Origin of the sequence: Arthrobacter sp. UCD-GKA, assembly GCF_001863355.1 — a bacterium.
In the GTDB taxonomy this organism is placed as follows: Bacteria; Actinomycetota; Actinomycetes; order Actinomycetales; family Micrococcaceae; genus Paeniglutamicibacter.
In genome coordinates, this window is record NZ_MOLR01000001.1 from 539,074 (window position 1) to 596,744 (window position 57,671).

Consider the following 57,671-nt stretch of genomic DNA (forward strand, 5'->3'; position numbering starts at 1 on the left):
CCTGTTGTTGCTGGTTCATGGTCAGCAGGCTCTGTGCGATGGACAGTGTGGACAACGCCTGCACGGACTCCCAGGAGCCGGGCTTGAGCTTGGTCGCCACCTGGAGAGCTTGTTCGGCAAGCATTGCCGCAAGCTGGGCACGCGAATCAATCTCGGTCATGGTGATCCATCCTGAAAAGACTGAACCCCAAGTCGCCTCGGGGAATCGAGACAACTTGGGGTTCAGTGTAGCGGCAGATCCAGTGGGTGGACATGGCGTTCACCCGACCGCCGACCAGATGCAGCTTGCGCGCAGGTGCTCAGTCTTCAAACATGCTCAGGACCGTGGCCTTCGGGATGCGCTTGGTCATCACGGCAATCGACTGCGGGTTCTCGTCCACGCAGACAAACCGGCGGCCCAGCGCCTGGGATACGGCCCCGGTGGTGCCGGAGCCGGCGAAGAAGTCAAGGACCCAGTCGCCCTCTCGCGAGCTGGCGTTGATGATCCGGCGCAGGATGCCCTCGGGCTTCTGCGTCGGGTACCCGGTCTTTTCCTTGCCCGTGGGCGAGACGATGGTGTGCCACCAGACATCGGTGGGCAATTTACCGCGCTCACGCTTTTCCGCGGTGACCAAACCGGGGGCCATGTACGGCTCGCGGTCCACCTCGGCATTGTCGAAGTGGTAGGTCTTCGCGTTCTTCACGTACACCAGGATGTTGTCGTGCTTGGCCGGCCAGCGGGACTTGGCGCGCGCCCCGTAGTCGTAGGCCCAGATGATCTCGTTCAGGAACGACTCTCGGCCGAAGATCGCATCGAGCATCACCTTGGCATAGTGCACCTCGCGGTAGTCGAGGTGCACGTACAAGGTGCCGTCGTCGGCCAACAGCCGCCAGGCCTCCCGCAGGCGCGGTTCCAGGAATGACCAGTAGTCGTCGAAGGCGTCGTCGTAGCTGTGCAGGTCCCCGCGCAGGGTGGAGTAGCTCCGGCCCTGGAATCCGACCCGGTCGCCCTTGCCGGCGGCCGCACGGACCGCGGTGGTGACCTGGCGCTTTTGCGTCCGCCCGGTGTTGAACGGGGGGTCGACGTAGATCAGGGTGAATGTTTCGTCCGGAAGCGTCGGCAGGAACGCCGCATTTTCCGCATGGACGATCAGGTTGGGCCCGGTGGGGTCCCACGTGCGGGCCGCCATGGCCTCGGCGGGCCCATCGGTTTCCGGCAAGGGATCGGCGATGGGCCCGTCAGGAATGCTGGTCAACGTCATCTAGTGGCTGGGCGTCAATCTACTCGGCGTCGTTGTTGGTCACGACTTCGCCGTCGCGGCGGCGGGTGCGGCTGCGGGTGCGGTTGCGGGCCGGGCGATCGGCGGCGGCAGCGGACTGCTCACCGGCATCGGCGGCATCGGCGGCGACGGCCGTTTCGCGGTGGCGTTCGCCCTCGCGTGCCGGACGGTCCGAACGGCCGCGCGAATGGCCGTGGCGTCCGCCGCGCTCACCGCTGTTGCTGCGTTCCGAACGGTCAGAGCGCTCCGTGCGTTCGCCGCGTCGCCCGCCCTCGGAGGAACGGCCGCCGGAACGCGGGGCGTTCTTCTTGCCGGTCTCGCCCAGGTCCTCGAGCTTCTCTCCGGCTAGGCCCTCGAGCTTGCGCGCGTGGCGCGGCAGGCGGCCCTTGGTGCCGGCGGGGATGTTCAGGTCCGCATAGAGGTGCGGGGAGGAGGAGTAGGTTTCCACCGGGTCGGTGACGTTCAGGCCCAGGGCCTTGTTGATCAAACCCCAGCGCGGAACGTCTTCCCAGTCCACGAAGGTCACGGCGGTGCCCTTGTTGCCGGCGCGGCCGGTGCGGCCCACGCGGTGCAAGTAGGTCTTCTCGTCTTCAGGGCACTGCAGGTTGATCACGTGGGTGACGTCGTCAACGTCGATGCCGCGGGCAGCGACGTCGGTGGCGACCAACACGTCGACCTTGTTGTTGCGGAAGGCGCGCAAGGCCTGCTCGCGGGCGCCCTGGCCCAGGTCGCCGTGCATGGCGCCGGCGGCGAAACCGCGATCGATCAGCTCGTCGGTCAGCTTGGCTGCCGAGCGCTTGGTCTTGGTGAAGATGATGGTCCGGCCGCGGCCTTCGGCCTGCAGGATGCGGGCGACGACCTCGTCCTTGTCCAGCTGGTGGGCGCGGTAGACGACCTGGCGGATGTCCTTCTTGGTGATGGAGTCGTCGTCCGGGTCCGCGGCGCGGATGTGCGTCGGCTTGGTCATGTAGCGGCGGGCCATCGCGATGACCGGGCCGGGCATGGTGGCCGAGAAGAGCATGGTCTGGCGGATCGCGGGGGTCGCGGCCAGCAGGGTCTCGACGTCGGGCAGGAAGCCCAGGTCAAGCATCTCGTCGGCCTCGTCGAGGATCACGATGCGCACGTTCTTGAGGTTCAGGTGGCGCTGGCGGTGCAGGTCGATCAGGCGCCCGGGGGTGCCGACCACGATCTCGACGCCGTTGTTCAGCTGCTCGATCTGCGGTTCGTAGGCACGTCCGCCGTAGATCGTGGCGATGCGGGCGTTGCGCTTGGTGGCTGCCTTGGCGATGTCGGTGGCGACCTGGACCGCGAGTTCGCGGGTCGGGGCGACGATCAGGGCCTGCGGGGCGCCGGGGACCGGGAGCTTGTCGTAGCCCTCGTCGTCCGGGCCGATCACGCGCTGCAGCGCGGGGATGCCGAAGCCGAAGGTCTTGCCGGTGCCGGTCTTGGCCTGGCCGATGATGTCGTGCCCGCCCAGCGCGACCGGGAGGGTCATCGACTGGATCGGGAAGGGGTGGATGATCCCGGCGTCCGTCAGGGACTCGACGATGTCGGCGCGCACGCCGAAGTCGGCGAAGGTCAGCTGCGGGATTTCGTGCGGGGTTTCATCGGTGGACAGGGTTTCTTCGATGTCCACTGCCTCAGACGCCGAATCGGCGGTGAGCTGGTGTTCTGTATTCAACACAGGGGGTCTCATTCGTTTAGGCACCTTGGGAAAGGGGTGCTCGACGACCGTTCCCGTGACTTCCGGGAAGGAGGGGTCGGAGGTCCACCACAATCGAGGTGCTTCCAGCGGAGCCGATCGCAGGCTTAGCTAGCGGTCAAGTGGATCTGACCACGTGGGGCGCGGAAGTCGCTGGGTAATCCCGCATGAATTCTTTTCAAGGTACGCGACCGGGCATCCTTGTATACCGTTCAAGCATATCGTGCACCGGGTCAAATCGCGGTATTTACCGACCGGGCCTCGCTGCCGGGCCCGGAGGAGACGCTAGGCGCCCACGATGCGGAAGAGCACCTTGCGGCTGGCCGGGTCCGCATGCACCAGTTCCACCTCGACCTGCACCCCGGCCTGCGAAGTGCCCTCGAACGGAGCCATGACGGCGGGGGAATCCAGCTGGAGGGTCCCCAGCGAGCGGTGGTTGCCGTTGGGGGATTCCCCGGAAGCGGTCAGGGTCACCGCACGGAAGCGTTCGCCCACGCGGTGGGCCAGCGAGGCGGCCTCCACGGTGTCGATGGCCGCGCGTTCGATCTTGTTCACGACGCGGTTGGAGTCGTTCATCAATTCCGGCAGCGTCGGCAGCACCTCGCGCAGTCCCCGGGGAACTTCCTGGCCGGTGACCGCGTAGGAGCAGACCAGCAGCGCGAAGCGGTCCACCAGTCGGCGCAACGGGGCCGTGGTGTGTGCGTAGGGCGCGGCGATGGCGGCCTGGAAGGTGTCCCGGGGCAGTTCTCCGTCGATCGCGGTGTAGGTGGCGCCGCGAAACAGGCTGGTGGCCTGGTGCATCAGGGCAAGCTGCCGCGGGTCGGCCAGGTCCAGCGAGCGCAGGAACTCGCCATAGGGCTGGGTCGGCTCCCACACGGCGCCCAGCGCCTTGGCCTGGAGCCGGAAGATGTCGATGTCCTTCTGGGCCGGGGCGGGCATGGTGCGCAGCAGCCCGACCCTCGCCTCGAGCATGATGCGGGCCGCCTCCATCCCGGTCATGAGGGAGACCTGCGCGTTCCAGTCCTCCACCGGCAGCGGGGCGTCGGAGACGATCTTGTAGGTGCCGTCGATGCATTCGACCTCCTGGGAGGGGATGCGCAGCGAGGCCCCGCCGCGGGCCCGTTCCAGTTCGATGCGCTTGAGCCCGACCTCGCGCAGCAATTGCAGCATTTCGCTGGCCGTGCCCGCGTCGAGGGACTCCTGGACGCCGACGTAGCTGAGCTTCTCCCGGCTGCGGACGATGGCCCGCTGCAGGCCGGTGCCGGTGACCGCGCCTTGGCCATCGAGGGTGAAGGTCCACAGGTAGGCGCTGCGGTCCCGGTTCGGCAACAGCGAACCGGCGTCCTCGCTGATGGATTCGGGGTGCAGCGAGATCCGCCGGTGCGGCAGGTACACGGTCTGCCCGCGCAGCCTGGTCTCCGCGTCGAGGGTGCCGCCGAGGGCCACGAAGCCGGGCACGTCGGCGATCGCATAGTGCACCAGGTAGCCGTCGTCGCTGCGCGACAGGTGCAGGGCCTGGTCCAGGTCGGTGGAGCTGGCCGGGTCGATGGTGACCAGCTCGATGTCTCGCTTGTCGATGGCCGGCAGCTCGAAGTCCGCGATCGCGCGCTTGGCCTCCTCCAGCACCTCGGCCGGGAACTCGGAACGAACCTCGAACTCCGTTTCCAGGGCCTTGAGGGCCTGGGCCAGTGCGGTGCTCCGGGCCTCGGGGGTCAATGCGATGTATTGGTGGCTCACAACGCCAGCATAACCACCCGGCCGCCGCCGTGGCATCGACGTGCCGAGCGTGTTGGGCCCCGAGTACGCTGAACCCATGACCAAAACACCCTTGACCTATGGCTCGGCGGCCGCAGCCGACGACGCGGAGCTGGCCCTGATGGGGCTGATCGCCTACCAGGAACTGACGGCCTTCGAGCACCTGTCCTCCGACGCGCGGCTGTCGCCGACCCTGGTGGACCGCGAAACCCTGGGCCGCTTCGCCGTGAAGGAGTTCGGGCACTTCGAGATGGTGCGCGAGCGCATTGCCGAGCGAGGACTGGACCCGCAGGAGGTCATCGAGCCGTTCATGGCCTCGCTGGACGAGATGCATCGGCGGACCAAGCCGGGGGACTGGTACGAGTCGCTGACCAAGGCGTATGTGATCGACGGGGTCGCCGCCGACTTCTACGCGCTGATTGCCTCCGGGCTGGAAGCGGAAGTGCGCACCCTGGTGCACCAGGTCAAGACGTCCGAGGCGAACACCGAGTGGTTGCGCGAGCGGCTGCAACTGGCCATCACCGACCATCCTGAGCGGGCCTCGCGCCTGGCGCTCTGGGGCCGGCGGCTGCTGGGCGAGGCGCTGACCCAGGCCAGGGAGATCGGCGAGAAGTACGACTACTGGGGTGCCCTGCAGCTTCAGGGCCCCGATGGCCGCGGCCAGGAAATGACGCGGCTCTTTGCCCGGCTGGTGGAGAACCACTCGCGGCGCATGCGCCAGCTGGGGATGACCGCCTGAGCCTGCCCGCTTGGGCCTGCCCAGTGCCGCCCGCCCGAGCCGGGGCACACACCGACCAATGACAGCACCACAAGAAACGAGAACCACCACCATGGGCCTTGACAAGGACTCACCCACCCGCGCCCTGACCGACTACGAGATCGCCAGGGCGCTGAAGGAACTGCCGTCGTGGAGGAAGCGGGAAGGAGCGCTGGTCTGCGCCTGGGCGTTCCCGGACACCCGGGAAGCCGTCGACTTCCTCGCACTGGTGGCGGAGGCCGCCGAGCACCAGGGCCACCACCCGGATGTCGACTGGCGGTCGACCACCATCTTCCTTCGCACCACCTCCCACGACGTGGGCGACGAAGTCACCCTGCGCGACGTGGCCCTGGCGTCGCTGCTTGAATTCGCCGCCTCCGACTCGGGGGCCGTCGCGGTGCCCGACCGCCACCAGGACGTCGCCCTGGGCATCGAGACGCAGGATCCGGCCAGGTTGGAGGACTTCTGGACCGGTGCCATGGGCTACCGCAAGGGACGCGACGGGTTCCTGGTGGATCCCGAGGGCCGCAACCCGCGGATCCGCTTCGAGGACACCGCAACGCCACGTGCCAACCGCATCCACGTCGAGAAGTTCATTTCCCATTCCGGGTTGGAAGCGCTCCAGGAAGCACTTCAGCCGCACGCAGGCGCCGGGGACCGGACCCACGCGCCGGCCCTGAGCATCTACACGGACGCCGACGGCAACCGCGTGGGCCTGAACACCGAGCTGAGCGACGAACCGCCGGCTTTCCAGTAGCCCCGGCGGAGGCTTAAACAGGTGGGGAGGAACGGTTTCCCGTTCCTCCCCACCTGCCTGGCGCCCCGGTGCCTAGTGGGCGAAGCCCACGCGGCGTGCTTCCTCGACACCGATTTCGACATACGCGATGCCCGCGACGGGCACCAGCATGAGGCGGCCCTTGGAGTCGGTGAGGCGGAGTTCCCCGCCTGCTGCCAGCGCGTCGGAAACGCGCTTGGCCAACTCCTCGGCGTCCTCGGCGGACTCGATCACGATCTCGCGGGCAACATTCTGAATTCCAATGCGAACGTCCATGGTGGCCTTCCTGGTTTGTTGCATGTGCCGGAGCCCGGTGGCGCCGACCAACATCTAGTGTCGAATTTACGTCAGGATTCCTTGGGGAAACGACCGATTCCGCGCCAAGCTAAACGCGAGACCAGATCGCTGGCCTCTTCCATGGGCACCTCGTCGGCCATATCCACCCAGTAGCGGGCCGAGACCTGGGCCATCCCGGCCATGGCCCGGCCCATTAGCAGGGCCTGGGCCGGGGGAAGCCTGGTGTCCTCGGCAACCACGTCGGCGATGCGCCCGGCGAACTTCGCGTTGAACGCCTCGATGCGCCCGCCGATCAACTCGTCGTTGAGCAGGTCGGATTCGAAGATCAGCCGAAACGCCTGCGAATCCCGCGAGATGTACTCGTAGTAGGCGCGAATCGTGGCGCCCACCCGCAACTTGTTGTCGGTGGTGGAATTGATGGCCTGCTGCAGCAGCGCGCTGAACTCGTCCATGTGCGCATCGAGCAGCGCCACATACAGCTCCCGCTTGCCCGGGAAGTGCTGGTACAGCACCGGCTTGGACACCTCGGCAACCTCGGCGATCTCATCCATCGAGGCCCCGTGGTACCCGTGGGCCACAAAGACCTGGTGGGCCGCGTTGAGCAGCTGGCGGCGACGGGCCTCGCGCGGCATCCGTTGGGTCCGTCCGCCGCGGCTTGGGGGAGTGGTCACATCGGCCCTTTCGCGAAAGCTCGCCGCCCGCATCGAATACGGGCGACATTCCGCACAAGTCTACTCTTGGGTAACGACGGATGCCGGACCGGCGCCAACGCGCCGCGCAAGCATTATGGTGAATACATGAACCATCGCAACGACCCCACCACCCGGTTCGAGAACGCCACCGCCGGCCGGCTCCCGGCCCTCGTGCCGCCCGGGGACGAACTGCTGCCGGAGGAATTGCTGCGCTACTCGCGCCAGATCATCATCCCGGAGATCGGGATGACGGGGCAGCGCCGGCTGAAGAATGCCCGGGTGCTGGTCATCGGCGCCGGCGGGCTCGGCGCCCCCGCGCTGCTCTATCTGGCCGCGGCCGGGGTGGGAACCCTGGGCATCATCGACGACGACGAGGTGGACCTGGGCAACCTGCAGCGCCAGGTCATCCACTCCACCCTCACCGTGGGGATGCCGAAGACCGAATCCGCCGCCGCGCGCATCAAGGAACTGAACCCGCTGGTCACCGTGCGGGTGCACAACCACCGGCTGGATGCCTCCAACGCCGTGGAGCTCTTCGGCCACTACGACCTGGTCCTGGACGGCACCGACAACTTCGCCACCCGCTACCTGGTCAACGATGCGGCCGCGCTCGCCGGCATCCCGTACGTCTGGGGCTCGATCCTGCGCTTCGACGGCCAGGTGTCGGTGTTCTGGGACGCCCACGGCCCGAACTACCGCGACCTGTATCCGACCCCGCCGCCGGCGGGCACGGTTCCCTCCTGCGCCGAGGGCGGGGTCTTCGGGGTGCTGTGCTCGCAGATCGGCTCGGTGATGGTGGCCGAGGCCATCAAGCTGGTCACCGGGGTCGGCCGCTCGCTGTTGGGGCGCCTGTTGATCCTGGACTCGCTGGACATGACCTGGCGGGAGGTGTCGCTGCTGCCCGATCCCGATGTCCCGCCGATCACCGGCCTGCTGGAAAGCTACGACGACTTCTGCTCGGCCCCCGTGCTGGATGCCCAGGGGCTGGCGCAGATGGCCGCGCACAGCATCGACGCCAGGGAGCTGGCGCGCCTGCTCGAGCTGCGCACCGAGGGGAAGAAAGACTTCCTGCTGGTCGATGTCAGGGAGCCGGGCGAGGCCGAAATCGCCTCGATCCCCGGGGCGATCCTCGCCCCGCGCGGGGCGATCCTGGGCGGGGAAATCGAGCTGCCCCGGGACCGGGAGATCATCCTGCACTGCAAGTCGGGGGGCCGTTCCGGGGAGGTGCTGCGCTACCTGCTGGAACGGGACTATGCGCAGGTGCGTCATGTCGCGGGCGGAATCCTGGACTGGATCAGCGATGTGGATCCGCGCATGCCCGCCTACTGACGCCTGGGACCAGCTTGTCAGCGGTGGATTCTCCGGTTTCCGGGGCGATGCGGCCGTGGCGCGGCGGCCCCGGTGCGCCCGGGGGTTCCACTACCCTGTGAGTGTTCACACTGAAGTGTTGCTCGCTGGGGAGGGCACTGATGTTTAAGGCACCGCATGAAAGCATTCCTGTTTGCGCTCGTTGGCGCACTGGCCCTCACCCAGGGCCTGCTGTCCGCACCGTCGGCAGGCGAGGGGCCGGGTTCGGCCGCCATCCTCGCGATGCCCCTGGCGGATCCTGCCGCCGCTTTGTCGAAGGCGCCGGCGATGCAGGCCGAATCATCCGCCCGGCCGATCGTGTTGGCCGGGTCCGGCACCGTCGGCGCGTCAAGGCCGCACTACGTCGCCACCGCCACCATCAAGCCGCGCAGCGGCAAGGGCGCAGGGGCCCGGTTGGGGTCGGCCAGCAAGGGATACACGGTGTGGGGCACCGGCAAGACCTCGAAGGGCTACACCCAGATCACGTTCCTGGGCCGCACCGGCTGGGTCAGGTCCAACCAGCTCAAGCGCCTGGTCGTGACCAAGTACACCGCCAGACAGTCGACCGTCCTGCGTTCGAAGGCCAACGGTGGCAAGAAGCTGTCGACCATCGGGCGGGACTACACCCTCGGCACCGTGGACAACGCCCGGAACAAGCCGCGTTCCTGGGTCCGGGTCCAGTACAAGGGAAAGACCGGCTGGGTTGCGCTGAAGCACGTGAAGAAGGTTTCACTGGGCACGGCCGTGGGCCCGGGCGCCCGGACGTACTCGGACGCGGCATGGGGCGCTGCGGTGTCCAAGCACATCGCCAGGCACTGCCCGCGGATCACCGTGCGGGTGAGCCACCGCAAGGACGAGTACTACGCGCAGTCCAGTCCACTGCGCATCACGCTGAGCCGGGTGGGCCACCCGGACCCGGGCGCGGCACCGCTCAAGGCCGTAGCCCTGCACGAATGCGCGCACATCATGCAGTTCAAGGCGTATCCCCGGGGTTTCTCGACGCTGGTGCGCCATGCGGAGAAGATCAATCCGCGCCGCGACGGATACGGGATCGAGCACCTGGCCGATTGCATGTCCGATTCCATGGGCGCCAAGCGCAGCGGACGCCTGGCCGACGGGAGCACCTACTACACCGGGTACCACGGCAAGTGCAGCAGCGAGCAGAAGCGGGCGGCTGCCCAGCTGGTCGCCGGCAAGCGTCCGGCCTGACCGACACCGGCACGCCGTGGACGCCAGGCCGTGGACGGCAAGGGGCACCGCGGGAAGAAGTTTCCCGCGGTGCCCTTTGCGTGGTGGCTCGTGCCCGGCCCGACCGGTGTGGCGGGCATGGTGGGGGAGGTGGCTATCCGGCCTGCTGGACGGGGGCGGACTCGGCGAGGTTCCCGGCGTCGGAGCCCTGGACGCCGGTCACCGGGCAGGTGCCCGGTTTCTTCATCGAGGGCGCCATGGGCACCTCGACCTCAAGCCCGTACAGCGTCTCCAGGGCGTCGATGTAGTCCCCGGCGCGCCCTGCTGCGGCCAGCTCGCGGGCACGGACCGTGGGCACGTGCAGCAGCTGGCGCATCATCCGGCGCATCGCGAATTCGACTTCCTCGGCCGCGGCGGTGCAGCCGTGCTGGGCGCGGACCTTTTCGACCTCGGCCTCCAGGACCTTTTGGGTGTGCCGGCGCAGGGCCACGATGGCGGCATCGGCGGCACGTTCGCGCTGTTCGGCGGCAAAGGCCTCGGCCGCGTCGACCACGATCCCGCGGGCCTGGCGCAGCGACTGCGCCTGCTCCTCGGGGGCGGCCATGCGCACCGATTCCAGGTTGATCAGCTCCACGTTTTCCAGCGAGCCGAGCTCCGGGTCGAAGTCGTGGGTCAGGGCCAGGTCGATGGCGATCAGCGGGCGCGAGCCGCGGTCGAGGGTCGCGATGTCGGAGGCCATCAGGCGGTGGTCGGAACCGCTGCACCCGATGATGACATCGGCGGCCTCGAGGGCGGCCTCGAGCGTGGACTCGTCCAGCGCGGTGCCGCCGCGGGTGGCGACGAACGCCTCGGACCGTCCCGAGGCGGAGAACACCGACACGTTGTGGGCGGCGCGCTCGCGCAAAAGCGACATGGTGGCCCCGGCGTAGGCGCCGGTGCCGAAGATGACGATGTTCTTGGAGCCCCAGTCGGGCTCGCGGCTCAGGTCGGTGGCCAAATCCAGCGCCACGGAGACGACCGAGAGGCCGCGCGATCCCAGCGAGGTCCGCGAACCGACGTCCTTGGCGGTGCGCGAGGCTGCCTGGAAGAGCCGGACCAGGGAACCGGTGGCGGTTCCGGCGGCCTGCGCCTCGTTCAGGGCGCGGCGCACCTGGCCGGCGATCTCGCGCTCCCCGATGACGGCGGAATCCAGTCCGGCGCCGACGGAAAAGAGGTGCTCGATGACTTCGGTCTCGGTCTTGGAGACCAGCGCGGTGGAGATGGTGGCCTCGGAAAGCCCGGTGCTGGCGGCGATCTGGGTGATCACCTCCGAGCGCGCGGCAGGTACGTCCTCGGATTGCGGCACTTCGCAATAGATTTCGTAGCGGTTGCAGGTGGCCAGGGTGATGGCGCCGGCAACAGGGCTGGCCGAAGCGAGCACGACGGAAGCGACCTGGGAGGCGTCGGCACTGATCTTTGCCACGGTCTCGAGGTCGATGTCTGAATGAGAGGCAACGAGAGATAGTAAAACCACAGTGCCTCCCATGATAGCGCTTCTACTGGTTGTAGAGCATCGGGTGTGACCAGGTCGCCAAATACCAGGCAGCGTACGTTCGCTGGGGGCGTGTGGATTACGGTTCGGGCGGATATGTTGGCAGAATCAATAACATGACGTTGAGCCAGAACCACCCGCTGATGGACGGTCGTACCGCCAATTCCCCGTTGATTACCGCTTACCGCGGCCAGAAGCCAAGCCGCAGACCCGTGTGGTTCATGCGCCAGGCAGGCCGTTCGCTGCCCGAATACCGCAAGCTGCGCGAGGGCACCGAGATGCTCGAATCCTGCCTGCGCCCGGAGATGGCCTCGGAAATCACCTTGCAGCCGGTGCGCCGGCACGACGTGGATGCCGGGATCTTCTTCTCCGACATCGTGATCCCGCTGAAGCTCGCGGGCATCGAGGTCGACATCGTCCCGGGCGTCGGCCCGGTGCTGGGCACCCCGGTGCGCACCGCCGCCGACGTGCGGGCGCTGCCGAAGATGACCGACGCCTCGCTGGACCCGATCCGCGAGGCGGTCGCGATGACCGTCGAGCAGCTGGGCAACACCCCGCTGATCGGATTCGCCGGTGCCCCGTTCACCGTCGCCGCCTACATGGTCGAGGGGCGCCCGTCCCGCGACCACATGGGCCCGCGCACCATGATGCATGCCGAGCCGGGTGTCTGGGAGGAACTGGCCAACTGGGCCGCCGACGCCTCCGGTGCGTTCCTGCGCGCCCAGATCGAGGCCGGCGCCTCCGCCGGACAGCTCTTCGACTCCTGGGCCGGATCGCTGTCGCTGGCCGACTACACCAACCATGTCGCCCCGGCCTCGGCCCGCGCCCTGGATGTCGTGCGCGACACCGGCGTCCCGCTGGTCCACTTCGGCACCGGCACCGGCGAACTGCTCGGCGCCATGCGCAATGTCGGCGTCGATGTCATGGGCGTGGACTACCGCCTGCCGCTGGACGAGGCCAACCGCCGCCTCGGCGGGGACATCCCGTTGCAGGGCAACATCGACCCGGCGCTGCTGTCGGCCCCGTGGGAGGTCCTCGAGGCCCACGTGCGCGAGGTGCTTGCCGCGGGCGACACCGCCGTCTCGCACGTGGCGAACCTGGGCCACGGCGTGCCGCCGGAAACCAACCCGGAAACCCTCACGCGTGTGGTCGAACTCATTCACTCGATCCCCGTGGCCGGGCGTTAAGCTAGAAGAAGCAACACCGGGTGCAGGACACGGTGCGCCGGCCGCACGGCCCAGCGCCGCGCGGCCGCCGCGCATCGTGTCCGGCGCCTTCGAAGATACACATTCGTTTCCCTGAAAAGAGTTGATGGTGCCAAACGTCGAAGAGCAGCCACGCCGCGGCTCGGCCAATGAAGCCGGAACGGCCCGGCGCGCTGCGGGCGCCGCGGCGGACCTCGACGACGGGACATCGGCCGGCGCACCGGGCACCGGGAACGCGCCGGTGGCCGACACGCCCCCGGCCGCCGACGCCGACGGCACCGCGGAGGCGGCAACGCCCGGCACGGCAACACCGGCCGCAGCTGTCGCCGCTGCCGCAGAAAAGGCTCCGGCCAAGGCCCGGCGCACCCCGGTCGCCTCCAACGCCGCGGCCCACGCCATGCGCCTGCTGGCCCGGGCCCGCGGCACCGAGGCCGCGACGCCTGCCCCGGCGGTGCCCGAGGGCCCGCTTGCGGTGGTCATCGGCGGCGGCATCTCCGGGCTCGTGGCCGCCCGCGAGCTGGCCACCAGCGGACACCGCGTCCAGGTCCACGAGGCCTCCGCGGCCTTCGGCGGCTGCGTGGGCGTCCACGAGGTTGCCGGGCTCCGGCTGGATGCCGGCGCAGAATCCTTCGCCACCCGCTCCACCGCCGTCGCCGACCTCCTGGGGGAGCTGGGCCTGGGCGATGACATCGTCACCCCGGAACCCGGGGGAGCCTGGCTGTACCTGAAGCGCGGCAGCGAGAACACCGCGCAGCCACTGCCGGCCACCGGCATCCTGGGCATCCCCGGTGACCCGTGGGCCGAAGAGGTGCGCAGCGCCGTGGGGCGAGCCGGTGCCCTGCGCGCCGCGGCCGACCTGATCACCCCGGTGTCGAAGAAGATCACCGAGGGGACGATGTCCCTCGGCGCGCTGGTCCGTTCCCGGATGGGCTCGGCCGTGCTGGAAAACCTGGTGACCCCCGTGGTCTCGGGCGTGCACTCGGCCGATCCCGACACCCTCGACGTCGACGCCATCGCCCCCGGGCTGCGCGCCGCGGTGCTCAAGCACGGCTCGCTGGCCCGCGCCGTGGCGGCCATGCGCGCCGCGGCCCCGGCCGGATCCGCGGTCGCCTCGGTGGTCGGGGGCATGAACCGGCTCACCGCCGCCCTGCTGGAAGACCTGAAATCCGCGGGCGTCGAATTGCATGCCAACAGCCGGGTCGAGGCGCTCACGGCAACGGGGGATCCCGCCGGATTCCGCGTGCTGCTGGCCGCCCCGGCAGTAGCCGACGCCGCAGCGCCCGCCCGCCCCGGCAAGGCCGAGAAGCACGAAAAGCAGGAGAAGCACGAGAAGGCGGCCAAGGTCGAGACCCCGGCAGCGCCCCGCGAGGTGTTGGCCGAGCGCGTCGTGGTTGCCACCGGCGGGCCGGTCGCCGTCGACCTGCTGGCCGGCGTCGATACGGCCTTCGCCGTCCACCGCCCCGCACCCGGTGCCGGTATTTCCCTGGTCACCCTGGTCATCGACAAGCCGGAGCTCGACGACGCCCCGCGCGGTACCGGCCTGCTGGTCGCCCCCACCGCGGACAACGTCGGGGCCAAGGCACTGACCCACGCGACGGCCAAGTGGCAGTGGCTGGGCGACGAATCGGGCCCCGGGTCGCACGTGCTGCGCCTGTCCTACGGCCGGCTCAACGACGTGGCTTCCGCGCTGGTGAACGCCGACGACGCCTCGCTGCGCAACGCCGCGCTGGCCGACGCCTCGGTGCTGCTGGGCATGGAAATCACCGCCGGGGACGTGCTGGGCTTCGACGTCGTGCGCTATTCCGGCGCGCTGCCCTTCGCCACCACCGGGCACGCGGCGCGCGTGGCGGCGATCCGCGAGATCGCCTCCGCGCACCCGGGCCTCGAGCTGGTCGGCGCCTGGCTGGCGGGCACCGGGCTGGCCTCCGTCGTCAACGACACCCGCAAGCGGCTGCGCATCACCGCCAGCTGACCCCCGGCCTTCCCGCCCGGCGCCGCCCCGGCGTGCCGGACGGGTGCGGCACCACAGACTTTCGCAACACGTACGAGAACCACTTCGCCGGAAGGCGAAGTACCGCAAAGAAAGCAGGAGAACCAACCCATGAGTGCAGTGGAATCCAATTCACCCGTCGTCCGCGACCGCGAAGCGGCGGGTGCCGACGCGACCATGTACTACACCCTGTGGACCGTCTTCAAGCGCGACTCGGACCTGGACCGGTCCGAGGGCGTCGAGGCGTTCGACGCACTGGTTGCCGAGCTGGCCGCCGAGGGCGTGACCCTGCGCGGCACCTACGACGTCTCCGCCATGCGCGAGGACGCCGACGTGATGACCTGGGTGCACGGCCCGACCGCCGAGTCCCTGCAGGCCGCGGTGCGCAAGATCCGCCGCTCCTACCTCTTCGCCGAGACCTCCATCGTCTACTCGACCATGGCCGTGCACCGCGAGGCCGAGTTCTCCAAGGACCACTCGCCGGCCTTCGCCCGCGGTGTGGCCCCCGAGGCCTGGATGACCGTCTACCCGTTTGTCCGCTCCACCGACTGGTACCTGCTGGATCCGAAGGAACGCGGCAAGATGCTGCGCGACCACGGCATCCTGGGCCGGGACTTCCCGTCCGTGTTGGCCAACACCGTGGCGGCCTTCGCCTTCGGGGACTACGAATGGCAGATCTGCCTCGAGGCCCCGGACATGATCGATTTGGTCGACATGATGCGCCACCTGCGCTACACCGAGGCCCGCAACCACGTGCGCGAGGAAATCCCGTTCTACACCGGCCGCCGCATCTCCACCGCCGAGGTCGCCGAGGTCCTGCGATGAGCCAGGAATTCGACCCGCGCACCGGGTACGACGAAAACGGGGTCATGGCGCCCAAGGCGTACGACGCGATCCTGCTGGCCTCCTTCGGCGGACCGGAGGGACAGGACGACGTGATCCCGTTCCTGCGCAACGTCACGAAGGGTCGCGGCATCCCCGACGAGCGCCTCGAGGAGGTCGCCACCCACTACCGCGCCAACGGCGGGGTGTCCCCGATCAACGCACAGAACCGCGCGCTGAAGGCGGCCCTCGAGGCCGAGCTGGCCGCCCGCGACATCAACGTGCCGGTCTACTGGGGCAACCGCAACTGGGCCCCGTACGTCGCCGAAACGATTGAACAGATCCACGCCGAGGGCCACCGCAGGGTGCTGATGCTCTCCACCAGCGCCTATTCCGGCTACTCCTCCTGCCGGCAATACCGCGAGGACCTGGGCGTCGCGCTGCGCGAAACCGGCCTGGAGGGCAAGCTCGAGGTTGACAAGGTGCGCCAGTACTTTGACACCCCCGGGTTCGTCACTCCGTTCATGGGCGGGCTGCGCGATTCGCTGGCCGAGGTCCGGGCGCAGCTGGCCACGGCCGGAAACCCGGAGGGCGAGATCAAGATCGTCTTCGTGACGCACTCGATCCCGACCTCCGACGCGCAGGCCGCCGGCCCGCGCGACCTCGTGGCCACGCTGGACACCGACCTGTACTCGGCCCAGCACCTGGCCGTCGCCGACGCGATCCTGGCCGGGGTGCCCGAGGCCGCCGGGCTGGAGCACTCCCTGGTCTTCCAGTCCCGCTCCGGCGCCCCGCACGTGCCGTGGCTGGAACCGGACATCAACGACGCGCTCACCGAGTACCAGGCAGCCGGCGTCGCCGGGGTCGTGGTGATGCCCATCGGCTTCGTCTCGGACCACATGGAGGTCCTCTGGGACCTGGACACCGAGGCGAGGGAAACCTGCGCCGAACTCGGCCTTGCCTTCCACCGCGCCCCGACACCCGGCACCCATGCGGACTTCGTCTCCGGCATGGTCGACCTGGTGGCCGAGCGCCTGGCCGGGTCCGACGGTGCCGCGCTGAAGCCTGGCCGCGCCTCGGTCGCCGAGCTCGGTCCCTGGTTCGATGTCTGCCGCCCCAACTGCTGCGCCAAGGTGATGCGCGACGGCACCACCAAGCCGACCATCGCCGCGGTCGACTCCGAGGTCGGGGTGCCGGCACCATGAGCGCCTCCCGCTTCACCATCGGCACCCGCGGCTCCGCGCTGGCCACCACGCAGACCGGGCATGTCGCCGCGCAGCTGCACGAGATCGCCCAGGTCCCCTACGACACCGTGCTGGTGAAGACCGAGGGGGACGTGACCACCGGTCCGCTCTCGCAGCTTGGCGGCACCGGCGTGTTTGCCGCCGCCTTGCGCCAGGCACTGTACGAGGGCACCTGCGACATGGCGGTGCACTCGCTCAAGGACCTGCCGACCACGCAGCCCGACGGCCTGGTCATCGCCGCCACCCCGGAGCGCGCGGACGTGCGCGATGCGCTGTGCGCCCGCGACGGGCTTTTCCTGGCCGAGCTGCCCGAGGGCGCCACGGTGGGCACCGGTTCCCCGCGGCGCGCCGCGCAGCTGCTGGCCTTCCGCCCGGACCTTCGGATCGTGGACATCCGCGGCAACGTCGGCACCCGGCTGGGCCGGGTCAAGGGCTCGCCGGCGCAGAAGGACGACGGGGGAGTGGGGCGCACCGCCCAGGGCGACCTGGACGCGGTGATCCTGGCCGCCGCCGGGCTGGAGCGCCTGGGCCTGGAATCCCACATCACCGAGTACCTGGACCCGGAGATCATGCTCCCGGCTCCCGGCCAGGGGTCCCTGGCCGTGGAGGTGCGGACCGGCGGCACCGGACACGCATCGGTGGACGCGGCGCTGGAAACCATGGACGATTCGGACACGCGCCTGGCGGTCACCGCCGAACGCGCGCTGCTGGCCCGCCTTGAGGCCGGCTGCGCCGCGCCGATCGGCGCGCTGGCCACCGTCCGCGGGGACGAATTGGTGCTCGACTCGGTGGCCTGCAAGGTCGACGGGTCCGACACCATGCGCCGCTCCGCCACCACCCGCGAGCTTACGCTCGACGGCGCCGCGGCCCTGGGCGTCGCGCTGGCCGAGCAATTGCTGCGCGAGGGCGCAGCCGAGCTGGCGGGATTGTAGGAACCATGTCGAATCCCGGGGTGTTGGCGGGGCGCACCGCCCTGCTGCTGCGCAGTGCCGACCGTGCCGCGGCGACCGTGGAGGTCCTTGCGGCACGCGGCGCACGCACGGCGGTGTGCCGGCTCATCGACTTCGAGCTGCCCGCCGACACCGCGGAACTCGATGCGCACCTGCGCCGGATGCTGTCCGGGCACTACGACTGGTGCGTGTTCACCTCCGTCAACACGCTCACCGCGCTGGGCGCCCGGGCCGCGGCGCTGGGCGTGGAATTGCGCATCCCCTCCGGCACCCGGGTCGCGGTGGTCGGCGAGGCTACCGCGCGGGCCGTCCAGGCTCTGGGCGCGCGAATCGATTTCATGCCCGCCACCGACCACTCGGCCCGCGGCATGCTCGCGGACTGGCCGGATTTGCGCACCTCGGCCGCCCGGGTGTTCGCCCCGCAGGCGGACATCGCCTCGGCCACGCTGCGCGACGGGTTCGCGGCCCACGGCTGGGATGCGGACATCGTCGTTGCCTACAACACCGTCACCGCCCCGGCGGATCCGGCACGCGCGCTGCTTGGATCGCCGGCCTCCACCCCGGTGGACCTGCCGGAGGGCGGGTACCTGCTCGCGGTCCCCGAACTCCCCGGGGCCCTGGCCGGGATGGATACGGTCATGTTCTCCTCGCCGAGCACCGTCGACACGTTCCTGGTCCTGTTTCCGGACCTGGCCGCGCGCCTGACTGGGGGTCAGGAGTTGATCGCCATCGGGGACAGCACCGCCAAGCGGCTGCGCGAGCACGGGTTGGAACCGACGGGCATCGCCGCCCTGCCCACCCCCGAGGGGCTCGCCGATGCCTGGGAATCCGCCGTTGCAGCCTCCCGCCACGCAAACTCCACCCTTGCAGCTTCCTCCCGGGCAGCTTCCGCCCGTCGAGCCTCCACCGATCCAGCCACCTAAGACTTAGCTACCACCACACCAGCTTCACAAGGAGCGAAGAATGTCATTCCCCGCCCGCAGGCCCCGCCGCCTGCGCACCACCCCCGCCATGCGCCGGCTCACCGCCGAACTGGTGCTGGCCCCGCAGCAACTGATCCTGCCCGCCTTCGTGCGCGAAGGGATCACCGAGCCGAACCCGATCACCTCGATGCCCGGGGTCGTGCAGCACACCATGGACAGCCTCAAGGCCGCGGCCTCCGAGGCCGTCGAACTGGGACTGGGCGGCATCATGCTCTTCGGCATCCCCGAGACCCGCGACGCGGTCGGCAGCGCCGGGCTGGACCCGGCAGGCATCCTGAACCTGGGCATCGAGGCGGTGCGCGCCGAGGTCGGCGACGAACTGGTCATCATGTCCGATGTCTGCCTGGACGAATTCACCGACCACGGCCACTGTGGCGTGTTGGACGCGGCGGGCCGCGTGGACAACGACGCCACCCTGGATATCTACGGCAAGCTCGCCGTCGCCCAGGCCAACGCCGGGGCGCACATCGTCGCCCCCTCGGGCATGATGGACGGCCAGGTCGCGGTCATCCGCCAGGCCCTTGACGAGGCGGGGCACCAGGACGTGTCCATCCTGGCCTACGCCGCCAAGTACGCCAGTGCCTTCTACGGCCCGTTCCGCGAGGCCGTGGACTCTCAGCTGACCGGGGACCGCCGCAGCTACCAGATGGATGCGGCCAACCGCCGCGAGGCCATGATCGAGGTCGAGCTCGACCTGGCCGAGGGCGCCGACATGGTCATGGTCAAGCCGGCCATGAGCTACCTGGACGTGCTGGCCGACGTCGCGGCGATGTCCCCGGTTCCGGTGTCCGCCTACCAGATCTCCGGCGAGTACGCGATGATCGAGGCCGCCGCCGCCAACGGCTGGATCGACCGCCGCGCCGCAATCCTCGAATCCGTGCTGGGCATCCGCCGTGCCGGCGCAGACACCGTGTTGACCTACTGGGCCAGTGAAATCGCCCAGTGGCTGAAAGAAGGAAAGTAATGACCAGCTCCGCTGAACTCTTCGCCACCGCCCAGCAGCTCATGCCCGGCGGGGTGAACTCCCCGGTGCGCGCCTTCGGCTCGGTCGGCGGGGTGCCCCCGTTCATGGTCGGCGCCAAGGGGGCGTATTTGACCGACGCCGACGGGAACTCCTACGTCGACCTGGTCTGCTCCTGGGGCCCGGCGCTGCTGGGCCACGCGCACCCGGCCATCCAGGATGCGGTGCACGCGGCGGTCGACCGCGGGCTGTCCTTCGGTGCCTCCACGCCCGACGAGGGCAAGCTGGCCCGCCTGGTGATGGACCGCTTTGGCGGGGTCGAGCGCATGCGCATGGTCTCCACCGGCACCGAGGCGACGATGACCGCGGTGCGCCTGGCCCGCGGCTACACCGGCCGCGACCTGATCGTGAAGTTCGCCGGCTGCTACCACGGCCACCTCGACGGCCTGCTGGCCGCCGCCGGTTCCGGCCTGGCCACCCTGGCCCTGCCCGGCTCCGCCGGAGTCACCGCGGCCACCGCCGCCGAGACCCTGGTGCTGCCGTACAACGACCGCGAGGCCATCACCGCGGCCTTCGCCGAGCACGGCGCGAACATCGCCGCGGTCATCACCGAATCCGCCCCCTGCAACATGGGAGTCGTGACCCCGGACGAGGGCTTCAACAAGTTCCTGGCCGAGACCACCACCGCCAACGGCGCGCTGCTGATCCTCGACGAGGTGCTCACCGGCTTCCGCGCCTCGGATGCCGGCTACTGGGGACTGAGCGGCCGCACCGAGGGCTGGACCCCGGACCTGTACACCTTCGGCAAGGTCATCGGCGGCGGCTTGCCCACCGCCGCGCTGGGCGGACGCGCCGAGGTCATGGACTACCTGGCCCCGCTGGGCCCGGTCTACCAGGCCGGCACGCTCTCGGGCAACCCGGTGGCCATGGCGGCGGGCATCGCCCAACTGACCCACGCCACGCCCGAGGTCTACGCGCACATCGATGCGAAGTCCCTCGAGCTGCAGGCTGCCCTCACCGGGGCGCTTGCCGCCGCGGGCGTCGACCACTCGATCCAGAGAGCGGGCAACCTGTTCTCGGTCGCCTTCGGCACCTCGGAGCACGGCGTGCACAACTACGCGCAGGCCCAGGCCCAAGAGGCCTACCGCTACGCGCCGTTCTTCCACTCGATGCTCGAGTCGGGAATCTACCTGCCGCCGAGTGTCTTCGAGGCCTGGTTCCTCTCGTCGGCCCACGACGACGAGGCCATGAACAAGATCTTCGACGCGCTCCCGGCCGCGGCCCGTGCGGCAGCTTCGGCTGTTCCCGCCGTCTAGCCCGACAGGGGCGTAAAAGCCCCCGGAAGCCGCCGCGTCAATCGCTTGATGCGGAGCTTTCCGGGGGCTTTTTCATGTTTTTGGGCGGCTCACAGCGCCCGGGAGATGAAATTTGGTGAGCTCTAGACCACTTTTCGTTTCGGCGCATTTGTCGGACCGAGGCCCGTGGGGGAAAGTCGCGTCGATGCGGATGGGCCATGAGAAATGCGGTAAAAGGACACGTCAGATACTGATTGGTCAACATGCCGGGGTGTGGGGGAAGGTGCAAGGATTCCCGGCGCCGGGGTGCATCAGGGAGCAAGCGGTCCACAGGGGCGTATGGGCAACGCGGCTAGGCTTGTCCGGTTAGTTTTCGCGTTTCATTGCCGCCGAGGAAATCAGTGAGCCTTTTTCGTACCAAACCCGTGGAGAGTTTCCTGGCTGACGCCGCGGAACCCGGCCGCCAGCTCAAGCGGACCCTGAACACCTGGGATCTGATGATCATGGGTGTGGCAGTGTCGGTGGGCGCCGGCATCTTCTCCGTGGGCGCGCGGGCCGCAGCAAACTTCTCCGGACCGGCAGTCACGCTCTCCTTTGTGATCGCAGCGCTTACCTGTGCCATGGCCATCATGTGTTACGCGGAATTTGCGACCGCGATCCCCGTCGCAGGCTCGGCGTATGTGTTTTCCTATGCCACCATGGGCGAGTTCATTGCATGGATCATCGGGTGGAACCTGATCCTCGAACTTTTCACTGCAGCCGCGGTGATCGCCAAGTATTGGGGTATCTACCTCACCGAAGTTTTCCAGCTCGTGGGAGTACACCTCTCACCCACCATTGACCTAGGCATCGTCACCATGAGCTGGGGACCATTGCTGATCGTCGCGCTGTTCACGCTGCTGCTCGTCATGGGCACCAAGCTGTCAGCCACGGTCGGGAATGTGTTCACCATTATCAAGATCGCCGTCGTGCTCTTCGTCATCGTCGCCGGCCTGTTCTACATCAAGGCGGAGAACTTCACTCCGTTCATCCCCGAGGCGGTTCCGGCCACGGGGGATGGCACCTCCGAGGTGCTCAAGCAGTCGCTCTTCGCCTTTGCCACCGGCGCCGCACCGGCCCAATACGGAATGATGGGCGTGCTTGCCGGCGCCGCACTGGTCTTCTTTGCGTTCGTCGGCTTCGACGTCGTGGCCACCAGCGCCGAAGAAGTCAAGAACCCGAACAAGACGCTGCCCCGCGGCATCTTCGCCGGACTTGCCCTGACCACGCTGCTCTACGTCGGTGTTTCGTTCGCGCTGACCGGAATGGTCTCCTACAAGGAGCTGGCGGCCGTGGAGACACCGACGCTGGCTACCGCGTTCTCGCTGGTGGGCAACGAAGGGGCAGCCTCGGTCATTGCCGTCGGCTCACTGATCGGCCTGACCACGGTGGTCATGGTGCTGCTCATGGGGCTCTCACGGGTCGTGCTCGCCATCAGCCGCGACGGGCTGCTGCCCTACTCGCTCTCCAAGACCAGCGCCAAGCGCGGCACACCGGTGCGCATCACCGTCATCTGCGGTTCGCTGGTCGCCCTGGTGGCCGGCTTCACCCGCGTGGATGTGCTCGAGGAGATGATCAACATCGGCACGCTGTCGGCCTTCGTGATGGTCAGCCTGGGCATCATCGTGCTGCGCCGCAAGCGCCCGGACCTCAAGCCCGCCTTCCGGGTTCCGTTCGGCCCGGTCATCCCGATCGTTTCGGCGTTGCTGTGCACCTACCTGATGGTCAACCTTGCCGTGGAGACGTGGATCTACTTTGTCGTGTGGTTGGTGCTCGGCGTGCTGATCTACTTCGGCTACGGACGGCGCCACTCGCGCCTGAACCAGAAGTACGCGGACCAAGTGGCAGCGATGGAAAAGACCGCAGAGCCGCAGCCCGCCACACAGTAGTTCCCGTTGGCGGTTGGCTGCTTTGGCAGCCGGCAGCAGCTGCTGGTCAAAGCGCCGGTGCCACCAGGATCCCCGAGATCCAGGCGTGGCGCCGGCGCTTTGCTTACCTGCCGCGATCGCGGGATGCACAGGACGTCCTGCAGGCAGCAGATGGAAGCGCCGGCGGAAATGCTTCGGGCCAACCCGACCAGCTGGTTGCCGGGACGGGCCACGGCCACGGTGCGGGAACCCCGGATCGAGGCTAGGAGAGTCGCGGGGGAGTCGGTGTAGGCGCTCCACCCCACCGCGTCGTGGAGCCCGGTCAAATCGGTGGTCTCGACCTGTCGGGTGAGTGATTACCGATGTTCTCCAGGCCCGCAGTTCCATCACACCGGGCAGACGGCGGTGGAGAGGCGAGCGGGCGTGCCGTGAGCCGGTCAGCGGACAACGGTGTCCTGCTGTGGTTGAAGACGATCAGGCGGCTGCGGCTTCCGGATGGAAGACCCAGTTCCGCCTGGGCAATCGGAGCGGATCCCGCGATGCGGGCAGCACCACGTGGGGGATCTGGTCGATGACCACGATGTCGAAATGCCCCGCGTGGTAGGCGGTGTGGCATGAAATACACAGCAAGATCCCGTTGGACACGTTTGTTTCCCCGCCCTCGGAAAACGCCTTGATGTGGTGCACCTCGGTCCGGTGGACCGGCATCGAGCAGCCGGGGTTCGCACAGCCGCGGTCGCGGGCGCCGATGGCCCGCTTCTGCGCCTTGGTGAAGTAGCGGACCTTACGGCCCAGATCCAGCGGCTGGCTTTTGCCGCTCATGACCAGCGGCAGGATGCCGGCGTTGCAGGCCAGCCGACGTGCCGTTGCCGCGGAAATGAGGTCGCCGTCCTCGGTGAAGCCGGGTTGGTCGGTGATCCCGGCCAACGCCTCGTAGGTGATCGTCACCAGGATCTCGATACGGGAGCTCAGCGGCATCCAGACATCCTCCGGAGTGTGCGGGTCGATGTACCTGGTGATCGCATCGAAGATCAATTGGTAGAGCCGACGAGCACGCAGTCGCGCGTTGGTTTCCTTCGCGGTTTCCCCCGGTCGGGGTGCTTCCTCGGGTGAGAGCGCCACCGGACGGCCCACGTCGTTGAAGCCGGCACGTGGGCGCTGGTCGACGGGCGTGTCCGGGTTTGCGGCCCATTCGGGAATCGGGAGGAAGCCCTGGTCGAGGCTGCCGGCCGGAACGCCCGAAGCGATGGCGTGGAGGCCGTTTGGGGCTCCCGCCGGGTCGTTGGCGCTGTCCGCGGCATCCTGCGGCGGACAAGTGCCGTCGGGGGTATCCGTCGGCAGGCCGGGACCTGCGGGGAAGGGCAGCCGGCCGGAAGCGGTGCGCGGGTTGTTCAAATCATCGGCCAGGCGCTTGAGGAACGCGTGGCCCACGGCATCGGTGGTCAGCTCCCAGACGTAGCCGGTGGGCCGTTTGCACTTGAATTGCACGCTCAGGTTCTGCAGCATTGCCGCTTCCTCGCGCTCAAGAACGCTGCGGTCAAGGTCGGCGGCAGCCTGCTTGATCAATTTGTCCACGGTCTTTTGTCCGGCGGTGGCCAGGATGCCGGCGACCAAGGCCTCGAGCTTGGTGCGCACGTTGGCGGGATCGGGCTGGGCCTCGATGGAGGTCTCCAGCGCGGCGAGCTTGGCCGCGGCACTGGCAACGGTGCGCGGGTCCGCGGTGCCGGACTGAAGGATCCTGCCCAGCTGCGGGTATCGGGCCGGTGCCTGCTGCCCGTCGGCGTCAAGGTGCGGCAGCAGCCGGTCGTGAGATTTCACGCGGTGCTCGGCCTGGAAGTAGTCGAGATTGAACTGGGACTCGAGGAACTCGGGGGTGCCCTTGTGCAGGGGCTTGCGGTCGGCGGCACTCACCGCATCGGCAGGAAGCTGCGTGTTGCCGCGGGCGAAGGCCTCGGGGGCGGCCAGGACCTGGTTGAGCCCGGCCAGCGCGCCGTCGGTCAGCGTATTGACCTCGGTCCTGTCGCACGAGCCCGCGGCGACGATTTGCGCGTGGCTGCCGGCGTGGGCGAAGTGCTCGGAAAGCCGTGCAAAGGCCGCGGCGCGGACCGGGGAATCTGCGATGGACCGATCCACGGCATCAACGGTGTGGCGCAGCAGCAATTCGAGGGCAGCGAGGGTCCGCAGCGGGTCGATGGGCATGCCGGCATCCGGGGTTGGGCCGGTGGTCCCGGTTTCCAATGCCCCGTTGAGCGCGGCCAGGGCCGCGTCGATGATGCCGGTGGAGGTGGTCATGCCTTCCATGATGCATCGTGGGCACGGGGAGTGGAGTGGCCGCGGCGGAATTGTGGATAAGTCCGGGGAAACGAAAATGCGCCGTCCGCCCGATGCCGGTGGCAGGGGAGGGACGGCGCATTCGTGGTTCGGCGCGTGGCGCGTGTGGCTTGGCGCCCGGGTGAACCGTGGGGACTAGAAGGCCGGAAGTACGCTGCCGTCGGTCCAGGTGCTCTTGATGTATTCGCGGACCTCGTCGGAGTGCAGCAGCTCGTCGAGCTTGGCGATGCCGTCGGTCTTCTCGCCCTCGCGCCAGGTCAGGAAGTTGGCGTTGGGGTTGTTGACCGCGTCTTCCTGGGCGATGATCTCGTCGGTGTTCAGCTTGGCAGCCACGATGTAGTTGCCGTTGACGATCGCAAGTCCGATCTTCGGGTCTTCCTGGTAGAACTTGGGAACCTGCTCCGAGTTCACTTCCTGGAACTTCAGCTTCTTGGGGTTCTTGGCGGCGTCGTCCTGAATCGTCAGGGCCGAATCGTCATCGGCCAGGCCGCTGAGCAGGCCTGCGGTTTCCAGTACGCGCAGGCCGCGCAGCTGGTTCACCGGGTCGTTGTTCAGCAACACGGTGGCGCCTTCGGTCACCGAGGCGACGTCCTTGAACTGCTTGGAGAACGCGGTCAGCGGCTCGACGTGGACGCCTGCGCCGTGCTCGAACTTATAGCCCTTGGTCTTCACCTGGTCTGCCAGGTAGGCCTCGGTCTGGAAGAAGTTTGCATCCAGGGTCTTGTCGGCAAGCGCGATGTTCGGGGTCTGGTAGTCCTCGATCTCGGTGATGTCCAGGTCGATGCCGGCCTTTGCAGCCAGGTTGGCATCGATGTACTCGAGGATCTGGGCGTGCGGGATCGGGCTCGCACCAACCTTGACAACGATCGGTGCGGCGCTGTCGCCGCTCTGCGATGCGCTGGGGGCAGCGGCGGTGCCGCCGCCGCAGGCCGTCAGCGCGAACAGGGTGGCAACGCCGGTGAGGGCAAGTGCGAGTTTCTTACGCATAGCGATGCGTTTCCTTTTCATCAAGACCCGGTGTGGATGGACACCGGGTAACCAACGCAGCGAAGCGGCTACCAGCTGCGCGTCGACGAGGGTGAGCCGTCGAAAACCATCGGGGATTACGGGGGGTGGTACGTGGTTTTGCCCAAGCGGGCGGTGCTTGGTGCGAGGTGGCGCGGAACGCCTAGAAGGCCGGGATGACGTCGCCCTCCGGCCACGTGGTCTCGATGTAGTCGCGAACCTCATCGGAGTGCAACAGCTCATCGAGCTTGGTCACGCCCTCGGTCTTCTCGCCTGCACGCCAGGCCAGGATGTTGGCATTCGGGTTGTCCTTGACGGGCTCAACCGCGAGGGCTTCGTCCTTGTTCAGCTTGGCCTGGACGATGTAGTTGCCGTTGACGATGGCGAGGCCGATGTTCGGGTCTTCCTGGTAGAACTTGGGGACCTGCTCCGCGTTGACCTCCTGGAACTTCAGTCCCTTGGGGTTCTTCGCGGCATCGGACTCAACGCTGAGCGCGGAGTCGCCGTCGACGATTCCGGAGAGCAACCCTGCTCCCTCAAGCACACGCAGGCCGCGCACCTGGTTGGACGGATCGTTCATGAGCACCACCGTTGCACCGTCCTCGACGGCGGAAGCCTCCGCATACTTCTTGGAGAATGCGGTGAGCGGTTCAAGCAGGATTCCGGTGCCGTGCTCCAGCTCGTAGCCCTTCGATGCGACCTGCTCGTCGAAGAACGGGACGTGCTGGAAGAAGTTGGCGTCGATCGACTTGTCGCTGAGGGCAAGGTTCGGGGTCTGGTAGTCGTCGATCTCTGTGATGTCCAGGTCGATGCCGGCCTTCGCGGCCAGGTTCTCATCGATGTACTCGAGGATCCGGGCATGCGGGACCGGGCTGGCGCCGACCTTGACCACGGTCAAGCCGGAAGCATTGCCGGTTTCCGCGGTGCTGGCGGCCGGTGCGCCGGCATTGCCGCCACAGGCGGTCAGGGCGAACAGGGTGGCGACGCCGGTGAGGGCAAGTGCGAGTTTCCTGCGCATGAGCTGCGTTCCTTTTCGTTGGTGCCGGCGTGCTGCCGGCGATCTCACGCAGCTAGCGGCTACTGGCTGCGCCCCGACGGACCGGGCCGTCGGAATGCTGTGGGCGGATCGTGCGCCGGGGGCTAGCGGTGATCCACCACGCGGGCGATGCGATCGCCAATGACCTGGACCAGCTGGACCATGACCACCATGATCACGATGGTGACCACCATGATCGCCGGTTCGTAGCGCTGGAAGCCGTAGTTGTAGGCCAAGCGTCCCAGCCCGCCACCGCCGACCAGGCCGGCCATCGCCGAGTACCCGATCAGGGTCACCAGCGTCGTGGTGCCCGCCGCAACAATGCCGGGCATGGCTTCGGGAACCAGGACCTTGCGGATGACCTGCATCTTGGTCGATCCCATGACCAGGGCCGCATCGATCTTCCCGCCGGAGACCTCGCGCAGCGCGGTTTCCACCAGGCGGGCGAAGAACGGGATGGTGCCGATGGTCAGCGAGACCGAGGCGGCCACCGGACCCAGTGAAACGCCGACAATGAGCTTGGCAAACGGGATCAGCGAAACCATCAGGATGGCAAACGGGATCGACCGGGTGATGTTGACGATGATTCCGGAGAGCACCACGTTGAGCGGCTTGTTGGGGGTCAGCCCGTCCTGCGAGGTGTTCAGCAGCAGGATCCCCAGCGGCAGGCCGATGATCACGGTGAAGACACCGGCGATGGCCACCATCTGCATGGTTTCGATGAACGCCGGCCACATGGCCTTGGTGATGCCGGGGTTGGTGACAAGATCGTTGAAGAAGTCCATGGACTACTTGGCCTCCTTGGGCGTCACGGCAACACCGTTGGCGAGCAGGTGGTTGGTGATGGCGGTGATGTCCGAGCCCTCGGGCAGCTGGATGCGCAGGTGCGCAAACTGGTGTGCCCCGAGGTTCTCGACGGAACCGGCAAGCACGTTCACGTCCACGTTGAAGGTGCGGGCAATCGAGGAGATCACCGGCTCGGTGGCCTGGGAACCGGAGTAGAGCAGATCCAGCACGACGCCGGCGGGAAGATCCGCCGGAAGCTTGCCGGGCATCGGCAGCAGCGCCTGGGAGAGGCGCCTGGCCGGGTCGGCGACGACCGTGGCGATGGCACCGTGTTCGACGATCCGTCCGGCTTCGAGCAGCGAGACCGAATCGCAGGCCTGCTTCACGACGTTCATTTCGTGGGTGATGATCAGCACCGTGAGGTTCAGCCGGTCACGCACGGACTTGATGAGCGCAAGGATCTCGTCGGTGGTCTTGGGATCCAGCGCGCTGGTGGGTTCGTCGCACAGCAGCACGTCGGGATCCGAGGACAGGGCGCGGGCGATGCCGACGCGCTGGCGCTGCCCTCCGGAAAGCTGGGCCGGGTACGCGTCGGCGAACTGGGTCAGTCCAACCAGTTCCAGCAGGGCATTGACCTTTTCGGCGATCTTGGCCTTGGGGGTGCCGATGAGTTCCAGCGGGAAGGCCACGTTCTGCGCGGTGGTGCGCGAATCCATCAGGTTGGCATGCTGGAAGACCATGCCGATGCGCCGGCGTGCGGTGCGCAGGTCGGAGTCGGAGACATTGGCCAGTTCCTGGTTGTTCACGGCAACGGACCCGGAGGTCGGGCGGTCAAGCAAGGTCAGGCAACGGACAAGTGTTGACTTGCCGGCGCCGGAGTGGCCGATGATGCCGTGGATTTGGCCGGCATCGACGTGCAAGGAGACTCCATCCAGGGCGACGACGGTGCGGTCGCCCTGCTGGTAGACCTTGCGCAGGTCAGTGACTGTGATCAAAAGGGGGATGTCCTTAGCAATCAAAAAGTAAAGGGGGTACCTGACATTGAATCACTGTCGAACGATTGCAGCGCAATCGTGGCCGTTTCCCGACTTTCTTCGCAACGGCTCTCGACGGCGCCGGGTTTGGCTGCCGTTTTCTTGGGGGAGCGGAGGTTTTTTCGAATAATTCGCTGGCGCGGCTGGCGCAAAAAGGGGCTTGGGGTTACCGATGCGTAGGGTGAGCTGGCTCACCCGGAGTCATTGGTGGGGAAATATTGCTTCATGTTGCGCGGACGCCGCCGGGATTGGCGCCGCGAAGTGCCGGTCGGGGTGCCCCGGCGGCAAGGGACCCGCAGGCCCGGGCTTCGCCCCGGAAACGTCGAAGGGATCCCGAGTCGGGATCCCTTCGACATATTGCGTGAGGTGCCTGGCTAGGACTTGACCGGCCACTGGCCGTCGACGACGGCGTCGGGGTTCTTGCGGCGGAAGTACTCCTGGAGGCTTGCTGCCTGCTCCGCCGCCCACTTGATCTGCTGCGCGTGCAGTGCGGCGGGGTCGGCCTGCAGCTGGGGGTATTTCGCGGCCTGCGCATCGGCAATCCCGATGGTGGCGGCGGCATCGGCCTCCGAGGTGTGGGCGTTGAGCAGCGGAACGCCGTAGAACTCGCTCATCACCGAGAGGTTGCGCTTGCCGCGACGGTACTTGTCGACCTGCTTGTCCAGGACGTAGGGGTCGATGACCGGGGCCGGGACGATCGGGGCCAGGCCGTGGCGCTTGGCTTCGCGGTCGAGCACCGTGAAGTCGTAGGCGGCGTTGAAGGCCATGACGGGCATGGTGAGGAACARGTCGGCCAGGAACGCCGAGATTTCGGCAACTGCGGTGGCCGCATCCATGCCGTCGGCCTGCGCCTTGGCGGTGGAAATGSCGTGGATGGCCGAGGCCTCTTCCGGGATGGCCACGCCGGGGTTGACGAGCCATTCCCTGGTCTGCAGGATTTCGGAGCGCCCGTTGACCACCAGGATGGAGGCGGTGACGATGCGTGCATCGAGCGGGTCGCGGCCGGTGGTTTCGAGATCGAATGCGGCGCGGGGGAGAGTATGCCAGGAAGTCATGGCCTCAACGCTACCGGGAACCTGAGACACTTTGGCGATCCGCAGCGCGCTTGTGGATGAACAGCGGGCCCGACCCCCGATAATGGGTGTGGATGGGCACGGCACGTGAGGAGACAACCTTGGACCAGTCAGCACGGACAACGGTTCCGGATGCGGGGGGAGCCATGGATCTCCCGGGAACGGCCGGAGCTGCGGCCGAGGCGGGACTGGAGTACGACGAAGCGGTGTTTGCGGTGGTCGCCATGATTCCCGCCGGCAAGGTCCTCTCCTACGGCGACATCGCCGAACTCCTGGGGTCCGGTGGCCCGCGACAGGTGGGCAAGGTGATGGGCCGCGGGGGATCGGAGGTCACCTGGTGGCGGGTCATCCGCTCCGACGGGACCCTGCCGGCCGCCTTGCAACCGGTCGCGGCCGGGCACTGGGCGCGGGAAGCGACCCCGTGCACCGAGGCCCGGGTGCGGATGAAACGTGCACGCTGGGTGCCCACCGAGGCAGACCATGCGCGCATCGACCGGGTGGCCGAAGCGCTCCCGGTTCCAAAACGTCGCCCCCGAATGATCTGATGGAGCACATGGACACCCTCGCATCCGCCCCGGAGACCGTGGCAACCGCCCCGGCCGATTCCCTGGCCGCCGACCCGGACCAGCAAGAACTCCTGGAGCTGGCACCCGGCCATGGACCGGTGCTGGTCCTGGGCGGACCGGGCACCGGGAAGACCACCACGCTGTTGCGGGTGCTCACGCACCGGCTGGATGCCGGGCTTGACCCGCAGCATGTGCTGGTGCTTTCCCCCACGCGTTCCGCCGCGGCCACGTTGCGCGACGACCTGTCCGCCGGCACCGAGAAGACGTTTTCCGAACCCGCCGTGCGCACCTGGTCGGCCTACGCCTTCGACCTGATCCGCAGGGCCCGGCTCGACGGGCTGCTGCCGGCGCTGCAGCGGCCGCCCCGACTGCTCTCGGGTCCGGAGCAGGACACCCTGATCGGGCACCTGCTCGAGGGCCACGCCCTGGGCATCACTCCCGGGCCGGAGTGGCCCGAGTCCCTTGGGGAGGCCATCGGCACCCGCGGCTTCCGCAAGGAACTGCGTGAACTCTTCGACCGGATCTCCGAGCACGGGCTGGAGGCCGGTGCGCTGCAGGACCTGGGGGAGTCGCTGCGCCGTCCCGAATGGGTGGCAGCGGCGCAGTTCTACCAGGAATACCGGGACCTTTTGGACCTGGGCAGCGCCGAGGCGTTCGACCCGGCGGGGCTCCTGGCCGCCGCCGCGCACATCCTCGAGGACAACCCGGAGTTCCTGGAAGCCGAACACGAGCGCCTGCACCTGGTGATGGTCGATGACCTGCAGGAGGCGAACCCCGCGCAGCACCACCTGCTCTCGCTGCTGGCCCGGGGCCGGGACCTGGTGGCCTTCGCCGTCCCGGACAACGTGGTGCAGGGTTTCCGCGGTGCCCGCCCCGACATGCTCGGCGAGTTCGAGGCACGGCTGGGCACCGGGAACGCGCCCGCGCGCATCCTGGAACTGCGCACTTCCTACCGGTTGAACCCTGAGTTGGCCGAGGCCTGGGGCAAGGTCGCCAGGCGCATCCCGGTTGCCGCCGGAGGCGCCGGACGGAAGCTGGAGTTCCCCGATGCACCGGCCACCGCCGAGGTGCCGGAGACGGCCGCGGACGAGGGAACCGAAACCGGGGGGCAGGTCTCCGGGAACGACGAACCCGGTGCCCCGGAACCTGGCTGCCTGGAGGTGCTGCTGGTCGATTCGCCGATCCACGAGGAACGCCTGGTGGCCCAGCGCCTGCTCGAGGAACACCTGATCAACCACCGTCCGCTGGAGTCCATGGCGGTGATCTTGCGCAACGGGTCCCAGGTCCGGTCCATGGCCAAGTACCTGGCCGGGGCCGGGATCGCGGTGAACACCCCGCCGGCCGAAACCCCGCTGCGCGAGGAACCCGCAGTGCGCCCGCTGCTGGATCTGATGTCCCTGGCGTTGGCGCCCGGGGCGCCGGCGGACCCTTTGCTGCTGCAGGAACTGCTGATGTCCCGCTACGCCAACGCCTCGGCACTGGACGTGCGCCGGCTGCGCCAGGGCTTGCGCCGCCACGAGGTCGCCCAGGGCGGGAACCGCTCCAGCGCCGAGCTGCTGGCCGGGATGCTCGACGAGCTGGAACTGCTGGAAACCATGGGGCGGGAGGCCGCCGGCGCCCGCAGGCTGGCCCGCATGTACCGCGCGCTGCGCGAGGAGCTGGCCGGCAGCAACGTGAACGCCGAAACAGCGTTGTGGGCCCTGTGGGCCGCAAGCGGCATGGGGGAGAAGTGGAGCGCCGCCGCGCTGGCCGGCGGCATCCTGGGCACCCGCGCGGATCACGACCTGGATGCGATGCTGGCGATCTTCCAGTCCGCCGAACGCTTCGTGGACCAGCTGCCCGGCTCCTCCGTCGCCCAGTTCGTCGAGCACGTGTTGGGCCAGGAACTGCCCATGGACACCCTGGCCAGCCGCGGCGGGTCCGCTGCCTCCGTCCAGGTGCTCACCACCGCGGCGGCCGCCGGGCGCGAATGGGACCTGGTGCTGGTGCCCGGGATGCAGGAAGGGATCTGGCCCAACACCAAGCTGCGCGGCGAGCTGCTCGGCGGCGGTGCGCTCAGCGACGTCATCGAGCACGGCCCGCAGATCCTGCCGGTGCGCAACATCGCCTCGCTGATCCGCGAGACCCGTGCCGACGAGCTGCGCACCTTCGCCAACGCGCTCTCCCGCGCCCGGGAGAAGGTCATTGCCATCGCCGTGGCCTCCGAGGACACGGCGCCTTCCTCCTTCCTGGACCTCGTGGACCCCGTCGGCGCGGTCCAGGGACGCGCGGCGGCCTTCGTGCCCCGGCCCCGGACCCTCGGCGCGCTGGTGGCGGAGCTGCGCCAGGCGGCCGAGGCCACGGCATTGGATGCGGCCCGCGAGCCGCTGCACCGCGATGCCACCGCGGTGCTCGGCGCCCTGGTTGCCGCGCCGCACCCGATCCGCGGGGCGCACCCGGCTAGCTGGTGGGGTCTTGCCGAGTCCACCTCCCACGGGCCGGTGGTCCCGCCGGGGGAACCGGTGAAGGTCTCCCCGTCGAAGGTCGAGTCCGTGATGAATTCCCCGCTGAACTGGTTTGTCCAGGCCGCCGGGGGAGAGGCGGCCACCGACTTCGCCCGCTCCCTGGGCACCCTGGTCCACTCGATCGCCGAGGAACACCCCGAGGCCAGCGGCGGGGAATACCAGCGGGTGCTTGACGAGCGCTGGGGCGAACTGGAAATGCCGCAGAACTGGGAGGGTGCCCGGGACCGCGAGCGGGCCGAGTCGATGCTGAAGAAACTGGCGCAGTACAACGTGATGATGAGCACGGAGAAGCGGCGCCTGATCGGCCGGGAAATCCCCTTCGAGGTTCTGATCCACCCACCCGGGTCCGTGGACGTGCCGGGGCCCGGGGACGTGCCCGGAGCCGACGGGCCACAGCCGCCGGCCGATCCGCGGGCTCCGCGTGCCGCCTTGCTGCGGGGCGTCGTGGACCGGGTGGAGGCCGACGCGGCGGGGAACCCGTGGGTCGTTGACCTGAAGACCGGCAAGTCCCAGCCCAGCGGCAAGGACGTCGAACACCACCCACAGCTGGGCGCCTACCAGGCCGCGATCATCAACGGGGCGCTGGCCGGGAAGACCGCCGAGGAGCTCACCACGGTGCCCGCCGGTGCGTCGCTGGTGCAGCTGGGCACCAGCACCAAGACCCCGCGCGAGCAGGCGCAACCGGCCATCACCGAGACGGACTGGGCCACACCGATGGTGCTGGCCGCCGCCCAGTTGATGGGCGACGCAGACTTCCTCTCGCGCCACGACCCGGCCCGCGGCGGGCGCAGCGGCAGCAACTGCCGGCTGCCGGGGATTTGTCCACTATGTTCCGAAGGAAGGCAGGTCACCGAGCCATGAACCGCACCCAAGAAGCCAGCCAGGCGGAGGCCGTGTCCGCACCGAGCCTCGGCGGCACGGAGCCGCCGCGGGTGTATTCGCCGGAGGAGCTGGCGGAGATCCTGGGCCAGCACCAGCCGACCCCGGAGCAGTCGGCGATCATTTCCTCGCCGCTGGAGCCGCTGCTGGTGATCGCCGGAGCCGGGTCGGGCAAGACCGCCACGATGGCCGACCGGGTCATCTGGCTGGTCGCCAACAAGCAGGTGCGCCCCGAGGAGATCCTCGGGGTGACCTTCACGCGCAAGGCCGCCGGGGAACTGGCCCAGCGCATCCGCGGGCAGTTGGAAAAGCTGGCCCGCTCCGGGCTGCTGGAACTCGAGGACGAAGGCCTGCTGGATCCCTCGGTGTCCACCTACCACTCCTACGCCAACACGCTGGTGAAGGAGCACGGGCTGCGCATCGGCGTGGAATCGGACACCGCGCTGCTGGGCACCGCCCAGGCCTGGCAGGTCGCCGCCGCGGTCGTCGAGGGTTACGCCGGGGACTACGAGCACCTGGCCTCCTCCAAGAACACGCTCATCGACGCCGTGGTCACCTTCGCCGGGGAATGCGCCGAGCACCTGGTGGACCCGGTGTATGCCAAGGAATGGATCGATACGCTGGTGGGTCGGCTCGAGGCGCTGCCCTACCGGATAGACAAGCAGGCAGCGCCCTCGATCGATGCCCGCAAGCTGCTGGACAGGCTGCGCACCCGCGCCACCATCGCCGAACTGGCCGTGGACTACGCGCGGGCCAAGGCCGCCCGCGGCGCCCTGGACTACGGGGACCTGGTGGCGCTGGCCGCGCGCATCGCCCGGGAAATCCCGGAGGCGGCGCACAGCGAACGGGCGAAGTTCAAGGTGGTGCTGCTCGACGAGTTCCAGGACACCTCGCACGCCCAGATGGTGCTGTTTTCCTGCATCTTCGGCGACGGGCACGCGCTGACCGCCGTCGGGGACCCCAACCAGTCCATCTACGGATTCCGCGGGGCCAGCGCCGGGCAGCTCTTCCGCTTCCCGACCGAGTTCCCGGCGCGCCTCGACGGCACCAGCGGCCCGGGTTCCGGGGACGAGGGAGAGAGCGAGGACCCCGGGCGGTTGCGCCCGGCCTCGGTGGCCTACCTGTCCACGGCCTGGCGCAACTCGGTCAACGTGCTTTCGGCGGCCAACGCGGTCTCCGCGAAGCTGAACTCGGTCGCACCCTCGGGCATCTCGGTGCCCTCGCTCAAGCCCAGCGCCTTCGCCGGGACCGGAACGGTGGAGCTGGCCCGCTACGCCACCGGCTCCCAGGAGGCTGCGGCCCTGGCTTCCCGCTTCGCCGCCGAACGCCGCTCCTTTGCCGCCGCGCACGGACGGAACCCGTCGATGGCGGTGCTCTGCCGCACCCGCTCGGCGCTGATGCCCATCGCCCGCGGCCTGGAGGACGCCGGCATCCCGTACGAAATCCTGGGCCTGGGCGGGCTGCTGGGCATGCCCGAGGTCGCCGACATCGTCGCCACGCTCAACGTGCTGGTGGATCCGAACCGCTCCGACCACCTGGTGCGGCTGCTGGCCGGGGCACGCTGGCGCATCGGCCCGGCGGACCTGATGGCCTTCGCCGACTGGTCGCGCTTCCTGGCCCGCCGCCGCGAATTCGCGCTCAAGGACGGCGTGGCCGAAAACCTCGACGCCCCCGAAAGCGCCGAGGAAGTCACCCGCGGCGAGGCCCGGGCCGAGCTCAACGACGCCGCGAGCCTCATCGAGGCGCTGGACTRCCTGCCGCACCCCGACTGGGTCTCCGGCGACGGGCGCTCACTGGGGGCCGAGGCGCTGGGCCGGCTGCGGAAGTTGCGCGACGAGCTGCGCTACCTGCGCGGCTTCATCGACGACGACCTGGAGACGCTGCTGCGCGAGACCGAACGCGCGATGGGCCTGGACATCGAGGTGGCCGCCAAGCCCGGGGTGGGCATCCACGAGGCGCGCCGCCACCTGGACGCCTTCGCCGACATCGCCCAGGACTACGCGTCCACCTCCACCCGGGTCGACCTGGCCGGGTTCCTGACCTGGCTGGAGGCCGCGGCCGAGAAGGAGGGCGGACTGGCGATCGTGCCCGGGGAGCCGAACCCGGATGCGGTGCAGCTGCTGACCATCCACGCCTCCAAGGGCCTGGAATGGGACGTGGTGGCGGTGACCGGGATGAACGAGGGCATCTTCCCCAGCGCCAGCGATTCGCGCTGGACCAGCGGGGACGCGGCGCTGCCGTGGCCGCTGCGCGGGGACAAGCACGATTTGCCGCAGTGGGACACCGACCAGGAATCGCTCTTCGACGTGGTCAAGGCCGAGGCGCTGTTCAAGTCCGAGGTGCTCGCGCACGCCGAGCTGGAGGAACGCCGGCTGGCCTATGTCGCGCTGACCCGCGCCAAGTCGCTGCTGATTTGTTCGGCGACCGCCTGGACCGGCACGCGCACCAAGCTGACCGAGCCCTCCAGCTTCCTGCTGGACATGCGCCCGCTGTCCGAGGGGCCGGCACCGTCGGCGACGACCACCCTGTGGGTGGCCGACGAGGACGCGCCGGAGGCCAACCCGTTCCGCGAGGCGCCGCTGGAGGCCCGCTGGCCGTACGACCCGCTCGAAGGCCCGGTCGTCTCCGGCGGCGGGGTGGTCCGTCCCCGCCCGGCCGGACGCCGTGCCAAGCTGGAGGCCTCGGCGGCGGCGGTGCTCGAAGCCGCCGCGCGGGCCAGGGAAGAATCCCGCGATGGTTCAGGCGAGGATTCCAGCGACGGGCACCGGGAACCGGCGTCCGTCGGCCAGGGGCCCGAGGCGCAGGAACCCTGGTCGACCCCGACCGGCAAGGCCTGGTTCCACGAAGCGGAGCTGCTGCTGGCCCGCCAGGCCCAGGAAGCCGCCGAGGAGCGGACCACCGCGATCCCGAAGCACGTGCGTGCCTCGGTCTTCGTGGACCTGGCCACCGATGCCGCCGCGGTGCTGGCCGAGCTGCGCCGCCCGGTCCCGCGCCGCCCGGGCACCGCCGCCCGCCGCGGCACCGCCTTCCACGCCTGGCTGGAGGAGTACTTCGATTCCACCGGGATGCTGGAACTGGGCGACTACCTGGAGGCCGCCGACGCGTACATCGACGACGCGCTGGACCTGGAGGACATGAAGGCCGCGTTCCTCGACTCCGAATGGGCCAACCGGCAGCCGGCGTTCGTGGAGGCCGCGATCGAGACCCGGATCGGCCCGGTGTCGGTGCGCGGGCGCATCGATGCGATCTTCAAGGAGCCCGACGGAGCCTGGCTGCTGGTTGACTGGAAGACCGGGAGGGTGCCGCGCGGGGAGGAACTGCGGATCAAGGCCCTGCAGCTGGCGGTGTACCGGCTGGGCTGGGCGCGCCTGCGTGGCATCGACGTATCCCAGGTCCGCGCGGCGTTCTACTACGTGGGATCCGGCACCACCATCCGGCCGCACGACCTGGCCGACGAGGCGGAACTGGAGGAACTGATCACCGCGTCCATGGCCCAACTGGGACGGGTGCCGGCGATCGAGGGCTAAGCCCGGCACACGCCTGAGGGCCAGTCGCGGCGCCTTGCCGCGTGTGAAGCCGAAGCCGAAGTTGAAGCCACGTGCGGTCCGGCGCCATCGAGGCGCCGGGCTGCTGCCGCCTACTGCTTTTCGAGCTTCTGGACCGGGATTGCGGAGGTCTCTGGTTCCGCTGCCGCGGCCGAACGTCCGGATGCCGGGGCATCGTCCGTGGGCGTTCCCGCCGTGTCCTTGTCTGGGTGTTCTTGGTTGCCGGCTTCGTCGCTGCCCTTGTTGTCCGAATGATCCGCGTCAACAGGCGTCTTCGGGCCATCGGAGTTCGCGGACCCGGGTGCAGAAGCCTCGGCTGCCGAAACCGCGGATCCCGTGGCCGCGGCGGCAACGGGTGCCGGCACCGGTTTCTTGGATGCCACCGGGGCGCTGGCCGGATGCATCGGGGCTGCGGTCGGGACCGGCGGGGATGCTGGAGGGGCCGGCGCGGCACTCACGGGGGAGGGCAGGATCCGCATGGCAGAGGTTTCCGGCTCAGCGTGTTTCCCTGCCGGTTCATTGTCCTCGGCGGTGTCCCCGGCGTCGTCGGCGGCATCAATCCCGATGACGGTGACGCGTTCGTTGGAGGGAACAGGTTCCGGCGGCGCGTCCGCGGGCTCGGGCTTGGCCGCCCGCGGGGGCTCCACCACGGAGATCGGCTGGCCGCCGTACTCGGCGATGTCGTGGTCGAGCTCCTCGAGCATGACCTTGGCCTCGGCGATGCGCTCGGCGTCGCCCCCGGCAATGGCCTTGACCAGCCACTGGGCCAGGGCGAACTCGGCGGCCAGCGCGGCACGGCGCATGATGTGCGGATCGGCCCGGTCCCCGCGCACCGCGACATAGCTTTCGAAGGCGGCCTCGGCGAAGGACTGCTCGTGCACCGCCGCCAGCCAGGCGAAGTCGTCGGCCGGGTCCCCGACCTGCAGGTCCGTCCAGCCGGTGACCGCCACGACCTTGGCGTCCTGGACCAGGAGCTGGTCCTCGTGCAGGTCCCCGTGGATGACGGTGGCGTTGAAGCGCCACAGCGCCACGTCCTCCAGCGCGTGTTCCCAGCGCCGCAGCAGCCGCGAGGGGATCATGCCGGTGGTGGCCGCGGCGTCCAGCTCGTTGAGCCGGCGCTGGCGCACCTGCTCGGCGGTGTAGGAGGGCAGATCCGCGCGGTCGATGGCGGAGGCCGGCATCGAGTGGATCGCGGCCATCACGGCGCCCAGGTCCCGGGCGCAGCGCGAACCCTGCCCCACGAGGTCCTCCAGGGAGAACTGCTTGCCGGGCAGGTGGTTGTAGACGAAGGTGCGCAGCGGGCCCTGCCGCACGGTTCCGGCAACGGAGGGCAGCTGGAAGGGCAGCGAGGCGCGGATGCCGGCGGAGAAGGCACGCAGCGCGGCCAGTTCCGATTCCAGGCGCATCGACGCTTCCTCGTGGCGGGGGGAGCGCACGCGCCAGCGGTTCTTGGCGGCGTCGACGATGAGCACCGAGTCGAAATCATTGCCGTCGTCCGGCAACGAGGCCACGCCCGTGGGCGCCAAGCCGGGGACCGCAGCGGTGGCGATGGCAGCGAGTTCCATGGGAGAGCGTTTCACATCCTCCACCGTAGACCGCAAGGGCTGTTCGAGTCCTGCCGTGCGGCGGCGAGTCGCGTGTTTTGCGTCCAATCCCCGCCCGCCGCCGGCTATCGCGCACCCCGGGGCCGGGCCGGGTGGCTGCGCCGGCCACCGGCCCGTCCGCCGCGGAGGGTGCGCCGATAGCCACAACCGGCGCCCCGAAGTATGCGTTGTGGCGGTCGGGTCAGTACGGTTGATGATATGAGCGATACCGTGCAGCAACCCGTGACCAGCCACCCCGAGCTAGGGGCCCTGCCCCTGGCCCGCACCGCCATCGACCGCGGCTGCGAACGGCGCACCCAGGCCGGCTGGCTCGATGCGCTGCGCGCGGACACCAGGACCCGGCACCTTGTGATGATCGGCGGCCGCGCCCGGGTGCTCGACGGCGAACTGGTGCTGCTGGAGGGCACGCAGGTCCCGGCCGGCGGGACAGAGATCTACCTGGGCTCCGACGGCAGCACCGAAATCGTGCTGGATTCCTTCCCCGAGGCCCCGGCCGCGGACGACGGTGCGGCCGGCACCGCCGCCACCCACCCGGAGCAGTGGCTGGGCCTGCGCGATGTCGCCGCCGGGCTGGGCGCGCGCGATGCCGGGCTGTTCGTCGAGGCAGTGGCCATCGCCAACTGGAACCACTCGATGAACTTCTGCCCGGGCTGCGGCGGGAAACTTCAGTTGCGGGACTCCGGCTGGGTCAAGCACTGCGCCGCGGAGGACCTCGAGCACTTCCCGCGCACCGACCCGGCCGTCATCGTGGCCATCACCGACGAGGACGACCGGCTGCTGCTGGGCGCCAACAAGGCCTGGGGCGGCACCCGCTTCTCCACCCTGGCCGGGTTCGTCGAGCCCGGCGAATCCCTCGAATCCGCGGTCATCCGCGAGGTCGCCGAGGAATCCGGGGTCATCGTGCAGAACCCCCGCTACATGGGCTCCCAGCCCTGGCCCTTCCCGCGCTCGCTGATGCTCGGGTTCACCGCCACCGCCACGGGCACCGAGCTGGTGCCCGACGGGGTGGAGATCATCGACCTGCGCTGGTTCACCCGCGAGGAGCTGGCCGCCGAGGTCCGCTCCGGGGCCATCGGGGTGCCCTCGGGCACCTCGATCGCCAGCGCATTGATCGAACACTGGTTCGGCGGCGTGCTGCCCGAACCCGAACGCCTGGAAAACTAGGACATGGACGAAGCAACCGGAACCAGCGCCCTGGAGGACCGGATCCTGGGCGGGCTGGACGATGAACAGCGCATGGTCGCCACGACGCTGCGCGGCCCGCTGTGCGTGCTGGCCGGGGCCGGCACCGGCAAGACCCGCGCCATCACCCACCGCATCGCCTACGGCGTGCACACCGGGGTGTACAAGCCCTCCTCGATGCTCGCGGTGACCTTCACCGCCCGGGCCGCGGCGGAAATGCGCTCCCGGCTGCGCGAACTGGGCGCCGGGGCCGTGCAGACCCGCACCTTCCACGCCGCCGCGCTGCGCCAGCTGCAGTACTTCTGGCCGCAGGCCATCGGCGGGAACCTGCCGAACATCGTCGACTACAAGGCGCCGCTGATCACCGAGGCGGCACGCCGGCTGCGCACCAACGCGGACCGCGCCACCGTGCGCGACCTGGCCAGCGAGATCGAATGGGCGAAGGTCTCGATGCTGACCCCCGAGTCCTACGTCGCCGCCGCCGCGGCCGCCGACCGCGGGGAACCCGGCGGGCTGGACCCGACCACCGTCGCGCGGATCTTCCAGTCCTACGAGGACGTGAAGACCGATCGGCAGTTCATCGACTTCGAGGACGTGTTGCTGCTGACCGTGGCGATCCTGGAGGACGACGAGCGGGTCGCGGCCTCGGTGCGCGGCCAGTACCGGCACTTCGTGGTCGACGAGTACCAGGACGTTTCCCCGCTGCAGCAACGCCTGCTGGATCTGTGGCTCGGCGGGCGCGACGAGTTGTGCGTGGTGGGGGATGCCTCGCAGACCATCTATTCCTTCACCGGTGCCACCCCGCGGCACCTCTTGGACTTCACCGCGCGCTACGAGCACGCCCCGGTGGTCAAGCTGGTGCGCGACTACCGTTCCACCCCGCAGGTGGTGCACCTGGCCAACCGGGTGCTGGCCGCCCGCCGCCCCGAGGCCGGGGTGCCGGACCGCGACCATCCCTGGCCCACGCCGCTGGAACTGATCGCGCAGCGGGAAAACGGACCGGAGCCGAGCTTCTTCGAGGCGAAGGACGACGAGGCCGAGGCCGCGGAGATCGCGCAGCGGATCAAGAAGCTGATCGCGGCCGGCACCCCCGCGGCGGAAATCGCGATCCTGTACCGGACCAATGGGCAGTCCGCCGCCTATGAGCAGGCCCTGGCCTCCGCCGGGGTCGGCTACCTGCTGCGCGGCGGGGAACGCTTCTTCGCCCGGCGCGAGGTCCGCGACGCGATGCTGCAATTGCGCTCCGCCGCCCGCCACGCCACCACCGAGGCCGACGGCGACTCGGTCCCGAAGCTGACCCGCGACATCCTGGTCTCCCTGGGCTACAGCGCCACGGCCCCGGCCGCCTCCGGCGCGGTGCGGGAGAAATGGGAGTCGCTCTCCGCCCTGGTGGCGCTCGCCGACGAGATGGCCGAGGCACGGGCCGGGGCCGAGACCCCGTTCACCCTGGGGCTCTTCGTCGCCGAGCTGGAGGAGCGCGCCGCCAGCCAGCACGCACCGACGCTGCAGGGCGTCACGCTGGCCTCGCTGCACGCGGCCAAGGGCCTGGAGTGGGACGCGGTGTTCCTGGTCGGGCTCTCCGAGGGGCTGATGCCGATCTCCTTCGCCGACGACCAGGCCGGCTACGACGAGGAACGCCGGCTGCTCTACGTGGGCATCACCCGCGCCCGCATGCACCTGGGGCTGTCCTGGTCGCTGGCGCGCACCCCCGGGGGACGGGCCAACCGGCGGCCCTCGCGCTTCCTGGACGGGCTGCGCCCGGCGGGAACCTCATCGACGGCCGCGGCCCCGCGGGCCGTCCGGCGGCGGGCCCCGGCCGGTCCGCCGATGTGCCGGGTCTGCGGCACGCTGCTGACCAGTGCCACCGAGCGGAAGCTGGGCCGCTGCGGGAACTGCCCCGCCGGCTACGACGAGGCCGTGTTCGAATCCCTGCGCGCCTGGCGGCTGTCGGTCGCCCAGGCCAACTCGCTGCCGGCCTTCGTGATCTTCACCGATGCGACGCTGATGGCGATCGCCGAGGCGAAGCCCTCCGGGCTCTCGGACCTGGGCCGGGTCTCGGGGGTCGGCAAGGGCAAGCTGGAGCGCTACGGCGAGGCGGTGCTGGCGATCCTGGGCGGGGAAACCCTGGAATGACCGGCGTCGCGACCCGCCGGGATTCCCGGAATCGTCCGGCCTTCGGGGCCGGGCTCCGGCGCAACGCGGGATTCCGGACGGTGCGCCGGGGCGGGGCTTCAGGCGGCCAGCGAGTCCAGGCAGTTGCAGCGCGGACGCATCTTGGCCGGAACCATGGTGGTGGACCCGGTGGGCAGGTCGCACACGAGCATCGAGCCGGCGGCGGCGGGGATGTTGATGCGGTCCAGCACCATCAGCACCTGCATCGCGGCGATCCCCGCGGCGACGGCGGCCAGCGAGGCCTCCGGGCGCAGCCCCGGGACCCGCGCGCCGACGCCGGCGTCGGCGAGCATCCGCAGCGTCGGGTCGCATTGTTCCCACACGCAGCGTTCGCACATGGTCAGCCCCGGAAGGCACAGCGGGCCGAGGTTCATCCCCGAATCGGTGAACAGCACCGGCAGCATCGCGGCATCCGTGGGCAGCGATTCCAGCGGCGGGAGCATGCCGCCGGAGATCACCACCGCCATGTCCAGCGGCGGGGCATCGGGGCTTCGGTGCCCGGTCTCGGCCACCACCAGGTGCGGGTACAGGGACGCCAGCGCCCGGGCCGTGGCGCGGGCCCGCGGGGTGCCGACGCTGCCGATGCCGGTGGTCCCGGCGCCCAGGTCCCCGGCATCCATCGATGCCGCATCGCTGAGCATCAGCGAACCGACGCCCGCTGCGGCCAGGATGTGCGCCAACAGCTGGCCCATCCTCCCGCATCCCTGCAACGCGACCCGGGCACCGGCCCGGCGGGCGAGCACTTCGGCCGCGTCCATTTGGTAGGCCGCGCTCCACTGCCGCACATCGGGCACCAGCCGCGCCCCGAGCCCGTGGCCGGATCCCGGCCGGGCGCCGGGCGGCAGCTGGGCCGGGGTATCCAGCAGCACCGGGGCCAGCATCTCCAGGATCTCGCTGCGCCGGGCGGCATCGGGCCCCTGCTCCGTCGGCTGGCCTTGCGCGTGGCCCTCCGTGGGTGCCGCGGGGCCTTGCCCCTCGGTGCCCAGGGAGAGCACGAACCGCTTTTCGGCCGCGCTCAGCCCGGTTATCCACCGGGCGCGCTGCCCGGTGCCGATTTGCACCACGCCCTCCATTAGGCTGAGTACCTGCAAGCCCGGGTTGATCCTCATGATGTTGCTCCTTCGGGAACGGCGGCCCGGCGCGAATCCTCGTGGCCGGTGCCCTGCATGAACCCATCGTGGCACCGGGCCGCGAATGCCGCCGCGGTTATCCACACCCCGGGGCGGGAAAGCGGCGCGGCGGCGGCACCGGGGCAAGGTCCGCGGACGGCAGGAAGACGGCAGCACAGGCGCGGCGGAAAGGAAACAGCATGCGCACCCAACCATCCACCATCGAATACGTGGACGAGACGGGCACCCCCATCCGCGTGGTGCGCTCGGCCCGGCGCAAGAAGACGATCTCCGGGGCGTGGAAGCAGGACACCATGGTCGTCTCCGTGCCCGCGGGCCTCACCGAGCACGCCGAGCGCATGCTGGTGGCGGACATGGTCAAGAAGGTCATGCGCAAGGTCGTCCGGGGCGCCGGGGCGGACCCCGATGCCCTGCTGCTGGCCCGGGCGCACGCCATGGATGCGGAGCTTTTCGGACGCCTGGCCGCACCGGCCTCGGTGCGCTGGGTCTCGAACCAGAACTCGCGCTGGGGTTCGGCCAGCCTCCAGACCCGGAGGATCCGGCTTTCGGACCGGCTCCGGTCGATGCCGCAGTGGGTTCAGGACTACGTGCTGGCCCACGAACTGGCCCACCTGGTGGAGCCGCGCGACGGCCACGGCCCGCGGTTCAAGGCSGCCTTGTCCCGCTACCCGCGGGTGCACGATGCCACCATCTTCTTGTCCGGGGCCAGCCACGGCTTCCACGCGGCCAAGACTGCCGCGGCGCAACCGGCACGTACGTTGGATGCGGAAGACGACTTCGACGACTTCGGGGACCTCGACGAGCTCGGTGGCCCCGGAGCCCGGGACCGTTTTGGCGGCGGTGTCCACGGCGGGGAAGCGGGAGATCCGTACCGGTTGTTCGGCTGAGCCGCCCGCCGGGCGGATCCACCGGGAAACGCGAAGGGGTGCCGGCGCGCAATGCGCCGGCACCCCTTGTCCAAAACCCTCCACGACCGGCGGACCGACCGCCGGTGGACTACTTGTCGGTGGAGCTGTCCGTGGGATTGCCCGCTTCGGGACCCTTGTCGGTTCCGTCTCCGTCGGTTCCGTCGGTTCCATCGGCTTCCCCGGTACCGTCGGTTTCGTCGGCATCGCCGCTGCCCGCCGCGGGCTCGTCGAACCCTCCGTCGAGCAGCTTGCTCAGCGCGGCGTCGATGTCATCCATGCTGGCCTCGGCCAGCTGGCGGCGCGAGGTGAACCCGGTCGGGTCCATCAGGTCCTCTTCGGTCGGCAGCAGGTCGGGGTGCGCCCACACGGCGTCGCGCCCCTCCTGTCCGCGCTCGGTCAACAGGTGCGCCCAGAGGGCCGCCGCCTCGCGCAGGCGCCGCGGACGCAATTCCAGTCCCACCAGCGAGGCGAACGCGCTCTCCGCCGGTCCGCCGGTGGCCCGGCGGCGGCGGATGGTTTCGCGCAGCCGGGTTGCCTGGGGCAGGTTCACCGCGGCCGCGGCGACGACCTCGTCGACCCAGCCCTCGATCAGCGCCAGCACCAGCTCGAGCTTGGCCAGCGCGGTTTCCTGCGCCGCGGTGCGCTGGGGCATGAACAGCCCCTCGCCCATCAGGGACTGGAAGGACTCGGGATTGCTCGGGTCGATGTCCCGCACGGCTTCCTCGATGCGCGACATGTCGATGTGGATGCCGCGGGCGTAGGCCTCCACCGAGGAGATCACCGAGGAGCGCAGCCACGGCACGCGGTTGAACAACCGGGCGTGGGCGCATTCGCGCAGCGCGGCAAAAAGCAGGATCTCCTGCTCGGGAACCTCAAGGCCCTCGCCGAACGCGGCGAGGTTGGTCGGCACCAGCGCGGGGGTGGACCCGGCCAGCGGAAGCCCGATGTCGGTGGCGCCCAGCACGTCCTTGGCCAGGCCGCCGACGGCCGTGCCCAGCTGCATGCCGAACATGGTGCCGCCCAGGGACTGGAGCATGCCCTGTGCCCCGCCCATCATCGGCCGCATCTGCTCGGGGATCTGCTCGGAGAGCGCGGAGGTGATGGCCTTGCCGACGGACTCGGCGACCGGCGTGGTCAGCGACTTCCACACCGGCATGGTCTTTTCGACCCACTCGGCGCGGGAGAAGGCGCGGCATTCGCTGCCGTCGGCCTCAAACACCGTGGCGGCATCGAGCCACATCTCGGCCAGCCGGGCCGCGGAGGCCACGGCGGCGGCGCGGGAAGCGGAAACCGAGGGGTCGTCCTTGGCGATGGCCTGGCGTGCCGCATCGGTGGCCATCTTCCAGTTCACCGGGCCGGAGCCGCCCTGGGCCATGGCGGACATCATGGCCTGGGCCTGCGCCATCATCTGCGCCATGGCTTCGGGGTTGTTGGACAGGCCCATGGCCTCGCCCAGGCCCTCGGGAAGGTTTTTCGGGTCGAATCCGCCAGCACCGCCAAAGAGCGAGCCGAACATCTCGGAGAACGGATCCTTCGGGTTCTCGTCGTCGTTGCCGGAGTCGTCGGGTCGGTTTGATGGGGGATTCTCAGCCATGGTTCAACGGTACCCCCGGGCCCGGGGATCGGCCCAAGCTCCGGGTTGCCAGTTCGCTGTGGGCACATCGGAACCTGCTGTGAAGCAGCGGCCCGCATCCGTGCCGCACACGGCCGCCGCGGTCCGGGCTTGTAGGCTTGAGGCTGCTCGTGGCGTGCGGCGCACGCCTCGCCCCGCGGGGCGCAGAGACCAGCAATGAAAGAGGGAATCGTGCCAGCAGCGCATGAAGAAGCCGGGGACCGGGCCGGCCTGAACGCCGCGGGGACCGAAGGAACGCACCCGGGCCCGGACGGCGCCGACCACGGCCCGCTGCTGCACCGCTGGCCCGCACCGGACCCCGGGACGGCCCGGATGCGGCGCAACCGCGCGGTCGCCGGCTGGATCACGATGGTGCTGATCGCGGCCGCGACGCTGCTGCCAACCCACTTCGTGGTCGAATCCGCCGGCCCGGCGCTGAACACCATCGGGTCCGTCAACGGGACCAAGCTCCTGAGCATCAGCGGCGAGCAGACCTACCCGACCTCCGGCGAGCTGGACATGACCACGGTGTACGTCCAGGGCGGGGGCCAGGCGCGGCTGCCGTTCTTCAACGTGCTCTGGGGCTGGATCGACCCGACCCAGGACGTGGTCCCCGAGGAGACGGTGCTGCCGCGGGGCACCACCACCACCGAACAGAGCGAACAGAACACCGTGATGATGGACGACTCGCAGCAGCTGTCCACCGCCGCGGCCCTGCACGAGCTGGACATCCCCTTCTCCAGCCACCTGGGCGTCGTGGGATTCGCGACCCAGCAGAATTCCGGCGTGCTGAAGATCTCCGACCGGCTCGAAACCATCAACGGGCACAAGATCACCGACCTGGATGCGCTCAAGAAGCAGCTCGATGCCGCCGGCGCGAAGCCCAGCGTCCTGGGGATCCTGCGCGACGGGAAGCGGGCCGAGGTCACGGTGTCCACCACCGAGGGGGCCGGGGGCCAGCGCCAGCTCGGGATCCTGCTCTCGGGCAGCTTCGACTTCCCGCTGCAGGCCAAGTTCGGGCTGGAGAACGTCGGCGGGCCCAGCGCCGGGATGATGTTCGCCCTGGCCATCGTCGATACGCTCACCCCGGGCGAGATGACCGGGGGCAAGCACTTTGCCGGGACCGGGGCGATCACCGCCGACGGCAAGGTGGAACCGATCGGCGGCATCGCGCAGAAGCTCGTCGGCGCCCGCGACCAGGGCGCATCGTACTTCCTGGCCCCGGCGGAGAACTGCCCCGACGTGGTCGGCAGGATTCCCGACGGGCTCGACGTCATCAAGGTGGCCACGCTCTCCGAGGCACGCGCGGCGGTCGAGGGGATCGGCGCGGGCAAGGACCCGGCGTCCTTCCCCGGCTGCGGCTAGCGCCGGCGGTTCCCCGTGCGGGGAGCGCGGGCACCAACGGAGCGGATCACAATCGGCTCACATTTGTGCGACATCATCCTTTAGGGTGCCCCGCCGGGCGGCCATGCAAGGCAGAATAGAGAACAAAGACACACTTCCGGTGCGCTTTCTGCGCGCCAATCGTTCCAACGGTAGAGGTATAAATTGAGTTTTGGCACCGGCAGCCCCTTCGGAGGGCCCCCACGGGGTCCCGAAGGACGTCCCGACCCGCAGCCGCACCAGCGACGCCCATCCCCACTGATGCCCACGATCATCGTGATCGGCATCCTGGTCGCCATTTTCGTCTTCGTCTCCAGCGTCTACGCGGATGTGCTGTGGTTCAACCAGCTCGGCTTTGAACGCGTGTTCTGGACCGAGTACCTGTCCAAGGCGGCGATCTTCGTGGTCGCCTTCCTGCTCATGGGCGCGGCAACCTGGCTCTCGCTGCGCCTGGCCTACCGTTCGCGGCCGGTCTACGCCCCGGACGGGCAGCGCCAGGACAACATGTCCAAGTACCAGTCGCAGCTCGAGCCGATGCGCCGCCTGCTGATGATCGGCGTGCCGGTGGTGATCGGCATCTTTGCCGCCACCGCGGTCACCTCGCAGTGGAAGGAAGTGCTGCTCTTCTTCAACCAGGTCGACTTCGGTGAGACCGACCCGCAGTTCGGCATGGACCTGTCCTTCTACATGTTCTCGCTGCCGTTCATCGGCCTGCTGACCGGGTACCTGATCTCCGTGGTGCTCATCGCCGGGATCGCCGGGCTGCTGACCCACTACCTCTACGGGGGCATCCGCATCGAGGAGCGCGGCGGCGTTGTCATCGGCAAGCCCGCCCGCATCCACATCGCGGTCTTCGCCGTGGCCTTCCTGCTGCTGCAGGCCGTGAACTTCTGGGTCGACCGCTACTCCACGCTGCTCTCGCAAAACGGCCGCGTGGCCGGCGCCCTGTACACCGACGTGCACGCGGTCATCCCGACCAAGACGATCCTGGCGATCGCCGCCGTGCTGGTCGCGGTGACCTTCATCGTCGGGGCCATCATGGGCCGCTGGCGCCTGCCGATCATCGGCACCGCGATGCTGCTGGTGACGGTCATCGTCGCCGGGGGCATCTACCCGTTCATCGTGCAGCAGTACCAGGTCGTCCCGTCGGAAAAGACGCTGGAACGCGAATTCATCCAGAAGAACATCGAGATGACGCGCAWGGCCTACGGCCTGGATTCGGTCGAGGAGACGCCGTACGACGTCCAGCTGAACCCGCAGAAGAACGCGTTGTCCAAGGACTCGGCAACGACCACCAACATCCGCCTGCTGGACCCGAACCTGGTCTCGGCCGCGTTCGACCAGCTGCAGCAGTTCCGCACGTACTACAAGTTCACCAAGACGCTGAACGTGGACCGCTACGAGATCGACGGCAAGACCGAAGACACCGTCATTGGCGTGCGCGAGCTCAACGTCGACCCGGGTGACACCTGGGTCAACCAGCACATCACCTACACCCACGGCTACGGCCTGGTTGCCGCCTACGGCAACCGCGTGGCAGCCGGCGGGCGCCCGGACTTCATGCTGTCCGGCATCCCGACCCAGGGCGTGCTGGGCAACGACGACACCTACGAACCGCGGATCTACTTCGGCGAAACCTCGCCCGACTACTCGATCGTCGGCGGCCCCGAGGGCTGGGAGCCGCGCGAGCTCGACCGCCCGGCCTCCGGTGCGGGCAGCGAAGACACCCGCAACACCTTCGATGGCGACGGAGGGCCCTCGGTGGGCAACTTCTTCAACCGCCTGGTGTACTCGCTGAAGTTCGCCTCCACCGACCTGTTGCTCTCGGATGCGATCAACTCCGAGTCGCAGATCCTCTACGACCGCAACCCCAAGGACCGCGTCAAGAAGGTCGCGCCCTACCTGACCGTGGACTCCAACGCCTACCCGGCCATCGTCGATGGACGCGTGCAGTGGATCGTCGATGCCTACACGACCTCGAAGAACTACCCGTACTCCAAGCAGCAGGCACTGGACTCGGCGGTCACCGACTCGCTGACCGGCGGCACCCGCGCGGTGGCCGCGACGGGGCAGATCAACTACATCCGCAACTCGGTCAAGGCAACCGTGGACGCGTACGACGGTTCGGTCACGCTCTACGCATGGGAACCCGAGGAACCGCTGCTGCAGGCCTGGCAGAAGGTCTTCCCGACGAACATCAAGTCCTACAAGGACATGTCCGCCGAGCTGATGAGCCACGTGCGCTACCCCGAGGACCTGTTCAAGGTCCAGCGCGAACTGCTGGCCACGTACCACGTGACCGATCCCGGCGGATTCTACGACTCCAACGATGCCTGGTCGGTCCCCTCCGACCCGACGCAGTCCAACGCGAGCGTCAAGCAGCCCCCGTACTACCTGTCGCTGAAGATGCCGAAGCAGGAGAAGGAAGCCTTCTCGCTGACCTCGACGTTCATCCCGCAGACCGCCCCGGGCGGCCAGCAGCGCAACGTGCTGTTCGGCTTCCTGGCGGCCGAGGCCGATGCCGGCAACAAGGCCGGCGTCAAGGGCGAGGGCTATGGCAAGCTCCGCCTGCTGGCCATCCCGCGTGAGCTCTCCGTGCCCGGCCCCGGCCAGGCACAGCAGAACTTCGACTCCAACGCCACGGTCTCGCAGGCGTTGAACCTGCTGCGCCAGGGCGCCTCGGAAGTGAAGAACGGCAACCTGCTCTCGCTGCCCGTGGGCGGCGGCATCCTCTATGTCCAGCCGGTCTACGTGCAGTCCTCCGGACAGACCTCGTACCCGACCCTGCGCAAGGTGCTCGTTGCCTTCGGCGACAAGGTCGGATTCGCGGACACGCTCGCCGAGGCCCTGGACCAGGTGTTCCAGGGGACCAGCGGCGCGGTCACCAGCGAAACCGGGACCGGAACCGGAGACGGCGGCGAGGAGCCCGGAACACCTCCGGCCACGCAGACCGCCGAGCAGCAGCTCACCGATGCCCTGGGCGACGCCAACGCGGCAATCAAGGCCGGACAGGCCGCACTGGCCGAGGGCGACTTCGCCAAGTACGGCGCGGAGCAGACCAAGCTGCAGGATGCACTGGAACGCGCCACCGAGGCACAGGACGAATTGACGGGCGCCCCGGCTCCCACCGAGACTCCTGCGCCATCGGAAACCCCGGCACCGTCCGAGTCCCCGGCGCCGTAAGGCACCGGTCGCGGAGCAATCCGGTGTCGCCCTGCCGGGCATGTGAGCAGGGCGACACCGCCAGGATTTGCTTCGGCGAAGCCCCGTGCGCGATGATTGATATATCGCCGCGGGGTGGAGCAGTTCGGTAGCTCGCCGGGCTCATAACCCGGAGGTCACAGGTTCAAATCCTGTCCCCGCCACGAAAGAAAGACCCTGACCAGGGAAACCTGGTCAGGGTCTTTCCTTGTCTGCTGCCAGGCGCTGCGGGGCTCCGCCGGGATGGTGGGGAGTGTCACCTTGGTAAATTTCGCTGAAGCCGCTTTTCGATGCAGCAATCCAATGTAGTTGGCGTCCCTCTCGTTGGCATTGGCCGGGAAATCGCGAAAATCCGACGAAACCACGGGTCGATTAGGTATGACGTGGGGACGCTGGTACTGTTGTATCTACCGACGCGGGGTGGAGCAGTTCGGTAGCTCGCCGGGCTCATAACCCGGAGGTCACAGGTTCAAATCCTGTCCCCGCCACAAAGAAATGATCCGCGGTCCTGTTACAGGGCCGCGGATCATTTGTCTTAATCGCACACAGCCGACCTGGGTGTGGGGCCTGCGGCCTATAGGACACGATCGGGCATGCGTACGGCATGCCACGGGGCGCTGGACGATGCAGTCGAGGTCGGTCTCCGGTGCTCTGCGCCGGGCCCCTTGAAATACGGTGAAATGCCAACTGACCTGATATTTTGCAGTACAACCGGGCGGTCGTCATAGACTTGAACGGTAAGTTGTCGGCTTGGCATATGTCGAGCATTGTCGAGTCCATACGAGGTAAAGCCAACATGCCGAAGCAGCCAGCATCGAAAAAAGGTGTTCCGGCGAAGAATGCCGTTCCAGCCGACGCCGTGCGCCCAACGCCTGCCAAGGCCGCAGCTGCGGCAAACGCACCCGCGGCCGGGAAGACACCGCCGGCTGCCGGCACCACCAAGCCTGCTTCTGCTGTGAACACCGCACCAGCGTCGGCGAACTCGACGAACGGAACGCCCCGGACGCCCGCGGTGCAGACGAATTCAAAGCCAAGCCCGGCAACCTTCGGCAAGCCTGCAGGCTTTGTGGCGAAGCCCCCGAAGCCGGGAACCCCCGTTGCCGACACGCCCAAGCCGGAAAATGCGGCCCAGGCGACGAAGCCAGGCAACAAGAACCAGGTCCCCGCACCGCAGGCCGCACGGACGCCGGCTTCGAAGACCGGCCCGATGCCCAAGCCCGGACCGATTGCTCCCGCCCGGACGGAGAAGGGCAACGAGGCTCCGGCTCCCGCTCCGACGGCAAACGTGCCCCCGGCAAAGAGTGCCCCGAGCCCCAAGCCCCCCGCTCCGGAGCAGGCTCCCAAGGCCGCTGCACCCGGCCCGGTTGCTTCCCCTGCGCCGGGCAAGCCCGGCGCCCCGGCAACCAGTCAGGCCGTGCCCCCGGCAGCCGGTCCCGCAGCGGGCAAGAAGCAAGCTGACACGGCACGGACGGGGGCCTTCGACAGCTCGGTGAAGAAACCGGCAGCCCGCGAGGAACCCGCAAAAAGCCCGTTCCAGGCCAGTGCGTCGTCCGCGACGGAAGCGGCATCGCGCCCGGCGGCGGCCACGCAACCTGCCAAGGCCTCCGAGGTCAAGCCGGACCCGTTGGAATCCGGGGCCGCCGCGCCGGAACCTGCAAGCACGGCAGCCTCCGACTCAGCAACCCCTGCACCCGGCCCGGCCCGGACACCGGATGCACCCGCGGCCGAACCGGATGGCGCTGCCGCAACCGTGGCCGCACCCGATGCCGCGGGACCGCCCCGGAACCGGGAAGCCACGGCAACGGACAGCGAGATCCCGCAAACCGAGATCCCGCAAACCGAGACCCCGGTTGCCGAGGAACCCGCGGGGGAGCAGCCCACGGCTGGTGCCCGAGACGCGGCGGCGCCTTCCCCAGCGGCTGGAACGCCCCGGGGCGGCGCCTCCCGTGGCATCGTGGTTGCACTGCTGGTCGTGTCCTTCATCCTCGAAGTTGCACTGCTCGGTGCGCTTGGAATTTGGGGCCTGGTGGTACTGCCGCTGAGCACCGCGATGTCGCTGATTGTCACCGTCGTGCCGTTGCTGGTCTTCTGGGCTGTTTTCATGTCGCCCAAGGCGAGCCTGCGCTTGCCCCAGCCCTACCACGCGATCTTGGCGCACTTGCTGTTTGCCACCGGTGCGGGGTTGCTGGCCATTGCCGGACAACCGGTCCTGGCGGTGTGCATGGGAGTGCTGACCGCCATCAGCCTGGCGCTGACCGTTGCCGTCCGTGGCCAGAACGTGGCCGGCGGCAAGAAGGCCACCGGGCGGCGCGCCGCACGCTAGGAGGCCGCCCAGCGGTGCCGCATCCGGTGCCCGCCCTCCGTGGGAATGGCCGACCCCTGCGGGTACGTGCTGGCTAGGGCAGCAGGGATGCCAGCAGGCCGCCGAGAAGCCCGGCAGCCAGTCCGGCACCAAGGGTCAGCCCGGTGTAGGACGCCGCCATCGCCCGGGCTCCGGAGCGCCACAGGGACACGGCCGCCACGATGAAGGTGCTCATGGTGCTCAGCCCCCCGCACACGCCCAGAACCAAGGCCAGGATCAGCAGCCCCGGCCAAGAGTCTAGGTGATCCGGGTGCCAGGCGATTCCGTGGCCCGCGGCCCACGCCGCGCCCCCGCCGACCAGCAGGCAAGCCAGGGTGTTTGCCAGCAGGATGCCCAGCGGAAAGATCCGGGTTCCCGCGGCGGCGCGTCGGTGCTGCGTGGCGGAGAGCACGACATCCAGCAGGTAGCGCAGCAACGCGCCGAACGCCCCGGCCAAGGCAATGAGCAGGAAGCCGGCGGGGCCAAGTGCGTTCATGTGGGCCCTCCCGCGTCCGGGGTCCCGGGGTGCCGAGAGCCGGCCGCTGGCGCCGGACCCGCCGGTGCTCCGCGGTCCAGCACCCGTTCAACGACGGCCATGGCCGCCCAGGCCGCCGCCACGCACAGCACCAGCGAGACCGCCAGATCCAGCACGACGGCACCCGCCCCCGCGCCGAGGGCGAAGAGGATCAGGGCGGAGAACGTCGTGAAGGCGCCCAGGAAGCCGGTTCCGACGCCGGCGCGCAGCCAGCCTGGCCCGCGACGGGTCACCTGCCAGTAGCTGGTCAGCGCGCCCAGGGCGGCGGTGCCTGCGACATTGATGGCCAAGGTGGTGGCCGGGAAGCCGGGGCCGTCGGGGAACCACAGGCCCAGGCCGACCCGCAGGCCGGCACCGCACAGGCCTCCGACGGCGACCGCGGCCAGGTTCCGGCCGGTGATCCGCGGTGCGGGCCTTGGCGGGGTTGCCTGGGGTGCGATGGCGTTGGTCGTCGCGTCGCGGCACGGCTGCGCGCTGCCATGGGCCCCTTGCCCGCCCGGTATTTTCGGCTCGTCCATTCCCGGCGCCCGGTTCCGCTGCCTAGGCGTTGGTGGGCACGGACAGCACCCACAGCATGGTCGCGTCGATGTCGCTGATCCGCGGATGCGGCAGTTCGATGGTGGCCCCCGGCCAGATGCCAAGCTCCGTGCACAGGCGCAGGAACGCGGGGTCCTCGTCGCTGATCCGGGACACGACGGCGGCGGTGGGTGCCCCGGCGGCCTGGAAGCGGTCAAGCCGGATCGCCGGGGGCATCGCCAGGGAGCCGTCGGGTCCGGGGATCGGGTCCCCGTGCGGGTCGGCGGCCGGGTGTCCCAGGCGTGCTGCCAGGGCCTCGATGAAGCGGGTCGAAACCGTGTGCTCGAGCTGCTCGGCCTCCTCGTGCACCTCGTCCCAGGCGTAGCCCAGCTCGTTGAGCAGGAAAGTCTCGATGAGCCGGTGCCGGCGCACCACGGACAGCGCGGCCAGGCGTCCGGACTCGGTGAACGTGATGGCACCGTAGGGCGGGTGGACCAGAAGGTCCTTGCCGGCCAGCTTGGAGACCATCGAGGTCGCCGACGCCGGGGCCACGCCCAGCTGCGCGGCGATGTTCCCGGTGGTCACCGGCTCGTTCTCCCACTCGGTCAGCGCGTAAAGCGCCTTGAGGTAGTTTTCCTCGCTCGGGGTCAGCGGTGCCGGAAGCATTAGCGGCCGGCGTTCAGGATTTCCAGTGCGGCGTCGTGGACCAGGCCGTTGCTGGCCACGGCATTGCCGCCGTTGCAGCCATCGACGCCCTCCACCGAGGTGAAGCGGCCCCCGGCCTCGCGCACGATCGGCACCAGGGCGGCCATGTCGTAGAGGTTCAGTTCCGGCTCGGCGGCCAGGTCCACGGCGCCCTCGGCGACCATGCAGTAGGACCAGAAGTCCCCGTAGGCGCGGGTGCGCCAGAGCGAGTCGGTCAGCTCGATGAAGTTCTCGCGCTGCCCGCGTTCCTTCCAGCCGGTCAGCGAGGAGTAGGACAGCGAGGCGTCCTCGAGCTTGGCCACCGAGGAGACCTTCAGCTTGTGGGCGCTGGCCATGGAGCGGCCGGTGTAGGCGCCCATGTCCTTCGCGGCCCACCAGCGGCGGTTCAGTGCCGGGGCGGAGACCAGCCCGACGACCGGCTCCCCGTCGTCGATCAGCGCGATCAGCGTGGCCCAGACCGGCACCCCGCGCACGAAGTTCTTGGTTCCGTCGATCGGGTCGATGACCCAGTGCCGGTTGGACTTGCCGGTGGTGCCGAATTCCTCGCCGGTGATCGCATCGCGGGGCCGGGCGCGGGAGATGTGCGAGCGGATGGCTTCCTCGGCCGCCTTGTCCGCGTCCGAGACCGGGGTCAAGTCCGGCTTGGTCTCCACGACCAGGTCCACGGCGTTGAAGCGCGAGAGGGTCAGGGCATCGACCGAGTCGGCGATGACGTGGGCCAGTCGCAGGTCATCGTTATAGGTCATCACGTCGGTGTTCATAGGCTTAAACCTATCCCACCGAGCCCCGCCCGCCTCGCAGGATGCCGCCGGGGGCGGCCGCACCTGCGGCGAACGGTCGGTGCCCGGGCCCGGAGGGAAGCCCGGGCGGCGCAGGCTCAGGGCGCCCCGAGCTCCTTGGCCTCGGCGGTCTCGTCCTGGCCCAACAGCCGGCGGTAGGACTCCAGTCGGGCAATGCCCACCGGACCGGCCTCCCCGGAGGCCACCCACGCATCCAGCGCGCACTTCGGCTCGGTGGCCTTGTGCGTGCAGCCGCGGGCGCACCGGTTGGCGACCGGGACCAGGTCGTCGAAGGCGTTGAGGATGTTCTCCGGGTCCACCAGGGCGAGTCCGAAGGAGCGGATGCCGGGGGTGTCGATGATCCAGGAGCCGGCCGGGGCATCGTCGATGCGCAGCGCCAGCGCCGAGGAGGAGGTGTGGCGTCCGCGCCCGGTGACGGCGTTGACGTTGCCGGTGGCGCGCTGGGCGCCGGTGAGCGCGTTGACCAGCGTGGACTTGCCCACGCCCGAGTGCCCGATGACCACCGAGACCTTCGAGGCGAGCATCTCGCGCAGTTCCTCCACCGGGGTGCCGGCCAGCCGGGCCGAGAGCCCGTCGGCGCTTCTGGCGTCGATGCCGGTGGCCGACTCGTCGGTGGTGCGCGAGACCACGATGTCGATGTCAAGGTGCCGGTAGTTCTCCAGGAACGGTTCCGGGTCCCGCACGTCGGCCTTGGTGATGCACAGCAGCGGGTGGATGCCCGCGTCGAAGGCCGCGACGATGGCCCGGTCGATGAACCCGGTGCGCGGCTCCGGGTTGGCCGCGGCCACCACGATCACCAGCTGGTCGACGTTGGCCACCACGACGCGCTCCACCGGGTCGGTGTCGTCCGCGCTGCGGCGCAGCAGGGTGGATCGGTCCTGGATGCGCACCAGCCGGGCCAGGGTGTCAGGCTCCCCGGAGGTGTCTCCGACCAGGGCCACGAAGTCCCCGGGGACCACCGGGTTGCGGCGCAGCTCGCGGGCGCGGGCGGCGATCACGATCCGTTCCTCGGGGGTGTCCTCGTCGAGGATGGCGCGGTAGCGGCCGCGGTCCACCGTGATGATCCGCCCGATCAGCGCATCCTCGTAGGCGGGGCGGTCCTTGGTGCGGGGTCGTGTGCCTTTTTTGTTGGGGCGGATGCGGACATCCGATTCGTCCCAGTCCCGTGTGCTGCGTGTCATGTGCTTAGTGTGCGGCCTTTCCGCTGGCGGCCAGCGTGGTCCAAAGTTCGGGGAAGTCGGGCATGGTCTTGGCGGTGGTCCCGATGTCCAGGACCTTCACCCCGGGCACGGCCAGGCCGATGATGGCCCCGGCGGTTGCCATGCGGTGGTCGGCATAGGTCGCGAACGCCCCGCCGTGCAGCGGGGCCGGTTCGATCAGCAGCCCGTCGTCCAGCTCGGTGGCCCGGCCACCGAGGTTGTTGATCTCGGTCACGAGCGCGGCGAGCCGGTCGGTCTCGTGCCCGCGCAGGTGCGCGATGCCGGTGAGCCTGGAAGGGCCGGTGGCCAGGGCGCAGATGGCCGCCAGCGTCGGGGCGAGCTCGGAGGCGTCCGCGTAGTCGATGCCGGAGATCTCCGCCGGGCCGGTGAGTTCCAGGGTGCCGTCCGCGTGGTGCGTCACGCTCGCGCCCATGCGGGTGAGGATGGTGCGCCACTGGTCCCCGACCTGGGTGGTGGAGGCGGGCCAGTGCGGGACGCGGACCGTTCCGCCGGTGACCATGGCAGCGGCCAGGAAGGGCCCGGCGTTGGACAAATCCGGTTCCATGGTGCGCTCGAAGGCGCTGATGCTCCCGGGCTCGACCTTCCAGCTGCGCTCGTCGGGGCGGGTGATCACCACGCCGAGCTCGCGCAGCGTCGCCACGGTCATCTCGATGTGGTCGGGGCTGGCGATGCGGCCCTCGGCGGCGGTGATTTCCAGGCCGTGTTCGGTGCGGGCGGCCACCAGCAGCAGGGCGGAAATGAACTGCGAGGAACCCGAGGCATCGACCGTGATCCGCCCCCCGGCCAGGGACCCGGTGCCGGTGACGGTGGCCGGCAGCAGGCCGGGTTCGCCGTGTTCGGCCAGCGGCACGCCGAGGTCGGACAGCGCGTTGAGCACCGGGGCCATGGGACGCAGCCGGGCGTGCGGGTCGCCGTCGAAGGTGAAGGAGCCGCGGGCCAGCGC

44 protein-coding genes and 2 tRNA genes (2 of these 46 only partly in view) are annotated in these 57,671 nt (G+C 69.2%); 24 read left to right on the forward strand and 22 right to left on the reverse strand.

Annotation, left to right across the window (positions count from 1 at the left end; genetic code table 11):
* The 4 genes from BLJ79_RS23235 to BLJ79_RS02590 all read right to left on the reverse strand — a co-directional run.
* Nucleotides 1–160, reverse strand: partial view of a hypothetical protein gene (locus tag BLJ79_RS23235; RefSeq protein WP_175475365.1) — the 5' portion only. The gene continues 8 nt to the left of window position 1, outside the view; only the first 160 of its 168 coding nucleotides appear in the window; the start codon lies at nucleotides 158–160; its stop codon lies beyond the left edge, outside the window.
* A 139-nt stretch (nucleotides 161–299) separates the two neighbouring features.
* A complete protein-coding gene (locus tag BLJ79_RS02580; RefSeq protein WP_071213254.1) occupies nucleotides 300–1,169 on the reverse strand; it encodes a DNA-methyltransferase in 870 nt (289 codons plus the stop codon).
* A 91-nt stretch (nucleotides 1,170–1,260) separates the two neighbouring features.
* Nucleotides 1,261–2,955 carry a DEAD/DEAH box helicase gene (locus BLJ79_RS02585; RefSeq protein WP_071213084.1) on the reverse strand — a complete coding sequence of 565 codons (1,695 nt, stop codon included), beginning with the start codon at nucleotides 2,953–2,955 and terminating at the stop codon, nucleotides 1,261–1,263.
* Between the two features lie 291 nt (nucleotides 2,956–3,246).
* Nucleotides 3,247–4,698, reverse strand: coding sequence for an RNB domain-containing ribonuclease (locus tag BLJ79_RS02590; RefSeq protein WP_071213085.1), 1,452 nt, complete (start codon nucleotides 4,696–4,698; stop codon nucleotides 3,247–3,249).
* A gap of 76 nt (nucleotides 4,699–4,774) precedes the next feature.
* Here BLJ79_RS02590 and BLJ79_RS02595 point away from each other — a divergent pair, with 76 nt between their 5' ends.
* Both BLJ79_RS02595 and BLJ79_RS02600 read left to right on the forward strand, forming a co-directional pair.
* A complete protein-coding gene (locus BLJ79_RS02595; RefSeq protein ID WP_071213086.1) occupies nucleotides 4,775–5,455 on the forward strand; it encodes a ferritin-like fold-containing protein in 681 nt (226 codons plus the stop codon).
* A gap of 58 nt (nucleotides 5,456–5,513) precedes the next feature.
* Nucleotides 5,514–6,230, forward strand: a complete 717-nt coding sequence (locus BLJ79_RS02600; protein ID WP_083410949.1) for a 4a-hydroxytetrahydrobiopterin dehydratase — start codon at nucleotides 5,514–5,516, stop codon at nucleotides 6,228–6,230.
* Between the two features lie 72 nt (nucleotides 6,231–6,302).
* Here BLJ79_RS02600 and BLJ79_RS02605 read toward each other — a convergent pair whose 3' ends face one another.
* The gene (locus tag BLJ79_RS02605) at nucleotides 6,303–6,524 is read right to left on the reverse strand and encodes a DUF3107 domain-containing protein (protein WP_071213255.1); all 222 of its coding nucleotides are present in this window, start codon (nucleotides 6,522–6,524) and stop codon (nucleotides 6,303–6,305) included.
* A 71-nt stretch (nucleotides 6,525–6,595) separates the two neighbouring features.
* Entirely contained in the window at nucleotides 6,596–7,249 is a 654-nt protein-coding gene (locus tag BLJ79_RS02610) for a TetR/AcrR family transcriptional regulator (protein ID WP_071213088.1), read from the reverse strand.
* A gap of 93 nt (nucleotides 7,250–7,342) precedes the next feature.
* On the opposite strand from BLJ79_RS02610, the gene moeB reads away from it, so the two are divergent.
* Both moeB and BLJ79_RS02620 read left to right on the forward strand, forming a co-directional pair.
* Nucleotides 7,343–8,566, forward strand: coding sequence for a molybdopterin-synthase adenylyltransferase MoeB (gene moeB / locus BLJ79_RS02615; protein ID WP_071213089.1), 1,224 nt, complete (start codon nucleotides 7,343–7,345; stop codon nucleotides 8,564–8,566).
* Nucleotides 8,567–8,722: 156 nt separating this feature from the next.
* The gene (locus BLJ79_RS02620) at nucleotides 8,723–9,793 is read left to right on the forward strand and encodes an SH3 domain-containing protein (RefSeq protein ID WP_071213090.1); all 1,071 of its coding nucleotides are present in this window, start codon (nucleotides 8,723–8,725) and stop codon (nucleotides 9,791–9,793) included.
* 133 nt (nucleotides 9,794–9,926) lie between these two features.
* Here the strand turns inward: BLJ79_RS02620 and BLJ79_RS02625 are convergent, their stop codons facing one another.
* A complete protein-coding gene (locus BLJ79_RS02625) occupies nucleotides 9,927–11,285 on the reverse strand; it encodes a glutamyl-tRNA reductase (RefSeq protein WP_071213256.1) in 1,359 nt (452 codons plus the stop codon).
* Between the two features lie 134 nt (nucleotides 11,286–11,419).
* Between BLJ79_RS02625 and hemE the strand changes: the two genes are divergently transcribed.
* The 9 genes from hemE (at nucleotide 11,420) to BLJ79_RS02670 (ending at nucleotide 22,681) form a co-directional block, all read left to right on the forward strand.
* Nucleotides 11,420–12,490, forward strand: coding sequence for a uroporphyrinogen decarboxylase (gene hemE / locus BLJ79_RS02630; RefSeq protein WP_071213091.1), 1,071 nt, complete (start codon nucleotides 11,420–11,422; stop codon nucleotides 12,488–12,490).
* A 127-nt stretch (nucleotides 12,491–12,617) separates the two neighbouring features.
* On the forward strand, nucleotides 12,618–14,480 hold the full coding sequence (locus tag BLJ79_RS02635; protein ID WP_286135237.1) for a protoporphyrinogen/coproporphyrinogen oxidase: 1,863 nt from the start codon (nucleotides 12,618–12,620) through the stop codon (nucleotides 14,478–14,480).
* Nucleotides 14,481–14,609: 129 nt separating this feature from the next.
* A complete protein-coding gene (hemQ, locus tag BLJ79_RS02640; protein WP_071213092.1) occupies nucleotides 14,610–15,323 on the forward strand; it encodes a hydrogen peroxide-dependent heme synthase in 714 nt (237 codons plus the stop codon).
* On the forward strand, nucleotides 15,320–16,525 hold the full coding sequence (locus BLJ79_RS02645) for a ferrochelatase (protein WP_071213093.1): 1,206 nt from the start codon (nucleotides 15,320–15,322) through the stop codon (nucleotides 16,523–16,525). Before hemQ ends, BLJ79_RS02645 begins: the two co-directional genes overlap by 4 nt.
* A complete protein-coding gene (gene hemC / locus BLJ79_RS02650; RefSeq protein ID WP_071213094.1) occupies nucleotides 16,522–17,496 on the forward strand; it encodes a hydroxymethylbilane synthase in 975 nt (324 codons plus the stop codon). The genes BLJ79_RS02645 and hemC overlap by 4 nt, the downstream gene beginning before the upstream one ends.
* A 5-nt stretch (nucleotides 17,497–17,501) precedes the next feature.
* Nucleotides 17,502–18,437: a uroporphyrinogen-III synthase gene (locus BLJ79_RS02655; RefSeq protein WP_071213095.1), complete on the forward strand. Its 936-nt coding sequence runs from the start codon at nucleotides 17,502–17,504 to the stop codon at nucleotides 18,435–18,437.
* A 40-nt stretch (nucleotides 18,438–18,477) separates the two neighbouring features.
* Nucleotides 18,478–19,461 carry a porphobilinogen synthase gene (gene hemB, locus BLJ79_RS02660; protein WP_071213096.1) on the forward strand — a complete coding sequence of 328 codons (984 nt, stop codon included), beginning with the start codon at nucleotides 18,478–18,480 and terminating at the stop codon, nucleotides 19,459–19,461.
* Nucleotides 19,461–20,774 (forward strand): glutamate-1-semialdehyde 2,1-aminomutase, encoded by a 1,314-nt coding sequence (gene hemL / locus BLJ79_RS02665; RefSeq protein ID WP_071213097.1) that lies wholly within the window; start codon nucleotides 19,461–19,463, stop codon nucleotides 20,772–20,774. The genes hemB and hemL overlap by 1 nt, the downstream gene beginning before the upstream one ends.
* A 380-nt stretch (nucleotides 20,775–21,154) precedes the next feature.
* A complete protein-coding gene (locus tag BLJ79_RS02670; protein ID WP_071213098.1) occupies nucleotides 21,155–22,681 on the forward strand; it encodes an amino acid permease in 1,527 nt (508 codons plus the stop codon).
* 453 nt (nucleotides 22,682–23,134) lie between these two features.
* Here the strand turns inward: BLJ79_RS02670 and BLJ79_RS02675 are convergent, their stop codons facing one another.
* The 6 genes from BLJ79_RS02675 to BLJ79_RS02700 form a co-directional block, all read right to left on the reverse strand.
* Complete coding sequence (locus tag BLJ79_RS02675) at nucleotides 23,135–24,952, reverse strand: HNH endonuclease signature motif containing protein (protein ID WP_071213099.1); 1,818 nt, start codon at nucleotides 24,950–24,952, stop codon at nucleotides 23,135–23,137.
* 174 nt (nucleotides 24,953–25,126) lie between these two features.
* The gene (locus BLJ79_RS02680; protein ID WP_071213100.1) at nucleotides 25,127–25,978 is read right to left on the reverse strand and encodes a MetQ/NlpA family ABC transporter substrate-binding protein; all 852 of its coding nucleotides are present in this window, start codon (nucleotides 25,976–25,978) and stop codon (nucleotides 25,127–25,129) included.
* Between the two features lie 181 nt (nucleotides 25,979–26,159).
* Nucleotides 26,160–27,014 (reverse strand): MetQ/NlpA family ABC transporter substrate-binding protein, encoded by an 855-nt coding sequence (locus BLJ79_RS02685; RefSeq protein ID WP_071213101.1) that lies wholly within the window; start codon nucleotides 27,012–27,014, stop codon nucleotides 26,160–26,162.
* 122 nt (nucleotides 27,015–27,136) lie between these two features.
* Nucleotides 27,137–27,817 carry a methionine ABC transporter permease gene (locus BLJ79_RS02690; RefSeq protein ID WP_071213102.1) on the reverse strand — a complete coding sequence of 227 codons (681 nt, stop codon included), beginning with the start codon at nucleotides 27,815–27,817 and terminating at the stop codon, nucleotides 27,137–27,139.
* A 3-nt stretch (nucleotides 27,818–27,820) separates the two neighbouring features.
* The gene (locus tag BLJ79_RS02695) at nucleotides 27,821–28,813 is read right to left on the reverse strand and encodes a methionine ABC transporter ATP-binding protein (protein WP_071213103.1); all 993 of its coding nucleotides are present in this window, start codon (nucleotides 28,811–28,813) and stop codon (nucleotides 27,821–27,823) included.
* A 413-nt stretch (nucleotides 28,814–29,226) separates the two neighbouring features.
* Nucleotides 29,227–29,907, reverse strand: a complete 681-nt coding sequence (locus tag BLJ79_RS02700; RefSeq protein WP_071213104.1) for a 3'-5' exonuclease — start codon at nucleotides 29,905–29,907, stop codon at nucleotides 29,227–29,229.
* Between the two features lie 119 nt (nucleotides 29,908–30,026).
* Here BLJ79_RS02700 and BLJ79_RS02705 point away from each other — a divergent pair, with 119 nt between their 5' ends.
* The 3 genes from BLJ79_RS02705 to BLJ79_RS02715 are packed head-to-tail and all read left to right on the forward strand — an operon-like array spanning nucleotide 30,027 to nucleotide 37,401.
* On the forward strand, nucleotides 30,027–30,470 hold the full coding sequence (locus BLJ79_RS02705) for an MGMT family protein (protein WP_286135238.1): 444 nt from the start codon (nucleotides 30,027–30,029) through the stop codon (nucleotides 30,468–30,470).
* 8 nt (nucleotides 30,471–30,478) lie between these two features.
* On the forward strand, nucleotides 30,479–33,856 hold the full coding sequence (locus tag BLJ79_RS02710; RefSeq protein WP_286135239.1) for an ATP-dependent helicase: 3,378 nt from the start codon (nucleotides 30,479–30,481) through the stop codon (nucleotides 33,854–33,856).
* The gene (locus BLJ79_RS02715; RefSeq protein ID WP_071213107.1) at nucleotides 33,853–37,401 is read left to right on the forward strand and encodes an ATP-dependent helicase; all 3,549 of its coding nucleotides are present in this window, start codon (nucleotides 33,853–33,855) and stop codon (nucleotides 37,399–37,401) included. Before BLJ79_RS02710 ends, BLJ79_RS02715 begins: the two co-directional genes overlap by 4 nt.
* 110 nt (nucleotides 37,402–37,511) lie before the next feature.
* Here the strand turns inward: BLJ79_RS02715 and BLJ79_RS02720 are convergent, their stop codons facing one another.
* Complete coding sequence (locus tag BLJ79_RS02720; protein ID WP_071213108.1) at nucleotides 37,512–38,984, reverse strand: macrolide 2'-phosphotransferase; 1,473 nt, start codon at nucleotides 38,982–38,984, stop codon at nucleotides 37,512–37,514.
* A 237-nt stretch (nucleotides 38,985–39,221) separates the two neighbouring features.
* On the opposite strand from BLJ79_RS02720, the gene nudC reads away from it, so the two are divergent.
* Both nudC and BLJ79_RS02730 read left to right on the forward strand, forming a co-directional pair.
* Complete coding sequence (nudC, locus tag BLJ79_RS02725; RefSeq protein ID WP_071213109.1) at nucleotides 39,222–40,187, forward strand: NAD(+) diphosphatase; 966 nt, start codon at nucleotides 39,222–39,224, stop codon at nucleotides 40,185–40,187.
* A gap of 3 nt (nucleotides 40,188–40,190) precedes the next feature.
* Entirely contained in the window at nucleotides 40,191–42,338 is a 2,148-nt protein-coding gene (locus tag BLJ79_RS02730; protein ID WP_071213110.1) for an ATP-dependent DNA helicase UvrD2, read from the forward strand.
* Nucleotides 42,339–42,436: 98 nt separating this feature from the next.
* Here the strand turns inward: BLJ79_RS02730 and BLJ79_RS02735 are convergent, their stop codons facing one another.
* Nucleotides 42,437–43,486 carry a ThiF family adenylyltransferase gene (locus BLJ79_RS02735; RefSeq protein ID WP_071213111.1) on the reverse strand — a complete coding sequence of 350 codons (1,050 nt, stop codon included), beginning with the start codon at nucleotides 43,484–43,486 and terminating at the stop codon, nucleotides 42,437–42,439.
* Nucleotides 43,487–43,686: 200 nt separating this feature from the next.
* On the opposite strand from BLJ79_RS02735, the gene BLJ79_RS02740 reads away from it, so the two are divergent.
* On the forward strand, nucleotides 43,687–44,394 hold the full coding sequence (locus BLJ79_RS02740) for a M48 metallopeptidase family protein (RefSeq protein WP_071213112.1): 708 nt from the start codon (nucleotides 43,687–43,689) through the stop codon (nucleotides 44,392–44,394).
* A gap of 109 nt (nucleotides 44,395–44,503) precedes the next feature.
* Here BLJ79_RS02740 and BLJ79_RS02745 read toward each other — a convergent pair whose 3' ends face one another.
* Entirely contained in the window at nucleotides 44,504–46,009 is a 1,506-nt protein-coding gene (locus BLJ79_RS02745) for a zinc-dependent metalloprotease (protein WP_071213113.1), read from the reverse strand.
* A gap of 210 nt (nucleotides 46,010–46,219) precedes the next feature.
* Between BLJ79_RS02745 and BLJ79_RS02750 the strand changes: the two genes are divergently transcribed.
* From BLJ79_RS02750 to BLJ79_RS02770, 5 genes are all read left to right on the forward strand, one after another.
* Nucleotides 46,220–47,392 (forward strand): YlbL family protein, encoded by a 1,173-nt coding sequence (locus tag BLJ79_RS02750; protein WP_175475366.1) that lies wholly within the window; start codon nucleotides 46,220–46,222, stop codon nucleotides 47,390–47,392.
* 279 nt (nucleotides 47,393–47,671) lie between these two features.
* On the forward strand, nucleotides 47,672–50,593 hold the full coding sequence (locus tag BLJ79_RS02755) for a UPF0182 family membrane protein (RefSeq protein ID WP_071213114.1): 2,922 nt from the start codon (nucleotides 47,672–47,674) through the stop codon (nucleotides 50,591–50,593).
* A gap of 108 nt (nucleotides 50,594–50,701) precedes the next feature.
* Nucleotides 50,702–50,775: transfer RNA gene (locus tag BLJ79_RS02760), tRNA-Met, on the forward strand.
* Nucleotides 50,776–51,025: 250 nt separating this feature from the next.
* Nucleotides 51,026–51,099, forward strand: a tRNA-Met gene (locus BLJ79_RS02765).
* Between the two features lie 524 nt (nucleotides 51,100–51,623).
* Nucleotides 51,624–52,934, forward strand: a complete 1,311-nt coding sequence (locus BLJ79_RS02770; protein ID WP_071213115.1) for a YrdB family protein — start codon at nucleotides 51,624–51,626, stop codon at nucleotides 52,932–52,934.
* 73 nt (nucleotides 52,935–53,007) lie between these two features.
* Here the strand turns inward: BLJ79_RS02770 and BLJ79_RS02775 are convergent, their stop codons facing one another.
* From BLJ79_RS02775 to aroA, 6 genes are all read right to left on the reverse strand, one after another.
* Entirely contained in the window at nucleotides 53,008–53,448 is a 441-nt protein-coding gene (locus BLJ79_RS02775) for a fluoride efflux transporter FluC (RefSeq protein WP_071213116.1), read from the reverse strand.
* Complete coding sequence (locus BLJ79_RS02780) at nucleotides 53,445–54,005, reverse strand: fluoride efflux transporter FluC (protein ID WP_083410953.1); 561 nt, start codon at nucleotides 54,003–54,005, stop codon at nucleotides 53,445–53,447. Before BLJ79_RS02780 ends, BLJ79_RS02775 begins: the two co-directional genes overlap by 4 nt.
* A 22-nt stretch (nucleotides 54,006–54,027) precedes the next feature.
* Complete coding sequence (locus tag BLJ79_RS02785) at nucleotides 54,028–54,669, reverse strand: metal-dependent transcriptional regulator (RefSeq protein ID WP_071213117.1); 642 nt, start codon at nucleotides 54,667–54,669, stop codon at nucleotides 54,028–54,030.
* Entirely contained in the window at nucleotides 54,669–55,469 is an 801-nt protein-coding gene (gene hisN / locus BLJ79_RS02790; protein WP_071213118.1) for a histidinol-phosphatase, read from the reverse strand. Before hisN ends, BLJ79_RS02785 begins: the two co-directional genes overlap by 1 nt.
* 116 nt (nucleotides 55,470–55,585) lie before the next feature.
* On the reverse strand, nucleotides 55,586–56,689 hold the full coding sequence (gene rsgA, locus BLJ79_RS02795; RefSeq protein ID WP_071213119.1) for a ribosome small subunit-dependent GTPase A: 1,104 nt from the start codon (nucleotides 56,687–56,689) through the stop codon (nucleotides 55,586–55,588).
* 4 nt (nucleotides 56,690–56,693) lie between these two features.
* Nucleotides 56,694–57,671, reverse strand: partial view of a 3-phosphoshikimate 1-carboxyvinyltransferase gene (gene aroA, locus BLJ79_RS02800; protein WP_071213120.1) — the 3' portion only. 348 nt of this gene lie beyond the right edge of the window; the window shows 978 of its 1,326 coding nt (coding positions 349–1,326); its start codon lies beyond the right edge, outside the window; it ends in the stop codon at nucleotides 56,694–56,696.

Excerpts from the sequence above, each read along its gene's own strand:
- BLJ79_RS02610 (WP_071213088.1), bottom strand. The coding sequence starts at position 7,249 with ATGCGGGCGGCGAGCTTTCGCGAAAGGGCCGATGTGACCACTCCCCCA.
- BLJ79_RS02785 (WP_071213117.1), bottom strand. The coding sequence starts at position 54,669 with ATGCTTCCGGCACCGCTGACCCCGAGCGAGGAAAACTACCTCAAGGCG.
- hemE (WP_071213091.1), top strand. The coding sequence starts at position 11,420 with ATGACGTTGAGCCAGAACCACCCGCTGATGGACGGTCGTACCGCCAAT.
- BLJ79_RS02645 (WP_071213093.1), top strand. The coding sequence starts at position 15,320 with ATGAGCCAGGAATTCGACCCGCGCACCGGGTACGACGAAAACGGGGTC.
- BLJ79_RS02690 (WP_071213102.1), bottom strand. The coding sequence starts at position 27,817 with ATGGACTTCTTCAACGATCTTGTCACCAACCCCGGCATCACCAAGGCC.
- BLJ79_RS02605 (WP_071213255.1), bottom strand. The coding sequence starts at position 6,524 with ATGGACGTTCGCATTGGAATTCAGAATGTTGCCCGCGAGATCGTGATC.
- hemQ (WP_071213092.1), top strand. The coding sequence starts at position 14,610 with ATGAGTGCAGTGGAATCCAATTCACCCGTCGTCCGCGACCGCGAAGCG.
- BLJ79_RS02730 (WP_071213110.1), top strand. The coding sequence starts at position 40,191 with ATGGACGAAGCAACCGGAACCAGCGCCCTGGAGGACCGGATCCTGGGC.
- BLJ79_RS02710 (WP_286135239.1), top strand. The coding sequence starts at position 30,479 with ATGGACACCCTCGCATCCGCCCCGGAGACCGTGGCAACCGCCCCGGCC.
- BLJ79_RS02580 (WP_071213254.1), bottom strand. The coding sequence starts at position 1,169 with ATGGCGGCCCGCACGTGGGACCCCACCGGGCCCAACCTGATCGTCCAT.
- BLJ79_RS02720 (WP_071213108.1), bottom strand. The coding sequence starts at position 38,984 with ATGGAACTCGCTGCCATCGCCACCGCTGCGGTCCCCGGCTTGGCGCCC.
- BLJ79_RS02780 (WP_083410953.1), bottom strand. The coding sequence starts at position 54,005 with ATGGACGAGCCGAAAATACCGGGCGGGCAAGGGGCCCATGGCAGCGCG.
- hemB (WP_071213096.1), top strand. The coding sequence starts at position 18,478 with ATGTCATTCCCCGCCCGCAGGCCCCGCCGCCTGCGCACCACCCCCGCC.
- BLJ79_RS02595 (WP_071213086.1), top strand. The coding sequence starts at position 4,775 with ATGACCAAAACACCCTTGACCTATGGCTCGGCGGCCGCAGCCGACGAC.
- BLJ79_RS02680 (WP_071213100.1), bottom strand. The coding sequence starts at position 25,978 with ATGCGTAAGAAACTCGCACTTGCCCTCACCGGCGTTGCCACCCTGTTC.
- BLJ79_RS02585 (WP_071213084.1), bottom strand. The coding sequence starts at position 2,955 with ATGAGACCCCCTGTGTTGAATACAGAACACCAGCTCACCGCCGATTCG.
- hisN (WP_071213118.1), bottom strand. The coding sequence starts at position 55,469 with ATGAACACCGACGTGATGACCTATAACGATGACCTGCGACTGGCCCAC.
- BLJ79_RS02685 (WP_071213101.1), bottom strand. The coding sequence starts at position 27,014 with ATGCGCAGGAAACTCGCACTTGCCCTCACCGGCGTCGCCACCCTGTTC.
- BLJ79_RS02675 (WP_071213099.1), bottom strand. The coding sequence starts at position 24,952 with ATGACCACCTCCACCGGCATCATCGACGCGGCCCTGGCCGCGCTCAAC.
- BLJ79_RS02655 (WP_071213095.1), top strand. The coding sequence starts at position 17,502 with ATGTCGAATCCCGGGGTGTTGGCGGGGCGCACCGCCCTGCTGCTGCGC.
- BLJ79_RS02775 (WP_071213116.1), bottom strand. The coding sequence starts at position 53,448 with ATGAACGCACTTGGCCCCGCCGGCTTCCTGCTCATTGCCTTGGCCGGG.
- nudC (WP_071213109.1), top strand. The coding sequence starts at position 39,222 with ATGAGCGATACCGTGCAGCAACCCGTGACCAGCCACCCCGAGCTAGGG.
- rsgA (WP_071213119.1), bottom strand. The coding sequence starts at position 56,689 with ATGACACGCAGCACACGGGACTGGGACGAATCGGATGTCCGCATCCGC.
- hemC (WP_071213094.1), top strand. The coding sequence starts at position 16,522 with ATGAGCGCCTCCCGCTTCACCATCGGCACCCGCGGCTCCGCGCTGGCC.
- moeB (WP_071213089.1), top strand. The coding sequence starts at position 7,343 with ATGAACCATCGCAACGACCCCACCACCCGGTTCGAGAACGCCACCGCC.
- BLJ79_RS02600 (WP_083410949.1), top strand. The coding sequence starts at position 5,514 with ATGACAGCACCACAAGAAACGAGAACCACCACCATGGGCCTTGACAAG.
- BLJ79_RS02745 (WP_071213113.1), bottom strand. The coding sequence starts at position 46,009 with ATGGCTGAGAATCCCCCATCAAACCGACCCGACGACTCCGGCAACGAC.
- BLJ79_RS02620 (WP_071213090.1), top strand. The coding sequence starts at position 8,723 with ATGAAAGCATTCCTGTTTGCGCTCGTTGGCGCACTGGCCCTCACCCAG.
- BLJ79_RS02735 (WP_071213111.1), bottom strand. The coding sequence starts at position 43,486 with ATGAGGATCAACCCGGGCTTGCAGGTACTCAGCCTAATGGAGGGCGTG.
- hemL (WP_071213097.1), top strand. The coding sequence starts at position 19,461 with ATGACCAGCTCCGCTGAACTCTTCGCCACCGCCCAGCAGCTCATGCCC.